This is a genomic window from Streptomyces sp. NPDC102467 (assembly GCF_044765445.1).
Taxonomy (GTDB): Bacteria; Actinomycetota; Actinomycetes; order Streptomycetales; family Streptomycetaceae; genus Streptomyces.
Genome location: NZ_JBIWKA010000022.1, coordinates 112581 through 154587, shown reverse-complemented (window position 1 = coordinate 154587; position 42007 = coordinate 112581). Strand labels below are relative to the sequence as shown.

The following is a 42007-nucleotide window of genomic DNA, read 5'->3' as shown; positions in this document are numbered from 1 at the left end:
CGGCACTTCACGCCCCTCCGGCGTTTGAGGAGTAGGGGCCGGGGCGGAGCCCCGCGTCTGGGCCGCGGCCACGGGGCCCGGCCCCGGACCCCGCTCCTCAAACGCCGGAGGGGCTGGGTTTGGCCCGAGGGGCTGGGTTTGGCCCGAGGGGCTGGGTTTGACCGGAGGGGCTGGGTTTGCCCTAGGGGCTGGTTCGGGGGCTACGCGCGCCTAAATCCCAAGGTCTCGCCCACCGCCCCCGCCCGCCAAAGATCCTGACAAGCCGCCGCCATCTCCTCCAGGCCCTCCACCACCTGGCCCCACACGATCCCGGGGACCCACCCGATGTCCCCGTTCATCAACAGGTTGTTGCGCTCGTAGAAGAGGGCGAGGTCGATGACGGGCGCGCCCGCGGACAGCGAGGCGCCCGACCCGTAGCCGTACGACTGCGAGCCCAACTGCGTCCCGTTGAAGGAGAAATAGCAGAGGTCGCCCGGAATGGGCGTCACCGTCGGATTCTCCAGCGGTGGCTCCTGTTCCGCGAATGCCGGGAACAGGGCGTAGATCTCGTTGCGGGCGTATTTGGCGTGGTAGACGTCGGAGACGAGTGGCAGCGCGTCCCACACCGCCGCACAGGTCAGCGGCGCGCGGTCGTCGAGCAATTTGGCCGTGCAGGCAATTCCCCTTTTGGCCAGCGAGACTTCGATGAATCGGTCCGTTGAGTCAGCCATGCCCTCCATGGTCTGCCTCATCCACCCCGGTGGGTCAAGACCGCATCTCCCGCAACCGGGGCGCAAATTGATCCGCATATTCCGCGTCGGACCGGGTAGCCGCGCGCCCATGGCTCCACCAACTGAGATACGTACGAACGAGACTCCGGAAAGACGTCCCCTACGTAGGCGGTCCTTGCTCGCGGGGGTCGGCGCGCTCGGCGCGATCGGCGCTCTGGGGGCGGCGGGCTGCAGCAGGGTGCCGAACGGTGACACGCTCGCCCGACTCCAGGGGCAGAGCACGGTACGCCTGGGCATCGCGGGAGAGGTGCCGTACGGGTACATCAACGACGAAGGCGAGTTCACCGGTGAGGCGGTGGAGCTGGCCAAGGTCATCTTCAAACGGCTCGGTGTCGGCCATGTTCAGCCTGTGGCCACGGACTTCGCCTCGCTGATACCCGGCCTGAACACGCAGCAGTTCGACGTCGTGTCCGCCGGGATGTACATCAACAAGGACCGTTGCGCGCAGGTCATCTTCGCCGACCCCGAGTATCAGATGCTGGACTCCTTCATCGTCCGCAAGGGCAACCCGAAGAACCTGCACAACTACGCCGATGTCGTGAAGTCCAAGGCCAAGTTCGGTACCGGCACCGGATACGCGGAGATCGCGTACGCCGTGGACGCCGGGTACAAGGAGTCCGACATCGTGATCCTCCAGGATCAGGTGGCCGGGCTCAACGCCGTGGAGGCGGGACGCATCGACGTCTTCGCGGGCACCGCCCTCACCACGCGTGAGGTGACGAAGAAGAGCAGCAAGGCCGAGCACACCGAGCCGTTCGCCCCGACGGTCGACGGCAAGAAGCACGTCGACGGCGGTGGCTTCACCTTCCGGCCCACCGACACGAAGCTGCGGGACGCCTTCAACGTCGAGATCCACAAGATGAAGAAGAGCGGCGAACTCTTCCGGATCCTCCAGCCGTTCGGTTTCACCAAGGCGGAGATGACGACGCTGACCGCCGAGGAGCTGTGCCGATGACCGCCGGACTGTGGGAACACTGGGTACTGCCGGGCATCTGGATCACCATCCAACTGACCGTGTACAGCGCGGCGCTCGCGACCGTGGTCGCGTTCGGCGTCGGCGTGGCGCGCACGCACCGGCTGTGGATCGTACGGTTCGTCGCCGGCCTCTACACCGAGATCTTCCGGGGCACGTCCGCCCTGGTCCTGATGTTCTGGATCTTCTTCGTCCTGCCGCAGATCGCGGGCTGGTCACTCGTCCCGATGTGGGCGGCCGTGCTGGCTCTCGGTCTCTCCTACGGCGCGTACGGCGCCGAGATCGTGCGCGGCGCCCTGACCGCGGTGGCGCCCGCTCAGCGCGAGGCGGGGGTCGCGCTGAGCTTCACGCCGTGGCAGCGGATGCGGCTGATCCTGCTGCCGCAGGCCGTGCCGGAGATGATCCCGCCGTTCTCGAACCTGCTGATCGAGCTGCTCAAGGGCACCGCCCTGGTGTCGCTGCTCGGCATCGGTGACGTGTCCTTCGCCGCGTACCTGGTGCGCCTGGCGACGACGAAGAGCACGGAGATCTACTCGATCACGCTCGTCATCTACTTCGTGATCGCGTTCCTGCTGACCCGCGGGATGCGGGCGCTGGAGCGAAAGACGAAGGCAGGACTCGGGCAGAAACCCGAGCGCGGGGCCGGTGTCATGCGCAAGCTCGACCTCCGCCGTCAGAACGAGACCGGAGGTGCCGCCCTGTGATCACCACTGCCTCATCGAACTGGGACTGGTCCGCGGTCGGCGACTTCATGCCGCACTTCTGGGACGGCATCCTCGTCACCCTCCAGATCCTGCTGTACGGCTCGCTGATCTCGTTCAGCGTCGGACTGCTCTGGGCCCTCGCCTTCCGGGCGCCCACCCGCTTCGTCCGCTGGCCCGTCGGGCTGATCACGGAGTTCATCCGCAACACCCCGCTCCTGGTGCAGCTGTTCTTCCTGTACTTCGTGCTGCCCGAGGCCGGTATCCAGTTCTCCGCGCTGACCACCGGCGTCGTCGCGATCGGCCTGCACTACTCGACGTACACCGCGCAGGTCTACCGCGCGGGCATCGAGGCGGTGCCGGTCGGCCAGTGGGAGGCCGCCCGCGCGCTGAGCCTGCCGTACGGCAGGACCTGGACCGCGGTCATCCTGCCGCAGGCGATCCGCCGCGTCGTGCCCGCGCTCGGCAACTACGTCGTGGCGATGCTGAAGGACACCCCGCTGCTCGCGGGCATCGGCGTCCTGGAGCTGCTCCAGCGCTCGCGCCTGCAGGCGGCCCAGACGTTCCAGTACACGGAGGCCCTCACGGTCGTCGGTGTCGCCTTCATCGTCATCTCCTACCTCGCGTCCCTTCTTCTCCGATCCCTGGAGCGCCGTCTTGTCCACTGATGCGAACCTCTCCAAAGACCAGCCCAATCCCAAGGTGGACGGCACGGAACTGATCCGCTTCGACAAGGTCGTGAAGCGGTTCGGTGACAACACGGTCCTCGACCAGCTGGACTTCTCCGTCGCCTCGGGCAAGCACGTCACGCTGATCGGCCCGTCGGGTTCCGGCAAGACGACGATCCTGCGGCTGCTGATGACCCTGCTCAAGCCGGACGAGGGCACGATCAAGGTGGGCGGCGAGTACCTCACCCACGAGGAGAAGGACGGCAAGCTGGTCCCGGCCGGCGAAAAGCACATCCGCGAGGTCCGCAAGAACATCGGGATGGTCTTCCAGCAGTTCAACCTCTTCCCGAACATGAAGGTGCTGCGCAACATCATGGAGGCGCCGGTCACCGTGCTCGGCCTGCCCAAGGACGAGGCGGAGCAGCGGGCCCGCGACCTGCTCGACCTGGTGGGACTCGGCGACCGCTGCGACGCGTACCCGACGCAGCTGTCCGGCGGCCAGCAGCAGCGGGTGGCCATCGCGCGGGCGCTGGCGATGCGGCCGCAGGTGCTGCTGCTCGACGAGGTGACCTCGGCGCTCGACCCGGAGCTGGTGGCCGGCGTCCTCGACGTCCTGCGGGACATCGCGAACACCACCGACATCACCATGCTCTGTGTGACCCACGAGATGAACTTCGCCCGGGACATCTCGGACCAGGTGCTGATGTTCGACGCGGGACGCGTCATCGAGTCCGGCTCCCCGGAGCAGATCTTCAGCGAGCCGGCGCACGAGCGGACCCGGGAGTTCCTGAGCGCGGTGCTGTGACCAGCCGCGCACCCCGTGGGGCATGACTTTGGCATATGCCACGGTGGCGCGTTCCAGTTGAGAGGCTTGGAATGCGCCACCAATATCCTCAACAACCGCCCCGATTCGGTGCGTTGGCGGCTATCGTGGACGGAGCCAGCTGTCCGGAACCGATCCTTGCAGGGGGATGCCGTGGCGCTGAAGCACGAGCAGGACGCGTCGTCGTACCAGCCGCACCAGTCGGTGCAGCACGCTCTCCGCGTACTCGATGCCGTCGCCCACGGTGGCGCCGGCATCACCGACGGCGAGCTGGTGCGCGAGACCGGCCTGCCCGCGGACCAGCTGACCGCGCTGCTGCGCATGCTCCGCCGTGAGGGGTACGTCCAGCAGACCGCCGACGGTGCGTACGTCACCGGGGAGACGCTGAGCAGCCTCGGCTCCACCGAAGGCGGCGCGGCCGCCCTCACCGCCAAGCTCCAGCGCACGCTCGACGAGCTGCGGGACACGGTGGGCGCCGCGATCTATATGAGCCGGTACATCGACGGCGAGGTCCACATCACGCAGTACGCGTCGGGGCCCGAGACCCCCGCGGTGAACGAGTGGGTGGACTTCCGGGTCTCGGCCCACGCGAGCGCCATCGGCAAGAGCCTGCTCGGCCAGCTGGATCTGGACGGTCGGCGCGATCACCTCTCCCGCCACAAGATGGCCCGCCTCACCTCGCGCACCATCACCAACGAGAAGGTCCTGCTCTCCAAACTGGCCACCCAGCCCGCGACGGTCCCGGTCCTCGACCTCCAGGAGTACGCGGTCGGCACGGTCTGCGCGGCCGTCCCGATCACCGCCGGCTCGGCAGTCGGCTGCCTGGCCCTCTCCCTCCCGGTGGAACACGCCCACCGCCTCCACGACGCGGCGGAAGCCCTGAACAAGAGCGCGGCACCGCTTCTGCTGTCCATGGCGATCTGACCACCCCGGCACCTCACGCACGCAGAAGGCCCCCCGCGTGAACGGAGGGCCTTCGACTGTCTGTGCGCCGCCAGGGACTCGAACCCCGGACCCGCTGATGCTGCATCCCCCCGGGGGACGACCCCCGGACCCCCAGCCGACAGCAGCACACCGGCGAGCTGTACCAGGAACGACGAAAGCCCCCCGCGCGAACGGAGGGCCTTCGACTGTCTGTGCGCCGCCAGGGACTCGAACCCCGGACCCGCTGATTAAGAGTCAGCTGCTCTAACCAACTGAGCTAGCGGCGCTTGCTGACGGGAAAATAGTACCTGGTCCGAGGGGGTGCGCTGGACCAAGATCGTCAGGGGGGCGGGGGCAGCAGCGTCTCCCGGCCCTGGGAGCGGTAGGTGTCGGTGAGCGCGGCGTGGTCGGTCGGCGTCAGGCGGCGGTACGTGGCCTCGCCCGGGGGCCGCCACCACACCTCGGCCCCGCTCCAGAACCCCTCGCGGCGCAGCTCGCCGCGCCGCACCTTGTTGGTCGCCGTCACCGGCATCCGCTCCGCCACCCGGATGAACCGGGGCGCCATCTTCGTCCCGAGGTCGCCCTGGGCCAGCAGGAACTCCCCGAAGGCCAGCGGATCGAACGCGGTGTCCGCGCGGAGCGCAAGCGTCGCCATCACCTGGTCCCCGGAGACCGGGTCGGGCACCCCGTACACGGCGACGGCCGCCGCGTCGGGCCAGCGGGCGAGGATGTTCTCGATCATCGCGGGGGCGAGGTTCTCGCTGTCGACGCGGATCTTGTCGTCGCCGCGCCCGGCGAAGTACAGGAATCCGGCCGCGTCCCGGTAGAAGAGATCGCCCGTCCAGTACCAGCCGTCCGGCCGGACCCGCTCGGCGTACGCGGCGTCGTTGCGCCAGTACCCCTCGAACGGTGAGCGCCCGCGGTTCACCAGCTCGCCTATCGCGTCGGCCCCGTTGACCAGCCGCCCGCCCCCGTCGAACGCGGCGGCCGGGCACTCGGCGCTCGTCTCCGGGTCGAGGACCACGAGGTCGTCGCCGGGCGCCGCGCGGCCGATCGCGCCGGGCGGGGTGTCGGCGGTGCGCTGCACGGCGGCGCCACCCTCGGACGAGCCGTACCCCTCGACGAGCCGCACCCCGAACCGCTCCTCGAACCGTGCCGCGTCCACCGCCCCCGCCTCGGTGCCGAAGCCGACGCGCAGCGGGTTGTCCCGGTCGTCGGGGCGTTCGTCGGTGGCCAGGATGTACTGCACGGCCCGCCCCACGTACGTGAAGTAGGTGGCGCCGAATTCTCGTACGTCATCCAGGAAGCGCGTCGCCGAGAAGCGTCGGCGCAGGGCCACGCCCGCGCCCGCCGCCATGGCCGGGGCCCAGTCGGCGATGACCGCGTTGCCGTGGAAGAGCGGCATACAGATGTAGTGCACGTCGTCCGCGCGGACGCCGAAGGTGTCGACCAGGGACCGGCCGGCCGCGGCGAGTCGCCCCTGGGTGCAGATGGCGGCCTTGGGGGCGCCGGTCGACCCGGAGGTGAAGTAGAGCAGCATGCGGGTGCCGGGCCCGACACCCGGGGCGCTCTCCGGTTTCGCGCCCTCGTAGGGGGCGAGCAGTTCGGCGTACGCGCCGGTGTCGGTCACCAGGATGCGTACGCCCGGCAGTTTCAGCCCGTCGAGCAGCGGGAGGTGGGCCCGCTCGGTGATCAGGACCCGGCACTCGGTGTGAATGAGGTCGCGGGCCAGTTCGGCGCCGCGCCGGGTCGGGTTGATCCCGGCGACGGCTGCCCCGGCGAGCGCCGCCGCACTCAGCCACAGGGGGAACTCAGGGGTGTTGTCGAGCAGCACGCCGATGTGCGGTTCGGCGCCGCGCGGCACGGAGTCGGCGAGGAGCGCGGCCCGCGCCGCGGCCCCCGCGGCGAGTTGATGGTGGCTGAGGACCTGATCCTCGTACGCGAGTCCGGGCCTGTGGTCGCCCCAGCGCTCCTGGACGAGTTCCGCGAAGGTGCGCGTCATGGATCCCATGGCGGCGCACCATAATTGACGTACCGTCAGAAGTGGAGGTCGGTGGGCAGATCGGTCATGAAGAAGACGCAGAAGGCCACCACGAGCCCCACGAACACGAGCATGACCGCCGTACCCGCCAGGGCCCCCACAGGGCGCGGCGCGCGGGCCGTGGCGTGCTCGGGGTGGTCGGCCGTGTAGTGCACGACGACCACGTCGCCCTGGACGGTGGTGGCGGGGCCGCCGGCCTCGTCGATGCGGATGGTGCGGCCGTCGCGGTCTGCGAACTCGTAGACGTGGTGGTGTGTCGTGGTCGGGTGCTCGCCGCCGCCGCGGCTCGTGTACGCGCGCAGGCAGCGCGCCTGAGCGGTGAGACCGCTGCGCCAGGCCGCGCGCAGGCGCAGCGAGCGGCGCACCACGGCGCCTCCCATGCACAACGCCACGCAGGCGATGAACACCGGCACCAGGTAGAAGATCAGGTCCATGGCACTCCCCCGTAGTCGTGCGTGTTTCCCTGCACACCGGCCGTGGTCGGGGCGGTGTGCAGGGAAACTACCCCGGTCCGGGGCGGGAGAGCCTCAAGGCAGGCTCAGAAACGGCGTCGCTCAGAACGTGACGTCCGAGCACGCGTAGAACGCGTTCGCCGTGTCCGCGATCGTCCACACCGCGAGGATCACGTGGTGGCCGGACTTGCCGGACGGCAGGGTGCCGGAGTGCGAGAGGGTCGCCGGCGGCTGGCCGCTGTAGGGCACAGTGAGGAACGGGGTGGTGTCCAGGGCGGCGCGGGTCAGCGGCTGGCTGTCGTTCCAGCCGTTCTTGGTGACGTAGTAGCGGAAGTCCGTGGTGGAGTGCCGTGCGGTGAACTGCCATCTGAACGTGTAGCTCTGACCGCCCGTCACCTTGGTGGTGGGCCAGGCGGAGCCGTTCGGCTGCTTGGCCGCGTTGAGCTGGCCGAACTCGCCGTGGTTGCCCGAGCAGATCTGGCCGTCCGCGGGGCCCGAGGCCGGGAAGCCCTTGGGCCCCTCGACGCTCTGCGGCTCCCACTGGATGTTGCCGCAGTTGGCGACGGTGCCGTTGGCACAGAGTTTCTGCCGGCTGATGGGCAGGTCGGTGTAGCCGTGGCCGCTCGCGCCGCCCGCGGAGAGCGCGAACGCTCCCGCGGTGGTGAGGCCGAGCAGGGCCGCGTAGGTCTTGGTGCGTCGGGAGGTTTTCCGCATGCTGCCGCTCCTGGGGGTGTGGGGAGTGCCGGAAGCCGTGCGCACAGCGATATTCCAGGTCTAGACCAACCCCCAATGTATTGCCGGGAGTTGGCCGTGTCCATACAAAGATGTACCCCTGCCGTTCATGCGGAACGGCCACACCCCTGACAGCCACACCCCTTCGGGAGCGCGGACCTCGGGCCGGCTGCCCCTCGCTCACTCACCCCGGCCCGTGTAGAACGCCACCGTCAGGTCCTTCACCAGCGCCCGGCGCTCGTAGTCGTCGAGGTCGACCAGACCCCGCGTGGTCAGCCGCGTCACCGTGTCCTCCACCGAGTCGACGACGGAGGTGAGCATGCTGTCGCGGTGCTGGGCGTCGAGCGCCGCGATCCGGCGGCGCCGCATCACGTCCGCCAGCTCGGGCGCGTAGTCGATCCGCGTCGGCTGCGCCGAGAACACCTCGATGCCGACCGGCTCGGCATCCGCGGCAAGCCGCCGGGTGAGCAGATCGCCGACCGCCTCGGCGTTGCGCAACGTCGGCGCCGTCGCATGGACGGGCGTCCCCCCGGCGGCGCCCGGCGGCGCGTCGGCGGGCAACTGCGACAGGACCCGCGCGAGACCCGCCTCGACGCACTCGCGCAGATACTCCTCGTGGTCCTCGACCCCGAGCGCCGCCCGCGCCGTGTCCTTGATCCGCCACACGACGAGGACGACGACGCGCAGCGCGACCCCGTTGGCGTCGACCGCGGGCATCGGCTCGCTGCGCCAGTGCCGCAGCCGTACGTCGACGCGGCGGCGCAGCAGCAGCGGGTTGACCCACAACAGCCCCGACCTGCGCACGCTCCCCCGGTACCGGCCGAAGAGGGTGAGCACCCAGGCCCGCCCGGCCCGGCCGCGCGCGAGCCCGCCGAAGCCGAACAGCGCGAGCGCGCCGGAACCCGCGAGCGCCGCCCACTGCGGGGCCCCGAGCCCCACCCCCTCGTACCCGGGCCGCCCGGCGAGTTCCGTCATGATCCGCGGCAGCACACCGGCCCAGCCGAGGGACACCGCGCTGCCGGCCGCGCCCACGGCCCCGGCGAACACCCCGAGGGCGCCGGGCAGCGCCTGGCCCGGACGTTCTCCGAGGTCCGGGTCGAGGGACGGCACGGACCTGGCCGGCGTACGCAGATGCGGGCGCGGCGCGGGCCGGCCACCGCCGGTGCCGGTCCCCACCACGGCGGGCCGCAGGGGCACGGCGACCGGGTCCGGATCGTCCCGGAAGAGCAGATGCACGGGGATCTCGGTGGTCGCCTCGTTGTGAATGAGCCGAGCACTACGGCCACCGGACTCCACGCCCTGGTGTCGGGCCTCGGCACCCTGCCGTCGGGCCTCGCCCCGGCCGGTCCCCTCGCTGCGGCCTCCCGTCTCCGTCTGCCCGTTCGCCGCCCCGCGATCGTCGTCCGCCACCGGTGCCGGGTGCCTTGCTCGCTCCGGTCGCTCCGCCTTCGTGGTCATCCGCGCCTCCGTACTGCGATCCGTACTGAGCTGTCTCCGCATGCCGCCGTACTCACCATCCGGGCCGCCTCCGTCACCGGAGCCCCGCTCACCAGCGGCCCCGCCTCGCTGCGAGAACGGCCTCACGAGAAGAGCCGCCGCCAGGTCTCGGGGCCCGGATAGCCGTCGGCCGCCGCGCCGCGCCAGCCCTGGGCCCGCTGGAACGCCTCGACGTTGCGCCGGTCCGCCTCGCCCCAGCGCGGGCCCGGACCCTGCGTGTAGTACTTGCCGAAGCCCTTCTTCACGAGCTGCTTGCCGAGCTGGGTGACCGAGGCGTTGTTCGCGCCGGGGCGGAACTTCGCCGCGCCCGGGAACGCAGGCGTCTTGGTCCCCTTCGAACCGCCTTTGCCACCGCCCGGGATGTTCTTGCCCTTACCGCTGACCAGGTACGACCAGGTCGTCGGCCCGGGAATGCCGTCCGCGTCCTTGCCCGTCCAGCCCTGCGCCTTCTGGAACGCCTGCGTCGCCCTGCGGTCCGCGTCGCCCCAGTGCGGTCCCGGGCCCTGGCTGTAGAACCGCTTGCCGCCGCGCTCCACGAGCAGCCGCCCGAGCTGGGTGACGTGCGCGTTGTTCGCACCCGGTCCGAAGGACGCGGCCCCGGGGTACTTCGTCGACGCACCCGAACCCGAGCCCGCGGTGCTGCCCGCCCGCACACCCTTGTAGCGGTAGGCGAGGTAGCGGCTCGAGTTGCTCCAGTACGCGTACGGGGTGGACTGCACGCGCGCGCCGGGGCGGGTCTGCTCGTACGCCGTGTAGTAGCGGCGCGTGTAGTCGGTCCAGCCGCCGAAGATCGTGACGTGCGAGCCCTTCTCCGGGTCGGCGGGATTGTGGAAGAGCAGGATGTCGCCGGGCTGCAGCTGCGCCTTGGTGATGCGGGTGCCGAAGGCGGCGAGGCTGCCCGTCCACTCGTTCCCGGGCAGGCCCCAGGCCATGGAGACGAAGCCCGAGCAGTCCTGGCGGTAGCCGTCCTTCCAGTACTTGTTCATGTCGTACGGGACCTTCGCCGCGACCCACGTCTTGGCGCGGTTGATGATCGCGGCCCGGGTGGTGGTGCGCAGCGCGCTCTGCCGCGCGAGATCGACGGTCCCCGCCACGGAACCGGACGCCCCGTGCAGCGAGCTTGTACCGCCCTGCGGGGCCGTGCTCCCGTCGCCCGGGGCCGGATCTCCTGGTCTTGCCTCGTGATGTTCGGCCGCGGTCGCGGGGGTCAGCTGAACACCGCCGATGACGGTGCCCGCCGCCGCGGCGACGATCAGGGCGTGCCGGGCGCCCACTTTGCCGCGCACCGCGTGCGGGACGGAGCCGCGCCACTGGACGCAGCCCGCACAGCCGCAGTCGCCCGCCGGATCGATCTCCTCGAAGCCGGGCGCCTCCATGCGGTCCATGCGATTCCCCTCACACTCCGGTGCCGGCCGTTCAACTGATGAGCCTCGTTTTCGCACGCGAAAAGCGTCTCAACTGTCTACGCAAATCGCATGTTGACGGTCCGAATGATGGAAATCCCCACAAATCACCCCCCACCTCGGCGCGTCGAGTGGTCAGAACCACCCCAGAAGGTCGGGTAAAGTTACGCAGGTCAACACGCGCCGCTAGCTCAGTTGGTTAGAGCAGCTGACTCTTAATCAGCGGGTCCGGGGTTCGAGTCCCTGGCGGCGCACAGACAGCAAAGGCCCTCCGTTCACGCGGGGGGCCTTTCGCGTGGGGGCACACCGACAGCCGAAGGCCCTGCGTCAGAACGGGCGGCCTCTTGCGTTGGGGCGGGCGAATGCCCCGATCCGACCCGGCCCGCTACCGTTACCGCATGGCGCGTGACCTTCAGGAGCAGATCAAGAAGCTGATCGTCGACCGGCGGCTTCCCCCGGGGGCCCCGCTCCCCACCGAGCCCGAGCTGATGGGGATGCTCGGTGTCAGCCGCAACTCCGTGCGGGAGGCGCTCAAGGCGTTGCAGGCGATGGGCATCGTCGAGATCCGGCACGGCTTCGGGACATACGTGGGGCCGATGTCGATGGCCCCGATGGTCGAGGGCCTCACCTTCCGCACCGTCGCCGGGCACTACCGCGGCGAGGACAGCCTGCTCCAACTCCTCGAACTGCGGGAGGCCGTGGAGACGGGGCTCGTGGCGCGCCTCGCGGGCCGGGTGCCCGACGCGGATCTGGCCGAACTCGGCTCCCTGGTACGGCAGATGGAGAAAGAGGCCGCGGCCCCGGACGGGACGGTCGCGGCCGCCACCGACCGCGCCTTTCACGCCACGCTCTATCAGTGCCTGGGCAACCCCTTGCTCGTAGAGGTCATGGAAGCGTTCTGGGAGGCCTTCCACCGGGTGCGCACCGACCTCGTGGACGTACCGCAGGACCCGGACGTGACCTGCCGTCAGCACCGGGAGATCCTCGACGCGGTGCGCTCCGGCGAGGTGATCCGGGCCGAGCGGGCCATACGTGACCACTTCGACAACATCCGGCTCCGTCTGACCGCAACTCCACGACAAGACCGGTAAACACCACGTTTCGCGGCGTATCGCCCTTGCGATCATGATGCGGGGCGCAGCACCCTATCCTGGAGCCATTGGCGCCAATAACGCTTTCGGGGCACGGCAGTTGCACTCGGCACACCAGCCGCGCCGAGGCCGCATTCGGCGGAACAGCGTAGAAGACGGCATGATCCGGTTGCCGAAGGTCCGGGGATGGGGGCCCCGTTCACGAAAGCGATGCCGAGGGGGGCATCATGCAACCGGAAGGCCGCCGTTCCAGTCTTAGAGAGGGTGGGACGGCCGCTTGCCACTGATACGTCCGGGGGTGGTCGAGGGGGACCCGTTCCGGACGAGGACCGACGACCACGCGGTGACTCGCGTGCGGGGGGATGACTCATGACGTCGACGCCGACGGGCGCCCGGCAGAACTTCGACCCGTCAGAGACGACCCAGCTGCGGGTGCCACCACACCGCACCGGCGGCTTCAGACGTATCAAGAAGTCGCTGCCGCGGTACGACTATGAGCACTACAGCCGGCTCGCCGGACCCCTCACGCAGCCCGACCCGACCAAGCCGTACGAGGTGCAGTACCGCTCGCTGCTCTCGCAGGAACCGCACCGGCTGCGCGCGGCGCTGATGCTGGGGGCCGCCCCACTGCTCTCGCTCGTGCTGCTCTTCTGGCTGCTGCAGCCGGAGCACTGGACCGAGCGCGACTACGTGAAGTACGACTTCCTGCCGGCGCTCGACATCGTCATGCTCGTGGCGATCGGCCTGATCGAGCTCTTCCGCTGCATGAACGTGCTGTCGAACGCGCACGCCACACTGATCGCCCGCGATCCGATACCCGTGGTGCCCGAGACCGGCACGAGAGTGGCGTTCCTGACCTCGTTCGTGCCCGGCAAGGAGCCGATCGAGATGGTGACGAAGACCCTGGAGGCGGCGGTCAAGCTGCGCCACCGGGGCCTTCTGCACATCTGGCTGCTCGACGAGGGCGACGACGCCGAGGTGAAGGCGGTCTGCGAGCGGCTCGGCGTGCACCACTTCTCCCGCAAAGGCGTTGCGAAGTGGAACCAGGCGAAGGGCCCGCACCGCGCCAAGACCAAGCACGGCAACTACAACGCCTGGCTGGACGCGCACGGCGACGACTACGACTTCTTCGCCTCGGTCGACACCGACCACGTGCCGATGCCCAACTACCTGGAGCGGATGCTCGGCTTCTTCCGCGACCCGAACGTCGGCTTCGTCATCGGCCCGCAGGTGTACGGCAATTACGACAACTTCGTCACCAAGGCCGCCGAGTCCCAGCAGTTCCTCTTCCACGCGCTGATCCAGCGCGCCGGCAACCGCTACGGCGCGCCCATGTTCGTCGGCACGTCGAACGCGGTGCGCATCAGGACGCTGAAGCAGATCGGCGGCCTGTACGACTCGATCACCGAGGACATGGCGACCGGTTTCGAGATCCACCGCGCCAAGAACCCGGCCACCGGCAAGAAGTGGCGGTCCGTGTACACCCCGGACGTGCTCGCCGTCGGTGAGGGCCCGAGCGCCTGGACGGACTTCTTCACGCAGCAGATGCGCTGGTCGCGCGGCACGTACGAGACGATCCTCAAGCAGTACTGGAAGGGCTTCGCGACGCTGCCGCCGAGCAAGCTCTTCAACTACACGATGATGATCATCTTCTATCCGATGGCCGCGATGAACTGGATCCTGGCGGCGATGAGTTGCGCGCTGTTCCTGGGTCTCGGCGCCTCGGGTGTGAACATCGACCCGACCATCTGGCTGATGCTGTACGGCAACGCGTCGGCGCTGCAGATCGGCCTGTACATCTGGAACCGCCGGCACAACGTGTCGCCGCACGAGCCGGAGGGCTCCGGCGGCATCGCCGGCATGGTGATGTCCGCGCTGTCGGCGCCGCTCTACGCGAAGGCGCTGATCGACTCCTTGCTGCGCCGCAAGAGCAAGTTCGTGGTCACGCCCAAGGGCGACTCGGCCAGCCCCGACCGCTGGTTCGGCACGTTCCGCTACCACTGGTACTTCATCCTGATCTTCGCCGGGTCGATCGCCGCCGGTTTCGTCTACGGGCACTCGCACCCGGCGATGATCACCTGGGCCTGCTTCGCGCTGGCGATCACCGCCCTGCCCATCTTCGTCTGGCGGTACATGCTGCGCCAGGACAAGAAGAAGCCGAAGCCGCCCGCCGCCGGCCCGCTCGACGCACCGCTGCCGCCCCAGCCGGCCGCGCAGCCGCACAGCGTGCCGCAGCAGAAGCCCAGTTGGGCCGCGGACCAGCGGACCGGGGGCAACGACGAGACCATGCAGATCTCCCTGGGGGGACGTAACAAGTGAAAGACGGTGCGAGCCGCCGCCGTGCCCGGCGCATAGCCATCGGCACGGTGGTGGTACTGGCGCTGGCCGGGATGAACGGACCCTGGCTGTATCGCTTCGGGTCGGCCAAGTACCACGACTACAAGATCAACAGGCCCGAGTACAAGGCCGCGAACGGCAAGTGGGACGTCATCGACTTCCCGCAGGACATGCGCCTCAACACGATCCACGCGGCGCTGCTGCGCACCGGCAAGATCCTGCTGGTGGCCGGGTCCGGGAACAACCAGAAGAACTTCGACGCCAAGAAGTTCGACACCCGGCTCTACGACCCGGTGAAGAAGACCATCAAGAAGATCCCGACGCCGGCCGACCTGTTCTGCACGGGACACACGCAGCTGGCGAACGGGAACCTGCTGATCGCGGGCGGCACGAAGAAGTACGAGAAGCTCAAGGGCGACGTCACCAAGGCCGGTGGCCTGATGATCGTCCACAACGAGGACCCGGACGCGCCCAAGACCATCAAGGCCGGTACGAAGTTCACCGGCAAGGAGAACGGCAAGACGTTCGTCTCCGACATCAACATCACGGTCGAGCGCGCGAAGAAGGTCTTCGACCCGAACACCGGCGCGTTCCTGCGCAACGATCCGGGCATCGCCCGGGTCTACGTGGAGGCGCAGAAGAGCGGCGCGAAGTACGAGACCGGAACCCAGGACAACTACCGGGTGCAGGGCCTGTCCGGCGCCGACTCGCGCAATGTGTACGGCATCGCGCAGAAGCTCGCCCTCGACAAGAAGGACTTCCAGGGGATCAAGGACTCCTTCGAGTTCGATCCCGTAGCCGAGAAGTACATCAAGGTCGACCCGATGAACGAGGCGCGCTGGTACCCCACGCTGACCACGCTCTCGGACGGCAAGGTCCTCTCCGTCTCCGGCCTCGACGACATCGGGCAGCTCGTGCCCGGCAAGAACGAGGTGTACGACCCGAAGACGAAGAAGTGGACGTACCTGAAGGACATCCGCCAGTTCCCGACGTACCCGGCGCTGTTCCAGATGGAGAACGGCAAGATCTTCTACTCGGGCGCCAACGCGGGCTACGGCCCGGACAACGTCGGCCGCAAGCCCGGCGTCTGGGACCTGGCGACGAACAAGTTCCAGAAGATCCCGGGGCTCTCCGACCCGAACATGATGGAGACAGCCAACACCGTCGAGCTGCCGCCCGCGCAGGACCAGAAGTACATGGTGATCGGCGGCGGTGGCGTCGGCGAGTCCAAGCTGTCGAGCAAGAAGACCCGGATCGTCGACCTCAAGGACGCGACCCCGTCGTTCGTGGACGGTCCCGAGCTGGCGAAGGGCACGCGCTACCCGCAGGCCTCGGTGCTGCCCGATGACAGCGTGCTCGTCTCCGGCGGCTCCGAGGACTACCGCGGCCGCGGTGACTCCAACATCAAGCAGGCGCGGATCTACGACACGAAGACGAACGCGTTCAAGAGCGTCGCCGACCCGCTGGTGGGCCGCAACTACCACTCCGGGTCGCTGCTTCTCCCTGACGGGCGCGTGCTCTTCTTCGGCTCCGACTCGCTCTACGCGGACAAGGCGAACACCAAGCCCGGCGTGTTCGAGCAGCGCATCGAGATCTACACGCCGCCGTATCTGTACCGGGACTCGCGGCCGTCCCTGGAGGGCGGCGAGAAGACGATCCGGCGGGGCTCGTCTGCGACGTACGAGACGGACCACGCGTCGTCGATCAAGACGGCCCGGCTGATCAGGCCGAGCGCGTCCACGCACGTGACGGATGTCGACCAGACGTCGATCGCCCTCGACCTGAAGAAGTCCGCCGACTCCGTCACGGTGACCGTGCCGAAGAGCCGGTCGCTGGTCGAATCGGGCTGGTACATGCTGTTCGTGACGGACGATCAGGGCACGCCGAGCAAGGCGCAGTGGGTGCACGTGCCGTAAACAGCAGCACTCAGGGGCGCGGGAGTTGATCCCCGCGCCCCTCAGTGCTGCCGTGAGTGATTCCGTCCTACTTACTGGCCTCGGCGAGCTTCGTCGCGTACGCGCCCCACCAGTCACCGGCCTTGGGACCGCCCTTGCACGTGCCGTCCGACTCGCCCGGCCGCTTGACCCACACATACGCCTTGACCAGCGGATCAACGGTCTTGGTGGTCGGCGCCTCGCCCAGCGCCCGCCCCGGCGGATTGCACCACCGCTCGTCGGCGGAGCCGCCGGTGTACGGCCCGTTCCCGTTCCTGCTCGTGTCGATGACGAACGGCTTGCCGCCGACCTTCGCCGACAGTTCCTTGCCGTACTTCACGGAGACGTCGGTGGTGTAGAAGTTCGACACGTTCACCGAGAAGCCGTCGGCCTGGTCGAGGCCGGACTGCCGCAGCGGCTGGAAGATCTGCTCGGGCTTGCCCCAGCCCGCGTTGCCCGCGTCCAGGTAGACCGTGGTGCTCTTCAGCGACTTGAGCTTGCCGACGGCGCCCTTGAGGAGGTCGTACCGCTCCTCGTGGAACTTCTCCGGCGTGCAGTTGTCCACCATGTGCTGGACGGCGTCCGGCTCCAGGATCACCGTCGCCGGCCGGTCGCCGATGCCCGCCGCGACCTGGTCGATCCACTCCCGGTACGCGTCACCGTCGGCGGCGCCGCCTCCCGAGTACTGGCCGCAGTCGCGGTGCGGGATGTTGTAGAGGACGAGCAGCGCGTCCCGGTCCGCCTTCTGCGCGGCCTGCGTGTAGCCGCGTGCCTGGCTCTCCGCGTTCTCCGGGAGGATCCACTCGCCGCTGGGCTGCTCGGCGATCTTGCGGACCTTGTCGGCCTCGTCCCCCTTGCCGTCCTTCTCCAGATCCGCGACGGCCTGCGCGGCCTTGCTGTCCGGGTTGACCCAGAACGGGTCGGCGCCCTTCGGCTGCTGCTTCACCGGCGGGCTCGACGAACTCTCCCCGTCCCCGCCTCCCGAGGAACACGCGGACACCAGCAGCGCCGCCCCCACGACGACTGCCCCGGCCCTCAGTTTCCGGTACATCCATTCCCCCTTGGGTGCACTGTCAGGCCCTCAATCGTGACATACGTGCCGCGTCGGTCACGAGGCCGGACGACGCTTGTCAATGACCTGTTACAGCCCGCGCCCGCAGGGTAGGCGCCGACCGACAGTTGTCTCGCCCGACCGGTGAAGGGGGCAGGGGCACATGGCCGACGGATCCCTTGAACTGCGGCTGGCCGCCGCCCTGCTGGACACCGTGGACACCCTGCTCGACGACTTCGACGCGGCCCGCCACCTGCGGCGCCTCGCCGACTCCTGTGTGGAGCTGGTCGGCGCGCGGGGTGCCGGAGTGTTCCTCCGTCGGCCCGACGGTCCCGTGCCGGTCGCCCAGAGCGCTGAACAGTACAACTGCGTACGGGAGTTGCTTCGCCGCGACTGGTCCGCGAGTCCGGCGCACGACAGCCTGGAGACCGGCAAGGCGGTGTGGCCCGTCGCCCTGGACTCCGCGGAGGCGGCGGCGCGCTGGCCCGACTTCACGGCGGCCGCCCGCGGCAAGGGTGTCGCCGCGGTCTGCACGGTGCCGCTGCGCCGGCGCGGGGACGTGTTCGGCGCGCTCAGTATGGTGCTGCCCGAACTCCCGGGAACCGACCGGGGATTGGCAATCGCACAGACTCTGGCCGAGGCGGCCGCCGTGGGGCTGCACAACCAGCATGCTTACGCCCAGTACAGAGAGCTGGCGGGGCAGCTGCAAGGGGCACTTGCCAGCCGTGTGCGGATCGAACAGGCAAAGGGCATGCTCGCCGAGCGCTGGGAGAGCACGCCGGACGCCGCCTTCACGATATTGAGGCAGTACGCGCGCAGTAACCGGCTCCCTCTGGTTCAGGTCGCGCAGGCCGTGATTGTCCGCGCCCTGACCAAGGAGGACATCCGACCCGACAAGTCCGGACCTTCCTGAAAACAGGCCGCCACCTGCGATGACCACGCTGAGCCACCAGCTCCGTACTTGGCGTCAAACGCCCTCTAGGCTGGGCGCCCCATCCGTTCTAAAGTCGGTGCCAGTGGCCCCAGACCTCGGCCTTCAGGACCTTCACGACCGGACGAACCCCTCGAACCTCCTGCGCCGACGCCGGGTTACTCCCGCAACCCGCAGCGCGCGCGGTCGAGGACCAGCCCGGTCGGCGGCTCCGGGGGGAGCGGGCCGTCGGCCGGGTTAGGTGCGCGCATATGTCAACTCGCCTTGTTCGGCGACTCGTTCACGCCGGTCAGGTATGCGGAGACGACGACGTTCGCCGTGTACGTCCGCGACGCCTTGTCGAAGGTGCCGCCGCAGGTGATCAGACGTAGTTCGGCGCGGTCGGTGCGGTGCTGCCCGTACGCCTTCTGCGCGTCGAAGGAGCTCCGCGAGAAGACCTGGACGTCGTCGACGGTGAACTCCGCGACGGAGCCGTCGTCGCGCACCACCCGCACCGCGTCGCCCGTTCTGGCCCGGCTGAGGTGGAAGAAGACGGCGGGCCGGGACTCGGTGTCGACGTGCCCGACGAACAGAGCCGTGCCACGCTCGCCGGGCCGGGCCCCGCCGCCGTACCAGCCGACGACGCCCGTCTGATCGTAGGGCGGCGGATCGATGGCGCCCCCGCCGTCCAGGCCGCGGGCCACGACGGGGGCCTGAATGTGCAGCGTGGGGATGTCGATGCGCTGCGGTTTCGCCGCCTTGACGGGTGCGTGGGCGGCGGGCAGCTCGACGCCGAGGGGGCGGCCGACGGCTGCCGCGTCGCCGGTGGTCGGCGAGGAGAGGTTCAGGTCGGTGATGCCGCGGCCCCACAGCCACAGGCCGAGCAGCAGGACTGCCCAGGCGAGGCCGGTGATCAGGCGTCCGACTCCGTGCGACCGGTCGCTCATGGCGTACTCACGCACTCAACTCTGCGAGGACCGGCGGCGCCGGACGCTGCGCAGGGCCACGGCCACCGCGGCGATCGCGGTGAGCACCAGGCCGATGACGGCGTGCCGGGTGCCCGGCCCCTCCGGCGCGGCGGCGAGCCGGGCCGCTGCGCCGCCGCCGCCCGCGTGCACGAGCGCGGTCGGTGACGCCGCGGGCGAGGCGCTGCCCGGGAGGACCTGCACGGCGCCCTTGACCTTGCCGTCGACGCCGTCGCAGGCGACCTCGACCTCGTAGGTGCCCGGGGCGACGGACGACTTCACCCGGGCCTCCGCGAACAGTGTCGGCTGGTCCGCGGAGGGCGCGAGTACGCCGGGCGCGACGAAGGCGTCGGAGTGGGCGCGGCCCGTGGTGCCGTCGCAGCCGCTCACCCGCAGGTCGATCTCGGCGCCAGCGGAGACGGTGCCCGGGGTGACGGAGACGTTCCCGCCGCGGCCGGTGTCCCCCGCGGCGGCGGCCGGCGCGGCCGCCAGGACGATGGCCGCCCCGGCGGCACTGAGAGCAAACAGACCTGCACGCATCGTGAACCTCCAGATACTTGCAGGTTCACGCCTCCGGCCGGTTTCCGCATCCTGAGAGCGCTCAGGCGCAGGTCACACCAGGTCGATCAGGTCCGCGATGGAGTCGACGACGTGCGACGGCGTGTACGGGTACTTGGCGATGTCGGCGTCGCTGGTCAGCCCGGTCCGTACGAGGAAGGTCTGCATGCCCGCCTCCAGACCGGCCAGCACGTCGGTGTCCATCCGGTCGCCGATCATCGCGCTGGCCTCGGAATGCGCCCCGATCGCGTTCAGCCCGGTGCGCATCATCAGCGGGTTCGGCTTGCCCGCGAAGTACGGCAGCTTGCCCGTCGCCTTGGTGATCAGCGCGGCGACGGCGCCGGTGGCGGGCAGCGGGCCCTCGGTGGAGGGACCGGTCTCATCCGGGTTGGTACAGATGAAGCGGGCCCCGCCGTTGATGAGGCGCACGGCTTTGGTCATGGCCTCGAAGGAGTAGGTGCGCGTCTCGCCGAGCACCACATAGTCGGGCTCGTGATCGGTGAGGACGTACCCGATGTCGTGCAGGGCCGTGGTCAGGCCCGCCTCGCCGATGACGTACGCGGTGCCACCGGGCCGCTGGGACTCCAGGAACTTCGCGGTGGCCAGGGCCGACGTCCAGATGTTGCCGACCGGGACGGCGAGGCCCATGCGGGTGAGGCGGGCCTGCAGGTCGCGGGCGGTGTAGATGGAGTTGTTCGTCAGCACCAGGAACGGCTTGCCGGAGTCGCGGAGCCGCTTGATGAAGGCGTCGGCGCCGGGGATCGGCACTCCCTCATGGATGAGCACCCCGTCCATGTCGGTGAGCCACGAATCGATGGGCTTGCGCTCTGCCATGGGGTGCACTCCTGCGGTTCGCTGCGACAGCTGTGAATCTCGTGAGCTGAGGGGCACCGGGACGACTCTGTGCCGGCGCACCTCAGCCTAGTCAGGATCCGCTGATCTTCACCCCGTCGATCGTCCAGAACCAGTGGGTCCCGCCGGTGTACCGGAATCGGACCTTCGCCCTGGTCACACCCCTGGGCACGGACAGTGACACGGTTTCGGTGCGGGAGGGGACGTCCGCCGTGTAGGTCTTGACGAGGGCCGGGGCTCCGTCGTCGTAGGAGACCAGCACCTCGCCCTTCTGCGGGAGCACCTGGCGGTAGAACGTGGTGTACGTGAGTGTGGCCGTGCGCCCGCCGGTGACCGGGTAGTCGGGGCTGATGAGCGTGGAGTCGAAGGCGCCGATGGTGGCGGTGTTCCCCGTCGTCCCGGTGGTGCCGGTCGTGCCGGGGGCCTGGCCGGACCACAGGGCGTCGTCGGCCACGGCGAAGATGTCGCGGGCCCGGACGTTGCACTCGCGCTGCTGGTCGCGTCCGGCGCCGGTCCAGGACTCGTCGGTGGTGAAGGACCAGCCGCGCCACTCGCTGACACCGCCGATGCCCATCGCGGAGTTGTCGACGCTCCAGCCGCTGGGCGGGGTGTGGGTGTGGCTCAGGGCGCCGGGGCCGGCTCCGGTCGCGTCGGCGGAGGCGGTGAGCTCGGCACGCAGGGTGTCGAAGTCGTCCGGGGCGGGCCGCTGGATCGGGCGGCCGTCCAGTTCCCAGGCCGGGTCGATGGCCACGCCGAGGTGGGTGAGGGCGGTCGCGGCGACGTCGGGCATCTTGACGTCGTGCCGGGTCGAGCCGGCGGTGACCGTGCCGCCGGCCGCGATCATGAAGGTCTGGCGCTCGGCCCAGGAGGAGCCGCCGTGGCCGCCCACGTCGGTGTGCCCGTGATCGGTGGTGGCGATGATCAGCCAGTCCTCGGCGCCGTACGTGGCACGGGACGCGATCGCGTCGAGGAGTTGTCCGGTCAGGCCGTCCACGTCGTGGATCGCGTCGAGGTACTCCTGGCTCACGGCGCCGTGCGCGTGCCCCGCGTGGTCGACGCCGTTGAACTGGACGAAGACCGCGTCCGGGTCCGCGCCGGTCAGCTGGTCCGCGGCACGGCGGGTGGTGTCGATGTCGCGCTCGTCGTGCAGGCTCGCGAAGCGGGTGTCGACCTGCGAGGAGAAGACCGTCTCCGTGAGCGCCACCCAGGAGGTGACGGCGTACGTCGACAGCTCCGGCCGTACGGTCTCGATCCGGGTGAGGAAGTCCGGGTACCGGGCAAAGTCGTGGCCGGAGAAGGTGTTGTCCCGCACGTGGTGCTTGTCCGGCCAGACGCCGGTGAGCAGCGTCGACCAACCGGGCCCCGACACGGTGTGCGCCATCGGTCTCGCGTAGATCGAGCTGGGGGCGGTGAGGCCGGCTGCCATCAGGGCTTTGATGCGGGGCGCCTCGGCGTCGCCGATTTTCGCGAGGAGCGTCCCGTCAAGGCCGATGACCAGGACTTTCGGGGTTCTCGCCGCAGCGTACGCGGGGGTCGGGGCGGCACGGGCGAGGGCTGCGGTGGCGGTGGCGGTCGCGGCGCCGAGGAGCAGCGTGCGACGGGAGATGCCGGGGGTGGTCGTACGCGGCATTGCGGTCCTCCGGTGGGGGGGGGATGGGATGCGGAGGGGGTCATGAGTGGGGTTGCGGCGGGGTTCGGGCGGCGCTCCGGCGGGGTTCGGGCGACAGAATGTGAGGGGGCATCAGCTGCCGGTCGCGGTTTTCCAGTCTTCCACGTAGGTCTGCAAGTTCTTGTCGATGCCGCTCCAGTCCGGCTCGAAGATCTCGACGCCGTCCATGACCCTGGCGAGCGCGATGGCGTTCTCGTCGGTGGCCTTGACGTCCCCGCGGGCCGAGAAGCCGCCGCCGATGGCGCTGACCTCCTGCTGCTGCTTGGTGTCCAGCATGAAATCGAGGAGCTTCTTGCCGTTGGCGGTGTGCGGGGCGTTCTTCACGAGGCCGCCCGCGTAGGGCAGCGCGAAGGAGGTCGGCTTGCCGCCGCGCGTCCTGGGGAACCAGATGCCGAGGTGGGGCATGTCCTTGGACTGGGCGTAGTTCATCTGCACGTCGCCGTTGGCGACGAGGAGTTCGCCCTTGTCCACCTTGGGGGCGAGTTTGCCGGTGGAGGCGGACGGTCCGACGTTGTTGGCCTGGAGCTTCTTCAGGTAGTCCATGGCCTGCTGCTTGCCGCCGAAGTCGTGCATGGCCTTGACCACGACGGCCGTACCGTCACCGGCCACGCCGGGTGTGGAGTACTGCAGCTTGTTCTTGTACTTCCCGTCGAGCAGTTCCTCCCACGTCGTGGGCGCCGTCTTCAGCTCCTTCTTGTTGTAGATGAAGCCGAAGTAGTTGTTGACGACGGAGGTCCAGGTGGCGTCGGCGGATTTGTCGGCGCCGTCGACCTGGTCGGAGCCCGCGGGCGCGTACTTCGCGAGCAGCCCCTTGCCGTCGGCCTGCTGGATGAACGGCGGCAGGGTGACGAGGACATCGGCCTGCGTGTTGGCCTTCTCGCGGACGGCCCGCTGCACCACTTCGCCGGAGCCGCCTTCCACGTACTTGACCTTGATGCCGGTCTTCTTCGTGAAGTCCTTGAATACCTGGTCGTACCAGCCGTCGCCGTTCTCGCCCTTGAGGCCGTCGGCGCTGTAGACGGTGACGACCTTCTCGTCGGAGGCGGCGGAGCTGCCGCCGCAGGCGGTCAGGCCGGCGGCGAGGACGAGGCTGCCGGTGACGGCGGTGACGGTGGTGAGCGTGTTGCTGCGCATGGCGAGGTGCACTCCAGTGAGTGAGCGTAAAGGGATGTACGGGGATGGGAGGGCTTCTCAGCGGTACGAGGCCCTGGTGCGGATCCGTGAGACGGCGAGCAGCACCAGCAGTGACGCGCCCATCAGCACCACCGCGATCGCGGATCCGGTGAACAGCGAGCCGCGGTCGGTGGCCGCGTAGATCTGCACGGGCAGCGGCATCCAGTCCGGCGGGTAGAGCATCATCGTGGCGCTCAACTCGCCCATGGAGAGGGCGAAGCAGAGTCCGGCCGCCGCGTTGAGGGACGGCAGCAGCAGGGGCAGTTTCACCTTCCACAGGACGTGGGCGGGCCGGGCGCCGAGTGACGCGGCGGCCTGTTCGTACGCCGGGTCGAGACGCACGATCGCGGCCGAGACCGACTGGTAGGCGAACGCGGTGACAAGAATCGTGTGCGCGACGATGACGATCCAGCGGGTGCCGTTGAGCAGCAGCGGCGATTTGCTGAACGCGACGAGGACGGCGAGGCCGACGACCACGGACGGCACGGCGACGGGCAGCATGAACAGGGCGTCCATGGCGCGGCGCCCCCGGTCGCGCAGGGCCGCGGCCGCGAGTGCGGCCCAGCCGCCGACGATCAGCGCGAGGACGCTCGCGGTGACGGCGGTGACCAGGCTGGTGGTGAGGGCGGTGAGCGCGTCGCCGCTGGTGGCCGCCTGGTAGTGGCTGCCGGTGAGGCCGGACGGGAGGGCGCCGGACCAGTTCGTCGCGAAGGACGCGGCGACGATGACGAGGAGCGGCAGCGCGAAGAGGGGAAGGAAGAGGACGAAGAAGACGGCCCAGGTCGCCCACTTGCCCTTCTTGCTATGCACCAGCACGCGAGGTCACCCCCTGATTCTTCTGGACTCCTCGGCTCCTGCCGACGCGGCGGCTCACCATCCGGTAGAGGCCGTAAAGGCCAACGGAGACAAGGACGTTGACGACGGCGACGACGCACGCCCCGGGGTAGTCGGACTCCAGGATCGCCTTGCTGTACACGAGCATCGGGAGTGTGGTCACGCCCTTCGCCCCGGTGAAGAGCACGATCCCGAACTCGTTCAGGCACATGACCAGCACGAGGGAGCCGCCGGCGGCGAGCGCGGGCAGCGCCTCGGGGAGGATGACCTGCCGCACGATGCGGGCGGGCCGCGCGCCGAGCGACGAGGCGACCTCCAGCTGTGCGGTGTCGACCCCCGAGAACGCGGCGAGCAGCGGCCGCATCACGAACGGCGTGAAGTACGTGATCTCGGCGAGCAGTACGCCCCAGGGCGTGGTCAGGAACTGGAAGGGGCCGGTCGGGGCGCCGGTCACGGCCGTCCACAGCCCGTTGCCCATGCCGGCCTGCCCGTACACGAAGAGCAGGGCGAGCGTGATGAGGAAGGACGGGAAGGAGAGGAACACGTCGATGAACTTGGCGACGGCCCGGCCGCCGGGGAACGGCACGAACGCGATGATCAGCGCGAGGGCGAACCCGAGGACGAGGCAGCCGGCCGTCGATCCGACGGCGAGCCACACGGTGGTGCCGAGCGTCTCGCGGAACGCGGAGGAGGCGAACACGTCGGCGTACGGCGTGAGGGACGTGCCGCCGGTGTCGGGCCTGAAGGACTGCTGGACGACGAGGTAGAGGGGGTAGAGGAAGACGACGGCGAGGGCGGCGACGGGTGGCAGCGCCCAGACCCAACTGCCCACCTTTCTACGGGCCTTGGTCTCGACCCCGGCGGGGGTGGCGAGGGTGGCGCTAGCCATCCGAGTTCACCCCCGCGGCCAGCAGCACCGCGTCCTCCGGTGCGAAGTGCACGGTGACCCGCTCCCCCAGCGCGGGCGGCTTCCGCAGCTCGCGCAGGTCCGCCTTGACGCGATGCCCGTCCACGTCGACGTAGAGCCGGTGGGTCGAGCCGCGCCACTGCACCTCGGCGACCTCGCCCGTGAGGGAGTTGGGCCCGTCGCCGAGTCCGACGAGGTGCGGGCGTACACACAGGGTGGCCGTGGCGCCGGGCGCGATGTCCTGCGTGGACACCTTCAGCTCGGCCTGCCCGAACGAGACCGCAGCCGAACCCACCTTCACCGGTAGCAGATTGGCGTTGCCGACGAACGACGCGGTGAACTCGGTGCGCGGCCTGCGGTACAGATCCTGCGGCGTGCCGACGTCCTGTAGCCGCGCGTTGTCCATGACGGCGATCCGGTCGGCCAGCGTCAGCGCTTCGACCTGGTCGTGGGTGACGTAGAGGATGGAGACTTCGGGCAACTCGCGGTGCAGGCGCGCCAGTTCGGCGAGCATGCCGGAGCGGAGCCGCGCGTCGAGCGCGGACAGCGGCTCGTCGAGGAGGAGCACGCCGGGGCGGATGGCGAGGGCGCGGGCGATGGCGACGCGCTGCTGCTGGCCGCCGGAGAGTTCGCGCGGGTACCGCTTGGCGTACGCGGCCATCCCGGTCAGTTCGAGGGCTTCGGCGACGCGCGCAGGTATCTCGCCCTTCGGCACCTTCTGCGCGCGCATCCCGAAGGCGACGTTGTCCTCGACCCTCATGTGCGGGAACAGGGCGTACTGCTGCACGACCATGCCGATGCCGCGCCGGTGCGGTGGCAGGCCGGTGACGTCGCGGTCGCCGATGAACACCCGCCCGGCGGCCGGTTTCACGAATCCGGCGACGGCGCGCAGGGCGGTCGTCTTGCCGGAGCCGGACGGCCCGAGGAGGGCCATCACCTCGCCGGGTTCGACGGTCAGGTCGAGCGAGTCGAGGGCGATGGTGTCGGTGTTTCCGCGGTAGGCGACGGTGACCCGGTCGAACCGGATGCCGCCGCGAGTGTCGGATGTTCGGTCGGTAGGCCTGTCCGCCGGTCCAGCGATGACTCTCACGGCGGCCACGCTCCTCGGGGCGGGTGTCCCGCAGAGGTCCGGACACCGACGGGACGGTGAACGGCCACCCAAGCCTGGACTAGACCCGTTACGTTCTCGTTATCCAAGCGCGCCGACGGGGATCAACTGACGGCGGGGCACGCCCAGTTGTCACCAAGCCGCGTCACCACCCGTCGCGGCCCAAACGGGTGGTGAACGAGAACCGGTCCCCGCGGTAAAGCGTCCGCACCCGCTCGGTGGCCCGGCCCCCGGTGTCGTACGAGACCCGGTGGATCAGCAGCATCGGCAGCGCGGGCGGCGTTCCGATGAGCAGCGCCTCACGCGGAGTCGCGAGCACGGTCTCGATGCGCTCGTCGGCCGAGCCGAAGTCGATGCCGAGGCGTTCATGGACGTACGAGTAGAAGGACGAGTCGGGGTCGAATTCGGCGTCGAGCCGCGGCACCCGCGCGACGGCCACGTACGTGGATTCCAGGCCCACCCGCTCGTCGTCGGCGAGCAGCACGCGCTCCATGTGCCAGACGGGTTCGCCGCGCTCCAGGCCGATCTCGGCGGCGAGCGCGGGCGGGCACGGGAAGCGGTCGAGGCCGATGAGGTGGCGGCCAGGCCGCCGGCCCTGCCTGCGGACGCCCTCGGTGTACGAGGCGAGCGACAGCGGCTGCTCCAGTTTGGGGCCGGCGACGACCGTGCCCCGACCCTGCCGCCGCAGGCGCCCTTCGAGGAGCAGCTCGCGCAGTGCCTGCCGGACGGTCTCGCGCGAGACCTCGTAGCGCACGGCGAGGTCGCGCTCGGTGGGCAGCGTCTCGCCGCCGCCCAACGTGGTTATCAGCGCCACGAGTTGGGCTTTCACCGCGTAGTACTTGGGGATGCGGCCGTGCTCGGGGATGCCGTCGCGCACGGGGGCGCCGGGTGCCTGGTCGTTCGGGTAGTCCACGCAGGGATGGTCGCAGACGTCTGTGAACGGGGCGCGGCGGCTGGTGCACCCTCCGAGGTCAGCGCCCGCCGGAGCGCAGCCGTCGGGAGCCGAGCATCAGGGCCGCGCCGCCGACGAGGCAGGCACCGGCGGCGCCGCCCAGGCGCAGCAGCGCGCCGCTCGGGCCCGTCCTGGCCAGCTCGCCCGCGAGGGTGGAACCGGGATCGTCGCCGTCCCCGTAGCCATCGCCGTCGCCGTAGCCGTAGCCGGGGACGATGTCGAACGGGTAGCCGCGGGACTCCCCCACCCAGTCGCCGTCATCCGCCCGGCGCTGTACGAGCGCGGCGCTCGCCTCGACGTGGTCGGGCCGCGTGCCGGAGGTGAACGCGAGCCGCACCCGCACGGTGACCGTCTCGCCGGGGCCGACCGAGAACCCCGGGAAGCCGTCGTCGAAGACCCCCACGTTCTCGTGGCGTCCGGTCTTCTCGAACGTCACCGGGCGCCGACGTGTGCCGTCGGAGAACTCGAGCCGGATCTGCTCGGGCCGCAGCCGCCGCTTCCCGTCGACGAGGACGAGGACCGGGTGGATGTCGTCGCAGCCGGCGCTGGTCGCGTTGGTGAGATCGAGCGACCAGGTCCGGGGGCCGCCGCCGGGGTGGTAACTGTCGGGCCCGTCGTGGATCGCGGTCCTGATCGGGAAGGCGTGGCTGCCGGGGGCGACTTCACAGGCGGTCCCACGAGGGGCGGCGGCCGGGACGGAGGCGGCGGGGGCCAGGGCGACGGATGTGGCGGTGATGCCCAGGACGAGCGGGCGGCACAGTCGCATGAAAAGCCTTTGCTGGTCGCGGAGTTGACCGGCCGCCGCCGCTTTCGGGCGCCGTCGGCCATGGACCGGCAATCTGCCACCCACGCGTGCGTCGGCCCGCACGCCACACCCCCGTACGGCTCAATGGCCGCCGAAACCCCTCCGATCAGCTGATCTTCGACCGGCCCGGCCGCCCGCCATCCGGGTCACCCCTTCCCGGTCACCCCTGCCCGGTCACCCCTTCCCGGTCACCCCTGCCCGGCGGGCACGATCTCGTTCCCGGTCACCCCTGCCCGGTCACCCCTGCCCGGTCGCCCCTTCCCGGTCACCCCTGCCCGGCGGGCACGATCTCGTTCCCGCGCCCGAACAGCGGCGCGAGGATCAGCTGCGCGGCTCCTTCGACGACGAGGGTGGCGCCGCCGGGTGCGGCCCTGACCGGTATCGCGGGCCCGCAGCCCTCGCGCCGCGCACGGGCGCCGAGCACCGCGCCGACGCCCCGTACGAACTGCTCCTCTGCGGCGATGACGGTCCGGCCGCCGAGGAGTACGGCGTCGATGTCGAGCAGGCTCACCAGATTCCCGGCGCCCTCGCCGAGCACCCGCGCCGCCTCGGCGAGCCCCGCCTCGGTGCCGTCCGCGACCGCGGCGAGGCAGAGGGCCTCGATGCAGCCCCGGTTGCCGCAGTCGCAGCGCGGGCCGTCGAGCTGGATCACCTGGTGGCCGAACTCGCCCGCCCCGGTGCGCGCCCCGCGGTAGAGCCCGCCGCCCAGGACGAGTCCCGCGCCGAGCCCGGTGCCGAGGTGGAGGTAGGCGAAGGAGCACACGCCGCCGGAGTCAGGACCGGCGTCGAGGGCGAGGCCGAGCGCGGCGGCGTTCGTGTCCTTGTCGACGACGACGGGCAGCCCGAGCCGCTCGGCGAGCGCGTCCCGCAGCGGAAATCCGTCCCACTGCGGGACCCCGGTGACCCGGTGCAGCACCCCGGCGACGTGGTCGAGCGGTCCGGGCACGGCGACTCCGACGCCGAGCGCGGAGCGGCCGCCCGCGCCGTCGTCGAGCAGTGCGTCCACTTCGCGGGCGGTGGCCGAGAGGACCGCGTCGGCGCCCGCGCCCAGGTCGAGCGGGGCCCGCCGGGCGGCGACCACGGTGCCGGCCAGGTCGGTCAGTACGGCGTGCAGCTCGTCCCGGTCCAGGTGCAGGCCGACGGCGTGCCCGGCGCCCGCGACCAGGCGCAGCACGGTGCGCGGCTTGCCGCCGGTGGAGGCCCGCCGCCCCGCTTCCACGGCGAGCCCGTCGCCGCGAAGGCGGGCCGTGATCTTGCTGACGGCCTGCGGGGTCAGACCGGTGCGCTCGGCGAGCTCCAGGCGGCTGATCCCGCGCTCCCCCGCGGTGCGCAGCAGGTCGAGGACGAGCGCGGCGTTGTGCCCGCGCAGGGCGGTCAGGTTCGCGCCCGCGGTGGGCCTTTCATGCGTGTTCACCGTCCCATTGTCCCCTGCGCTTGCACTTTGGCAACACCGTTGCTTAAGTGGAGGCATGACTGGTACCAGCTCCCCGCTCAAGGTGGGCCTCGTCGGCTACGGCCTGGCGGGTTCCGTCTTCCATGCCCCGCTGATCGCCGCGACCGAGGGCCTGGTCCTCGACACGGTCGTCACCTCGAACCCGGAGCGGCAGGCCCAGGCCCGCGCCGAGCACGGCGACGCGCTGCGCTTCGCGGCCTCTCCCGACGAGTTGTGGGAGCGGGCCGACGACCTCGACCTGATCGTCATCGCCTCCCCGAACAAGACGCACGTATCGATCGCGACGGCCGCTCTCGAGGCTGGCCTGCCGGTCGTCGTCGACAAGCCGGTGGCGGGCACCGCGGCCGAGGCCCGTGAGCTCGCGGCGCTCGCCGACGAGCGCGGCCTACTCCTCTCCGTCTTCCAGAACCGCCGCTGGGACAACGACTTCCTGACCCTCGAAGCCCTGCTCAAGGGCGGCGAGCTCGGCGACATCTACCGCTTCGAATCGCGCTTCGAGCGCTGGCGCCCGCAGCCCAAGGGCGGCTGGCGCGAGTCCGGGAACCCGGAGGAGATCGGCGGCCTCCTCTACGACCTCGGCAGCCACGTCGTCGACCAGGCACTGGTCCTCTTCGGCCCGGCCTCCTCGGTCTACGCGGAGTCGGACGTGCGCCGTGCGGGCGCCGAGGCCGACGACGACACGTTCATCGCGATCACCCACGCCAACGGGGTCCGCTCGCACCTGTACGTCTCCGCGACGACGGCCCAGCTCGGCCCGCGCTTCCGCGTCCTCGGCTCCCAGGCGGGCTACGTGAAGTACGGCCTCGACCCGCAGGAGGCCGCCCTGCGCGAAGGCAAGCGCCCGGCGCCCGGCACGCCGTGGGGCGTGGAGTCCGAGTCCCTGTGGGGCCGAGTCGGTTCCGGCGAGTCCCCGCTGACCGGCGGCGGCCGCCCGCAGCCCACGGTCGACGGCGACTACCCCGCGTTCTACGCCGCGATCGCCGCGGCCCTGCACGACGGCGCCCCGAACCCGGTCCCCGCCACCCAGGCCGCCGACGCGCTCGACGTACTGGAAGCGGCGCGCCGCTCGGCCCGCGACGGTGTGACGGTGACGCTGTGAGCGCCGCACAGCCCACCGCCGCCCCCGACATCGCGACGCTGGAGGAGCAGGAGCGCCGCCTCGTGCTCGCCGCGTTCACGTACGACGACGCGTGGGCCCTCGGCACGCTCCTGGTCGAGCTGGCCCGGGAGCGGCAGGCGCCGGTCGCCATCGACATCACGCGCGGCGGCCAGCAGCTCTTCCACGCGGCGCTGCCCGGCTCGACCCCGGACAACGACGCGTGGATCGCCCGCAAGCGCCGCGTGGTCGAGCGCTACCACGCCTCGTCCTACCTGGTCGGCAGCCGCTTCCGCGCCAAGGGCACGACGTTCGAGGAGTCCTCGCGCCTCGACCTCGACACGTACGCGGCCCACGGCGGCGCCTTTCCGATCTCGGTGCGCGGGGCGGGAGTCGTGGGCACGGTGGTCGTGTCCGGGCTGCCGCAGATCGAGGACCACGCGCTGGTGGTGGAAGCGCTGGAGCGATTCACCTCCGCCGGCTGACACCGCGCTGCCTGCGCACCACGACGAGGATCGCCGCGCCCGCCGCCATGGTGGCCGCGGCGATCGCGCCGAGCACGGCGGCGCCTTCGGAGGAGTGGCCGGTATCGGCGAGTTCGCCGCCGGTGCCGCCTCCGCCACCGCCTGAACTCCCGCCCGTGGAGCCTCCGTTGGCACCACCGCCCGATGAGCCGCCGCCGGTCGTCGTCCCCGGTGTGCTGTCGGAGGGGCTCGGCGTCGGGGACGGGGTGGGGCCGGGCGAACGCGTGGGGCTCGGTGTGGGCGTGGGTGAGTCGGTGGGGGTCGGCGTGGGCGTCGGTGTCATCGGGGTCTTGTCGCACGTCGGCAGGTCGCCGTTGAAGGGGTAGGCGTGGAACTCCTGCCCGCCGCCGCCTCCCGACGAGGACGCGTGGGTAAGTGAACCGGCCGTGTAGAAACGGCCGTTGAAGCCGGACATGGTCACCGTCGTGGTGCTCGCGGGGTTGCCCACCAAGGTGCTGCCGGAGAACTGGGCGGGCCCGCTGAGGGTGATGTCCGTCGCGTCGGGGAAGTTCCACAGCACCCGGTCGCGCAGCCCGGCCGGGAGCAGCCCCTCGTACGTGCTGACCTCCCGTGCGTCCCCGTAGACGTTGACCAGCACGGTGGCACCGGCCGGGATCCCCTCGAAGCGGATACCCTCCGCGCCTCCGCCGCGGCCGACCACATCGAAGTCGACGTCGAAGACCTGGATCGCGGAACTGCCGTCACCGGTGAACACGGTGGTACTGCCGTCGTTGACCGCGGTGCCGGTCGCCTTGCGGTGCGCCGCGCCGTCGTACGCGTAGCAGTGGCTGGCCTCCTGCAGCTGGGTACGCAGCGGGCGGTACGGCCGGATGGCGGCGGCGTCCTTGGTCGCCGCCGGGTTCACGGTCCCGGTGAGCGCGCCCCCGTAGCGCACGTCGCCGCTGATCGAGCCCTCCTCGGCGAGCAGCCGTTCGCCGGTGTCGACCGTCAGATCGCCGCCGACGGTGAGGAAGTCGGTGCCGTTGTCCGGCGGCACGCGGGAGCCGACACCCGCGACGCCCACGTTGTAGATCTGCGAGACGCCGTCGTCCTTGTCCTGGTCGAAGTCGCCGAGGACGACGACCTTGCCCTCCGCCTCGGCGGCGGACCGGCGCACGAGCATGTCCCCGCCGACGAAGACGTTGATGTTGTTGTCCCGGCCGGCCGGGGTCCCGTTGTTCGGGTCCGGGTACGCGTCGGGGCAGTTGCTCCCCTTGCAGGGCCCGAGGCCGCCCGGCAGCGGATCGGCGTACGCGACCCCGCCGGAGAGACCGACGACGAGGGCCGCCGCGGCGGTCACGGTGGCAGTGCGGATTTTTCCCATAGGCGCACTATGTGAAGAACTGCCGCCCGTCCCCGGCAGACACGCGCGGGGCGCCCCCGAAAGAGGGTGCCCCGCGCGGACCCGCGACCGCTACGCCCCCTTGAGCTCCTGCCGCTGCCGGCCGAGCCCCTCGATCTCCAGCTCCGCCACGTCCCCGGCCCGCAGATACGGCTTCGGTTCGGGCTGCCCCATCGCGACGCCCGCCGGTGTACCGGTGTTGATGACGTCACCCGGGTACAGCGTCATGAACTGGCTTACGTAGCGCACCACTTCGGCCACCGGGAAGATCTGCTGGGCGGTGCTGCCGTCCTGCTTCAGTTCGCCGTTGACCCACAGCTTGAGGCCGAGCGCCTGCGGGTCGGCGACCTCGTCGGCGGTGACCAGCCAGGGGCCGAGCGGGTTGAACGTCTCGCAGTTCTTGCCCTTGTCCCAGGTGCCGCCGCGCTCGATCTGGAACTCGCGCTCCGACACGTCGTGCGCGACCGCGTATCCGGCGACACAGGCGAGCGCCGCCTCCTGGGACTCGACGTAGCGGGCCGTACGTCCGATGACCACGGCCAGCTCCACCTCCCAGTCGGTCTTGACCGAGCCGCGCGGCACGAGCACCGTGTCGTGCGGCCCGACGACCGTGTCGGCCGCCTTGAAGAAGACGACGGGCTCGGCGGGCGGCTCGGCTCCGGTCTCCGCGGCGTGGTCGTGGTAGTTCAGACCGATGCAGACGACCTTGCCGATCCGCGCCACCGGCGGGCCGACGCGCAGCCCCGTGGCATCGAGGGCGGGCAGGTCGCCGGAGGTCGCGGCGGCGCGGACCCGGTCGAGCGCGGCGTCGTCCGCGAGCAGTGCCCCGTCGACGTCCGGCACCAGTGCGGACAGGTCGCGCAGGGTGCCATCGGCGTCGAGGAGCGCGGGGCGCTCGGCTCCGGCCGGACCGACTCGCAGCAGCTTCATGGGGTAACTCCCTCTGTTCTGGAGGAGCCTCCATGGCCAGGTGCGGCCTGCAACCATCGGAGGTCTGGTCGATCCTCCAAGTTCGGCGTCCAGTCCGCAATACCCCGTTCACGGACTGGACCCGGCATTCGGTTCGGGGCAGCGTCAGAGCGCGGGCGCCATGGCCGCCGCCCCGTACGGCATGTTCCGGTACAGGAAGGCCCGCTCCACGGAGCTCCACGTCGTCGACGTGACGACGTACAGCGCGGCGGCGAGCGGCACCACACCCACCGAGAACAGCGTCATGAACGACATCAGCGGCATGTACTTGCTCATCGCCGTCATGGCTCCCATGCCCGGCACCTGCTGCTGGTCGGCGGCGGGTGCCGGCGTCGCGGCCGCCGAGAGCGCCATCTGCCGCTTGGCACGCCGGTAATTGAAGGTCGCCACGACCGCGACGAGCACGAACAGCGCCACGTACACCAGCCCCTGCTCCCCGAAGAGCCCGCCGTGCGCGAACGTGTCCTTGAAGCGTCCGCCGAGCGGGGCCGCGCCGAGGGTGTGGCCGAGCAGGGCGTTGGGGTCACCGCCGATGCTCTTACTGGAGAACAGGTGGTACAGCAGGAAGAACGCCGGCATCTGGAACAGCATGGGCAGGCATCCGGAGAGCGGGGAGACCTTCTCCTCCCGGTGCAGCTCCATGATCGCCTTCTGCAGCGCCTCGGGGTTCTTCTTGTGCTTCTTGCGCAGCTCGGCGATGCGCGGCTGCAGCTTGAGCCGGTCGCGCTGGCCGCGGGCCCCGGCGCGCGACAGGGGGTGGACGAGGAGGCGTACGAACGCGGTGAACAGGATGATCGCCGCGGCTGTGGCCGAGGCGTGGAAGAGCGGCTGGAGCAGGGTGGCCAGCTGCTCGACCAGGCTCGCGAAAACGGACATGAACGACGACATGGGTGAGCCCTCCGAGGGTCTCGTCGTGCCGGAACGTGCTGGGATCAGCCCGGAACGGGCCGGGGATCAGCAGGGAGATCGGCGTGACGGACTGCGGGGACAGGGCCTTGAGGGGCCGGTCAGCAGGCCGTCAGGACGAGACGGCCCGGTGCTCGGGGCCTGGTGCGTCCCTTGGCATCGGGATCGCGTTGTGGCAGGAAGGCGGTGCGTTGCTCACGGTCGCGCATCGCGGTGCGGACCCGGTGGTGCGGCACGGGCGGCGCGCAGCGTGCGGTGAGCAGGGCACAGACGGCGAGGGCGGAGCCCGCGGCGGCGGTCGCGGCGAGCGCGACGGCCCCGGCGAGGCTGCCGGTGTCGAGCAGGACGCTCTGGACGAGGAGAAGCAGCAGCAGCGCGGCGGGCCGCACGATCGCGGTCCGGGCGTGGGCCCGGGTGTGGGTGTGGGTGTGGGTCCTGGCCATGTGCGCTCTCCTCCTCCCCTTCCACCTTGCGTCCGGTAGGCCTATAAGTTCCTACGCTCTGCCCTTTATACAGGCTCGGTGACGACGGGCTGCAGCATGCGTCGCGGTCCGAGCAGGGCCCGGCTGACCGGATTCGTGGGGTCCGGGTCGAGCCCGTCGCCCGGCAGCATCTCGACTTCCTCAAGCGGCACAAGGCCCCCGCAGGTCGCGCACTCCCCCGCGACGCCGAGCGCGCTGCCGCACGCGGCGTGCCGGAACTCACGCATCGGCGCGGTCCCCGGGATGCCCCGCCCCCAGGCGCCGAGGGCCCGCAGCACGGGCCACAGTTCGCGGCCGCGCCCGGTCACGACGTACTCGTCGCGCGGCGGCGACTCCTGGTAGCGCCGCTTCTCCAGGACACCGGCGGCGGTGAGGGCCTGCAGCCGGGAGGCGAGGACGGCGCGCGGGATGCCGAGGTGGACGAGGAAGTCGTTGTAGCGCCGGACGCCGTAGAGCGCGTCGCGCACGACGAGGAGTGTCCAGCGTTCGCCGACGATCTCCAGCGCGCGGGCGATGGAGCACTCCTGTGCCGCGTAGTCCTTGCCGAGAGCCATGGCCCCACTGTAGCTACTTTCCCGCGGTAGGTTCAATGACCGAACCAACCGTGCTACGGTCGGCTCGCACCTTTGAGTTCATTCACTGAACCCAGGCTGGCCGGCCGTGGCCGAGCCCGGCCGCCCCCGCTGAATCCACCTCCGGACCCACCTCCTGGACGGCCGACCATGTCCCAGCCCGTACGCACGGCAGCCCCCGCCCCGCCCGCACCGGCGCCACAGTCGTCACCCCGCCCCGCGGCCACCCTGGCCGTCACGAGCGCGGCGACGGCCGTGGCCCTGATGACGTACACCGCGCCGATGGTCACGCTCGGCTCAACGGCCGCCTCCCTGCACACCGCCCTCTCGTCCCAGGCCTGGCTGCTGAACGGCACCCCGCTCGGACTCGCCGCCCTGCTCCTCGTCGCGGGCAGCCTCGCCGACGACTACGGCCGCCGCCGCGCCTTCCTCTACGGCACCTTCGCCCTGGGCCTCACCACAGCCCTGGGCGCCCTTGCCCCCAACACCCTTCTCTTCACGCTGGCCCGGGTCGCGCAGGGCGCCGCGTCCGCCGCGATCATCGCCGCGAGCCTGGGCCTGCTCGTGCACGCGTTCCCGACTCCGGCGGGCCGCATCCGGGCGACCGGCGTCTGGGGCGCGTTCGTCAGCGGCGGCATCGCGCTCGGCCCGGTCGCGGCGGGCGGGGTGGCCCAACTGGCCGACTGGCGTTGGTCGTACGCGGCCCTGGGCGCGGCCGCGCTCGTCGTCGCCGCGCTCGCCCCGAAGGCGCTGACGGAATCCAGGTCTCCCCGCGGTGGCCGCCCCGACCTGCCCGGCGCTCTCACGCTCGGCCTTGCGCTCGTCGCCCTGCTGGCCGCGCTCACACTCGGCCGCGACGGCTGGCTGCGTACCCCCATCGGCGTACTGCTCCTCGCAACTTCCGTACTACTGACGGCATTTGCGTTCGTGGAGCGCCGCAGCAGGACCCCGATGCTCGACCTTTCCCTCCTGCGCCGCCCGCTCTTCCTCGCCTCGACCGCGGGCGCCCTGTTCACCGGCCTGTCGGTCATCGCGCTCTTCAGCTACGTGCCCACCCTCGTCCAGCACACGATGGGCGTGACCCCGATGGGCACGGCGGGCCTGTTCGTGGTCTGGTCCGGCACGTCGTTCCTCGTCGCCCTCCAGGCCCGCCGCCTGGCCGGGAAGGTCTCCCCGCGCCACCAACTGGCCGTCGGCTTCGCCCTGCACGCGCTGGCCGTCGCCACCATGCTGGGCGCGTCCGGCTCCGGCGACTGGACGCGACTCCTGCCCGGCCTCCTCATCTCCGGCATCGGCAGCGGCCTCCTCAACGCCGCGCTCCCCCTCCTCGCCGTCGAGTCCGCGCCGGCCGGACGCGCGGCGATGGGCTCGGGCGCCAACAACACGGCCCGTTACATCGGTTCAGCCGCGGGTGTCGCCCTGATGATCGCGGTATCCACGTCGACGGGGACGTCCCGTCATGCGCTGGATCAGGGGACGAACACGGCGCTGATCGTGTCCGGGGTATTGGCGGTCGCGGCGGCGGCCGTACTTCTCGGACTCCGTGACCGGGAGGCGCGTCTGCCTCGCTGAGGCCGCGCGGGCGAACGCGGGCCCGGTGGGACTTCTCGCGCAGTTCCCCGCGCCCCTGGGGCGTGCGGCTACGCCGCTGCCCCCAAGGGACGCGTTACGCGCGCCGATTAAATGTCGCACGCAGTGCGCATTTCAGGGGCGCGGGGAACTGCGCGACCAGCCCCCACCGGCGCGCGGACGACGTACCTCCCAGGGGCGCGGGGAACTGCGCGACCAGCCCCCACCGGCGCGCGGACAACGCACCTCCCAGGGGCGCGGGGAACTGCGCGAGAAGTCCCCACCGGCGCGCACCCGCCCGACCACAAGAAACGGCGCGCACCCGCCCGACCACAAAAACCCGGCAGACAAGACAGCGCGCCCACCACTACCCACCCGCACCGATCGGATCCCGCGCCAACACATCCTCGTCCCCCCGCGCATCCCGATCAGCCGGACACACATACGTCACCACCAGCGTCACCACCAGATTGCAGGCAAGGGCAACGATCCCCGCGTTCATCCCGAACACCGGATCCCGCTCACTGAACACAAGCCCGCACACCACCCCCACCCCCACCGCAAGCCCGCTCAGCGCCCCCACCAGACTCAACCGCCGCCACACCAACCCCACCAGCAGCATCGGCACGAGCTGCGCCATCCCCTCGTAGGAGATGAGAGAGAGCCGCACGAGCGTGTTCGGCGCCGCATACGTGAGCGCGAGCGCGACCGACCCGGCCACCACGACCACGACCTGCGACCCGGCCTTCTGCGCCTGCGACGAACCCCGCCAGCGCGGCACGAGGGACATCACGCTGCTCCCCCACATCGTCCCGATGACCAGCATGAACACCGCCATCGGCACGATCGACGACAGCGCCGCCGCGACCCCGATCATCCCCACCGCCCAGGCCGGCAACGAGTCGACGACGAGTTTGAGGAGCGCCAGGTTCGACTCGGCCCCGGTCAGCCCCGGCACGACGAACAGCGCGGCCATGCCGAGCAGCATCGGGACGAACAGCAGGATGTTGTAGGCAGGCAGCCACATCGCGTTGCGGCGCAGCCCGTCGGCGCTGCGGGCGCCGAGGTATCCGGCGACGGTGGTCGGGAAGATGACGACGGTGAGGGCGTTCAGGAAGGTGGTCGAGGCGAACCACCCCTCCCCGTACGGGGATCCGCCACTACCCGGCAACGTCAGCCAGGCACTCTTCTCATCGACCAGCCGCCCGAGGAAGTCCCCGTACCCGTCGAAGTAGTGCAGCGGCACGTAGACGGCGAGGAAGGCGAGCGTGACGATGACGAGCAGATCCTTGAGCACGGACACCCAGGCGCTGCCGCGCAGCCCGCTCACCACGACGAAGACAGTGGTGACGGCGAAGCCGATGAAATAAGCCCAGTTGAGGCTGATCGCGCCGTACGAGATCGTCGACACGACCACGCCCATCCCCGTGATCTGCAACTGGATGTAGGGGAGCAGGAAGACGGTGACGAGGATCGCGACCGCGGCGCCCAGCCACGGCTTCCCGTACCGGTGGGCGACCATGTCGGTGATGCTGACGAGCGAGTGCTTGCGCGCGTAGGCCCAGAGCATCGGCCCGACGACGTAGCCGACGGCGTATCCGCACGACATGTAGGCGACGACGTAGAGGACGGGGGCGCCGAAGTTGTACCCCCACCCGGCGGCGCCGAGATAGCTGAAGCTGGTGTACCCCTCCCCTGCCATCAGCACCCAGATGAACACCGCCCCGAGCGAACGCCCGCCCACCGACCACTCGGTGAGCCCGCCGCCCTTCCCCTTGCCGCGCACGGCGAGCAGCCCGAGGGCGAGGGTGACGACCATGAAGGCACCGAACAAGGTGCTGGCAATTGCCCCATCACTCATGACCGCTCCCGCCCCTCGCGCAGCTTTTGGTCCCCGCGCAGCTTTTGGTCGCCGCGCCACGTCAGCCATACGGCGACGGGCGTGAGCAGCGTCGCGGCCAGCAGCCACGCGAAGAGGAACGGCAGCCCGAGCACGACAGGCTCGACCCGGTTCACGAACGGCAGCGCGCCGATGTAGAGGAAGAAGGGCACGAGGAGCCAGAGCAGATGGAGCCGTCGGGCCCCGGAGGGCGTTCGGGTCCCGGAGGGCGTTCGCTTGATCACGGGCGCCGAGCCTATCGGGGCACTGTGCCTGTCGGGGCACTGTGCCTGTCGGGGCACTGTGCCTGTCGGGGCACTGTGCCTATCGGGGCGTCATCCGGCTGAGCTTCCCCCACACCACCAGCCGGTACCGGGATGTGAACTCGGGGGTGCAGGTGGTGAGGGTGATGTAGTACCCGGGTTCGTCGTACCCGGCGGACGGCACGACCCGGCTGCGCGGCACGGACCGGATCACGCCCCCGTCCCCGGCGGAGGTCTGCGCGAGGGTCTTGTCGACGACGTACGTGTAGGTGGCGCTGCTCGTCCGCACGGTGAGGGTGTCGCCGCGCCGCAACCGGTTGATGTACCGGAACGGCTCACCGTGGGTGTTGCGGTGCCCGGCGAGCGCGAAGTTCCCGGCGCGGCCGGGCTGGGCGGTGCCCGGGTAGTGGCCGACGTAGCCGTGGTTGAGGACGTTCGGCTTGCTGACGCCCTGGGCGACGGGGGCCCGCAGCCCGAGCCGCGGGATGTCGAGGACGGCGTAGGCCTGATCCCAGCGGGGTGCGGCCTGCCGCCGGCCGGCACCGGTACGTCCTGGGGCGCCCGGGGACGAGCCGGCCGAGGTGTCATCGGTGCCGTCCGTTTCGTCGGGGTCATCGCCGACGGCCGGATCGTCCGTGGCCGCGGGGTCCTCGACGCCCGGGGACCCTCCCCCCTGCCCCCACTCCCGTTCCAACGCCTGCACCTTGCGTCCGGCGTCGGCCTTGGCCTGCCGGTTGGTCCACCACAGCTGGTGGACGACGAGCAGGAGCAGCACGATCCCGAGCGTGACGGCGACCTCGGCACCGCTCCAGAGCACGCGTCCGAGGGGCGCCCGTGAGCGGCGTCGCCCCTGCGTCACGACGTGCGGCCGATTGCCTCGCATGCGCTGCAGCACGCGCGCAAGATAGATCGCCGGGCTTCAACTGGCCAGGCCCACAACACAACTGGCAGGCCGGACCACTCTCCCGTACGGCATTACGCTGACGCACCATGAGCGCTGCCTGGCTGCTGGCCCTGATCCCGTTCCTCGCCGGACTCGCCCTGACAGCGACGTACGCCGTCCAACTGGTCACGGAGATCCTGCGCCGCGCCACCGGCACGGTGGTCGAGGCGACGGTCACCGGTCACGTCGCCTCGCGCGAGGCGACGTACGCGACGCTGCACCCGATCGTCTCCTGGACGGCCGCCGACGGCACCCCGCACGAGCGCGCCCTCCCCGACGACGCGCCCGCGCGCGCCCTTCCGGAGGGCGCGAGGGTCCGCATCCGCTTCGACCCGGCCCACCCGGAACTGGCCGCGCTCGACACCGGCACGCGCCACCGGCAGGCCGTCACGGGCGTGGTCGTGGGCATGACCCTGTGGGCCGGCACGCTGGTCGTGGTGGTCTGGCGGCTGGCGTACGTCCTGAACCACGTCAGGGAGTACGTGAGCTGGCGCTACTGACGCGGGGCGGCACGCGCGGCCGGTGATCGCCGACTCGGCGGAACCGGGATCGGCGCTGCCCGACAGTGGCGGTCCCACTCGGGCCGTCCGGCAGTACCGTGTCCTGCATGCGCCCCGACACGCCTGCCACGCCCGCCGAGAACGAGCACGCCGACCACGTAGCGGAAGCCGAGCGCCTGGAACGCACGGCGGCCATGTACCCCGAGGACGCGGAAGCGCTGCTCCTCCAGGCCGCGGCCCACTACGAACTGGCCGACGCCCGCACCCGCGCCACGGCCCACTACGACGCCCTGCTGGCCTCCCCGGACGTCCACGATCCCGCCCTGATCCGCGCGCTCAAGGCGGCGAACCTCTGGGAGTACGGTCACGAGGCCGAGGCCCAGGCGATCATCGCGGGCCTGCGCACGGCGGCTCCGCGCGACCCGGCGCCGTGGGTGATCATCGCCGAGTCCCTCGAAGCGCACGACGAGCTGGAACCGGCGCACGAGACATTCACCGAGGCGCTGGAACTCCTGGTCCCCGACACGGAGCGCGACGCGGGCGACCCGGCGTACGCCAAGCACCCCCTGATCCTGGGCCGCCACCGCGTCCGCCGCCTCCTCGGCGCGGACCACGACGCGTGGGACGCCCTGGCCGACCGCGTCAACCGCACCTCGGTCTCCCTGGACGAACTCCACGACCCGAAACGCCTCTGGGCCCTCGGCTCGAACAACCCGGCAGAACTCCGCGCCGAAATCGACCGCCTCCACGCGGAACTGGGCTCATACAGGGAAGCCCTCTCCCGCCCGTTCCCGGTAGCGGTCCTGCACTGGCCGTCGGGCGAGTACACGGAACTCCTCGCCGCCTATCCCTCCCTCTCCTCCGACTACCCCTCCTACGAGGCCCACTTGGCGTCGATAGAGGCATCGCTACGCGAACTCTCGGCCTCCGGCACGGGCAACCTCGGCATCGTCACGGGCACGGTCCCCTCCTACGAAGCGTTCGCAGCATCCGAGGCCTCATCACCGAACGACGCGTCGCTGCTACCGCAGTACGCGACGACGCTGGCCGCACGGGGCTTGGCTGTGGCTTGGCCGCCGGAGGCGGGGGCGGCTTGTTGGTGCGGGTCGGGGAACTCGTACAGCGCGTGCCACGGCGACGCCACCTGAGGCAGGCCGCCGTAAGTTGATTTCCTCATTCACGGTGCCTGTATGACCAAGCAGTCGACCTATCGACACCTCGTCGAGTTCCGCGACGCCTTCGACCGACCGGAACCGATGAGCTGGCCCGAGATCAGCAACGGCCAGATCCTCATGGTGCTGAGCCCCAAGGCTCAGCACCAGTTCGTCGCGACAAAGCTGCGGCGCCTTCTGGAACCGCAGCTCTCCGGCGACCTGGTC

At 70.6% G+C, this 42007-nt stretch carries 41 protein-coding genes and 2 tRNA genes (1 of these 43 running past the window's edge); 16 read left to right on the top strand and 27 right to left on the bottom strand.

The window, feature by feature from the left end:
- Positions 1-200: 200 nt before the first annotated feature.
- Entirely contained in the window at positions 201-710 is a 510-nt protein-coding gene (locus ACIREE_RS36950; RefSeq protein WP_404162532.1) for a DUF3830 family protein, read from the bottom strand.
- A 109-nt stretch (positions 711-819) separates the two neighbouring features.
- Between ACIREE_RS36950 and ehuB the strand changes: the two genes are divergently transcribed.
- From ehuB to ACIREE_RS36925, 5 genes are all read left to right on the top strand, one after another.
- Positions 820-1725 (top strand): ectoine/hydroxyectoine ABC transporter substrate-binding protein EhuB, encoded by a 906-nt coding sequence (gene ehuB / locus ACIREE_RS36945; protein WP_404162530.1) that lies wholly within the window; start codon positions 820-822, stop codon positions 1723-1725.
- The gene (gene ehuC / locus ACIREE_RS36940) at positions 1722-2447 is read left to right on the top strand and encodes an ectoine/hydroxyectoine ABC transporter permease subunit EhuC (protein WP_404162527.1); all 726 of its coding nucleotides are present in this window, start codon (positions 1722-1724) and stop codon (positions 2445-2447) included. Before ehuB ends, ehuC begins: the two co-directional genes overlap by 4 nt.
- A 47-nt stretch (positions 2448-2494) precedes the next feature.
- On the top strand, positions 2495-3112 hold the full coding sequence (gene ehuD / locus ACIREE_RS36935; RefSeq protein WP_404162568.1) for an ectoine/hydroxyectoine ABC transporter permease subunit EhuD: 618 nt from the start codon (positions 2495-2497) through the stop codon (positions 3110-3112).
- A 34-nt stretch (positions 3113-3146) separates the two neighbouring features.
- Positions 3147-3917, top strand: coding sequence for an ectoine/hydroxyectoine ABC transporter ATP-binding protein EhuA (ehuA, locus tag ACIREE_RS36930; RefSeq protein WP_404162565.1), 771 nt, complete (start codon positions 3147-3149; stop codon positions 3915-3917).
- A gap of 171 nt (positions 3918-4088) precedes the next feature.
- Entirely contained in the window at positions 4089-4859 is a 771-nt protein-coding gene (locus tag ACIREE_RS36925; RefSeq protein ID WP_404162525.1) for an IclR family transcriptional regulator, read from the top strand.
- A 213-nt stretch (positions 4860-5072) separates the two neighbouring features.
- On the opposite strand, the gene ACIREE_RS36920 is transcribed toward ACIREE_RS36925, so the two are convergent.
- The 6 genes from ACIREE_RS36920 to ACIREE_RS36895 all read right to left on the bottom strand — a co-directional run bounded on the left by ACIREE_RS36920 (position 5073) and on the right by ACIREE_RS36895 (position 10957).
- Positions 5073-5146 (bottom strand) — tRNA-Lys (locus tag ACIREE_RS36920).
- Between the two features lie 53 nt (positions 5147-5199).
- A complete protein-coding gene (locus ACIREE_RS36915; RefSeq protein ID WP_404162522.1) occupies positions 5200-6870 on the bottom strand; it encodes an AMP-binding protein in 1671 nt (556 codons plus the stop codon).
- 26 nt (positions 6871-6896) lie between these two features.
- Positions 6897-7334, bottom strand: coding sequence for a DUF3592 domain-containing protein (locus ACIREE_RS36910; RefSeq protein WP_404162519.1), 438 nt, complete (start codon positions 7332-7334; stop codon positions 6897-6899).
- Positions 7335-7454: 120 nt separating this feature from the next.
- A complete protein-coding gene (locus ACIREE_RS36905; RefSeq protein WP_404162516.1) occupies positions 7455-8066 on the bottom strand; it encodes a lytic polysaccharide monooxygenase in 612 nt (203 codons plus the stop codon).
- Positions 8067-8264: 198 nt separating this feature from the next.
- Positions 8265-9542: an SPFH domain-containing protein gene (locus ACIREE_RS36900; protein ID WP_404162513.1), complete on the bottom strand. Its 1278-nt coding sequence runs from the start codon at positions 9540-9542 to the stop codon at positions 8265-8267.
- A gap of 122 nt (positions 9543-9664) precedes the next feature.
- Entirely contained in the window at positions 9665-10957 is a 1293-nt protein-coding gene (locus ACIREE_RS36895; protein ID WP_404162563.1) for a peptidoglycan-binding protein, read from the bottom strand.
- A gap of 207 nt (positions 10958-11164) precedes the next feature.
- Here ACIREE_RS36895 and ACIREE_RS36890 point away from each other — a divergent pair.
- The 4 genes from ACIREE_RS36890 (at position 11165) to ACIREE_RS36875 (ending at position 16328) form a co-directional block, all read left to right on the top strand.
- A tRNA-Lys gene (locus tag ACIREE_RS36890) sits at positions 11165-11238 on the top strand.
- 144 nt (positions 11239-11382) lie between these two features.
- Positions 11383-12075 (top strand): FadR/GntR family transcriptional regulator, encoded by a 693-nt coding sequence (locus tag ACIREE_RS36885; RefSeq protein ID WP_404162511.1) that lies wholly within the window; start codon positions 11383-11385, stop codon positions 12073-12075.
- Between the two features lie 369 nt (positions 12076-12444).
- Positions 12445-14394: a glycosyltransferase family 2 protein gene (locus ACIREE_RS36880; protein ID WP_404162508.1), complete on the top strand. Its 1950-nt coding sequence runs from the start codon at positions 12445-12447 to the stop codon at positions 14392-14394.
- Positions 14391-16328: a galactose oxidase-like domain-containing protein gene (locus ACIREE_RS36875; RefSeq protein WP_404162506.1), complete on the top strand. Its 1938-nt coding sequence runs from the start codon at positions 14391-14393 to the stop codon at positions 16326-16328. The genes ACIREE_RS36880 and ACIREE_RS36875 overlap by 4 nt, the downstream gene beginning before the upstream one ends.
- A gap of 67 nt (positions 16329-16395) precedes the next feature.
- On the opposite strand, the gene ACIREE_RS36870 is transcribed toward ACIREE_RS36875, so the two are convergent.
- Positions 16396-17397, bottom strand: a complete 1002-nt coding sequence (locus tag ACIREE_RS36870; protein WP_404162503.1) for a glycoside hydrolase family 6 protein — start codon at positions 17395-17397, stop codon at positions 16396-16398.
- A gap of 163 nt (positions 17398-17560) precedes the next feature.
- On the opposite strand from ACIREE_RS36870, the gene ACIREE_RS36865 reads away from it, so the two are divergent.
- Positions 17561-18310: an ANTAR domain-containing protein gene (locus tag ACIREE_RS36865; protein ID WP_404162501.1), complete on the top strand. Its 750-nt coding sequence runs from the start codon at positions 17561-17563 to the stop codon at positions 18308-18310.
- A gap of 272 nt (positions 18311-18582) precedes the next feature.
- Here the strand turns inward: ACIREE_RS36865 and ACIREE_RS36860 are convergent, their stop codons facing one another.
- The 11 genes from ACIREE_RS36860 to ACIREE_RS36810 form a co-directional block, all read right to left on the bottom strand.
- Positions 18583-19254 carry a class F sortase gene (locus ACIREE_RS36860; protein ID WP_404162498.1) on the bottom strand — a complete coding sequence of 224 codons (672 nt, stop codon included), beginning with the start codon at positions 19252-19254 and terminating at the stop codon, positions 18583-18585.
- Positions 19255-19269: 15 nt separating this feature from the next.
- A complete protein-coding gene (locus ACIREE_RS36855) occupies positions 19270-19812 on the bottom strand; it encodes a hypothetical protein (RefSeq protein WP_404162495.1) in 543 nt (180 codons plus the stop codon).
- Between the two features lie 72 nt (positions 19813-19884).
- A complete protein-coding gene (locus ACIREE_RS36850) occupies positions 19885-20625 on the bottom strand; it encodes an HAD-IIA family hydrolase (protein ID WP_404162560.1) in 741 nt (246 codons plus the stop codon).
- 130 nt (positions 20626-20755) lie between these two features.
- Positions 20756-22312, bottom strand: a complete 1557-nt coding sequence (locus tag ACIREE_RS36845) for an alkaline phosphatase family protein (protein WP_404162493.1) — start codon at positions 22310-22312, stop codon at positions 20756-20758.
- Positions 22313-22423: 111 nt separating this feature from the next.
- Positions 22424-23485 carry a 2-aminoethylphosphonate ABC transporter substrate-binding protein gene (locus tag ACIREE_RS36840; protein ID WP_404162490.1) on the bottom strand — a complete coding sequence of 354 codons (1062 nt, stop codon included), beginning with the start codon at positions 23483-23485 and terminating at the stop codon, positions 22424-22426.
- Positions 23486-23542: 57 nt separating this feature from the next.
- Positions 23543-24340, bottom strand: coding sequence for an ABC transporter permease (locus ACIREE_RS36835; protein WP_404162487.1), 798 nt, complete (start codon positions 24338-24340; stop codon positions 23543-23545).
- Positions 24327-25247, bottom strand: a complete 921-nt coding sequence (locus ACIREE_RS36830) for a 2-aminoethylphosphonate ABC transporter permease subunit (protein ID WP_404162484.1) — start codon at positions 25245-25247, stop codon at positions 24327-24329. Before ACIREE_RS36830 ends, ACIREE_RS36835 begins: the two co-directional genes overlap by 14 nt.
- Positions 25240-26355 (bottom strand): ABC transporter ATP-binding protein, encoded by a 1116-nt coding sequence (locus ACIREE_RS36825; RefSeq protein WP_404162482.1) that lies wholly within the window; start codon positions 26353-26355, stop codon positions 25240-25242. The genes ACIREE_RS36830 and ACIREE_RS36825 overlap by 8 nt, the downstream gene beginning before the upstream one ends.
- 163 nt (positions 26356-26518) lie before the next feature.
- Positions 26519-27286: a GntR family transcriptional regulator gene (locus ACIREE_RS36820; protein WP_404162480.1), complete on the bottom strand. Its 768-nt coding sequence runs from the start codon at positions 27284-27286 to the stop codon at positions 26519-26521.
- Between the two features lie 58 nt (positions 27287-27344).
- Positions 27345-28091 (bottom strand): hypothetical protein, encoded by a 747-nt coding sequence (locus ACIREE_RS36815; RefSeq protein WP_404162477.1) that lies wholly within the window; start codon positions 28089-28091, stop codon positions 27345-27347.
- Between the two features lie 304 nt (positions 28092-28395).
- On the bottom strand, positions 28396-29601 hold the full coding sequence (locus ACIREE_RS36810) for an ROK family protein (protein ID WP_404162475.1): 1206 nt from the start codon (positions 29599-29601) through the stop codon (positions 28396-28398).
- Here ACIREE_RS36810 and ACIREE_RS36805 point away from each other — a divergent pair.
- Together ACIREE_RS36805 and ACIREE_RS36800 are read left to right on the top strand one after the other, a co-directional pair.
- Complete coding sequence (locus ACIREE_RS36805; protein WP_404162472.1) at positions 29600-30682, top strand: Gfo/Idh/MocA family oxidoreductase; 1083 nt, start codon at positions 29600-29602, stop codon at positions 30680-30682. The two genes, ACIREE_RS36810 and ACIREE_RS36805, sit on opposite strands and share 2 nt — an antisense overlap.
- Positions 30679-31164, top strand: a complete 486-nt coding sequence (locus tag ACIREE_RS36800) for a heme-degrading domain-containing protein (RefSeq protein WP_404162469.1) — start codon at positions 30679-30681, stop codon at positions 31162-31164. Before ACIREE_RS36805 ends, ACIREE_RS36800 begins: the two co-directional genes overlap by 4 nt.
- On the opposite strand, the gene ACIREE_RS36795 is transcribed toward ACIREE_RS36800, so the two are convergent.
- From ACIREE_RS36795 to ACIREE_RS36775, 5 genes are all read right to left on the bottom strand, one after another.
- Entirely contained in the window at positions 31148-32527 is a 1380-nt protein-coding gene (locus ACIREE_RS36795) for a choice-of-anchor A family protein (RefSeq protein WP_404162466.1), read from the bottom strand. The genes ACIREE_RS36800 and ACIREE_RS36795 overlap by 17 nt on opposite strands.
- A 90-nt stretch (positions 32528-32617) precedes the next feature.
- A complete protein-coding gene (locus tag ACIREE_RS36790) occupies positions 32618-33475 on the bottom strand; it encodes a fumarylacetoacetate hydrolase family protein (protein ID WP_404162463.1) in 858 nt (285 codons plus the stop codon).
- A gap of 144 nt (positions 33476-33619) precedes the next feature.
- Positions 33620-34402: a YidC/Oxa1 family membrane protein insertase gene (locus ACIREE_RS36785; protein WP_404162460.1), complete on the bottom strand. Its 783-nt coding sequence runs from the start codon at positions 34400-34402 to the stop codon at positions 33620-33622.
- 119 nt (positions 34403-34521) lie between these two features.
- Positions 34522-34863: a DUF6412 domain-containing protein gene (locus tag ACIREE_RS36780; protein ID WP_404162457.1), complete on the bottom strand. Its 342-nt coding sequence runs from the start codon at positions 34861-34863 to the stop codon at positions 34522-34524.
- A gap of 65 nt (positions 34864-34928) precedes the next feature.
- A complete protein-coding gene (locus ACIREE_RS36775) occupies positions 34929-35456 on the bottom strand; it encodes a winged helix-turn-helix transcriptional regulator (RefSeq protein ID WP_404162455.1) in 528 nt (175 codons plus the stop codon).
- A gap of 168 nt (positions 35457-35624) precedes the next feature.
- On the opposite strand from ACIREE_RS36775, the gene ACIREE_RS36770 reads away from it, so the two are divergent.
- Positions 35625-37046: an MFS transporter gene (locus ACIREE_RS36770; protein WP_404162452.1), complete on the top strand. Its 1422-nt coding sequence runs from the start codon at positions 35625-35627 to the stop codon at positions 37044-37046.
- A 364-nt stretch (positions 37047-37410) separates the two neighbouring features.
- Here the strand turns inward: ACIREE_RS36770 and ACIREE_RS36765 are convergent, their stop codons facing one another.
- From ACIREE_RS36765 to ACIREE_RS36755, 3 genes are all read right to left on the bottom strand, one after another.
- Positions 37411-38904 (bottom strand): sodium:solute symporter, encoded by a 1494-nt coding sequence (locus ACIREE_RS36765; RefSeq protein ID WP_404162449.1) that lies wholly within the window; start codon positions 38902-38904, stop codon positions 37411-37413.
- Positions 38901-39167: a DUF3311 domain-containing protein gene (locus ACIREE_RS36760; protein ID WP_404162446.1), complete on the bottom strand. Its 267-nt coding sequence runs from the start codon at positions 39165-39167 to the stop codon at positions 38901-38903. Before ACIREE_RS36760 ends, ACIREE_RS36765 begins: the two co-directional genes overlap by 4 nt.
- Before the next feature lie 79 nt (positions 39168-39246).
- A complete protein-coding gene (locus tag ACIREE_RS36755; RefSeq protein ID WP_404162557.1) occupies positions 39247-40068 on the bottom strand; it encodes a class E sortase in 822 nt (273 codons plus the stop codon).
- A 107-nt stretch (positions 40069-40175) separates the two neighbouring features.
- On the opposite strand from ACIREE_RS36755, the gene ACIREE_RS36750 reads away from it, so the two are divergent.
- The 3 genes from ACIREE_RS36750 to ACIREE_RS36740 all read left to right on the top strand — a co-directional run.
- Positions 40176-40628, top strand: coding sequence for a DUF3592 domain-containing protein (locus ACIREE_RS36750; protein WP_404162443.1), 453 nt, complete (start codon positions 40176-40178; stop codon positions 40626-40628).
- Positions 40629-40735: 107 nt separating this feature from the next.
- Positions 40736-41776, top strand: coding sequence for an SEC-C domain-containing protein (locus ACIREE_RS36745; protein WP_404162440.1), 1041 nt, complete (start codon positions 40736-40738; stop codon positions 41774-41776).
- Between the two features lie 42 nt (positions 41777-41818).
- A protein-coding gene (locus ACIREE_RS36740; protein ID WP_404162437.1) for a Uma2 family endonuclease crosses the window boundary here: on the top strand, positions 41819-42007 show its beginning. The gene runs 390 nt beyond the window's last position; 189 of the gene's 579 nt are visible here — the first part of the coding sequence; its start codon is at positions 41819-41821; the stop codon falls past the right edge of the window.

Bases quoted from the DNA above. Each gene is read 5' to 3' on its own strand.
- ACIREE_RS36905 (WP_404162516.1), bottom strand. From the start codon at position 8,066: ATGCGGAAAACCTCCCGACGCACCAAGACCTACGCGGCCCTGCTCGGC.
- ACIREE_RS36790 (WP_404162463.1), bottom strand. From the start codon at position 33,475: ATGAAGCTGCTGCGAGTCGGTCCGGCCGGAGCCGAGCGCCCCGCGCTC.
- ACIREE_RS36755 (WP_404162557.1), bottom strand. From the start codon at position 40,068: ATGCGAGGCAATCGGCCGCACGTCGTGACGCAGGGGCGACGCCGCTCA.
- ehuD (WP_404162568.1), top strand. From the start codon at position 2,495: ATGCCGCACTTCTGGGACGGCATCCTCGTCACCCTCCAGATCCTGCTG.
- ehuB (WP_404162530.1), top strand. From the start codon at position 820: ATGGCTCCACCAACTGAGATACGTACGAACGAGACTCCGGAAAGACGT.
- ACIREE_RS36750 (WP_404162443.1), top strand. From the start codon at position 40,176: ATGAGCGCTGCCTGGCTGCTGGCCCTGATCCCGTTCCTCGCCGGACTC.
- ehuC (WP_404162527.1), top strand. From the start codon at position 1,722: ATGACCGCCGGACTGTGGGAACACTGGGTACTGCCGGGCATCTGGATC.
- ACIREE_RS36810 (WP_404162475.1), bottom strand. From the start codon at position 29,601: ATGCCTCCACTTAAGCAACGGTGTTGCCAAAGTGCAAGCGCAGGGGAC.
- ACIREE_RS36895 (WP_404162563.1), bottom strand. From the start codon at position 10,957: ATGGAGGCGCCCGGCTTCGAGGAGATCGATCCGGCGGGCGACTGCGGC.
- ACIREE_RS36870 (WP_404162503.1), bottom strand. From the start codon at position 17,397: ATGTACCGGAAACTGAGGGCCGGGGCAGTCGTCGTGGGGGCGGCGCTG.
- ACIREE_RS36855 (WP_404162495.1), bottom strand. From the start codon at position 19,812: ATGCGTGCAGGTCTGTTTGCTCTCAGTGCCGCCGGGGCGGCCATCGTC.
- ACIREE_RS36900 (WP_404162513.1), bottom strand. From the start codon at position 9,542: ATGACCACGAAGGCGGAGCGACCGGAGCGAGCAAGGCACCCGGCACCG.
- ACIREE_RS36785 (WP_404162460.1), bottom strand. From the start codon at position 34,402: ATGTCGTCGTTCATGTCCGTTTTCGCGAGCCTGGTCGAGCAGCTGGCC.
- ACIREE_RS36880 (WP_404162508.1), top strand. From the start codon at position 12,445: ATGACGTCGACGCCGACGGGCGCCCGGCAGAACTTCGACCCGTCAGAG.
- ACIREE_RS36850 (WP_404162560.1), bottom strand. From the start codon at position 20,625: ATGGACGGGGTGCTCATCCATGAGGGAGTGCCGATCCCCGGCGCCGAC.
- ACIREE_RS36860 (WP_404162498.1), bottom strand. From the start codon at position 19,254: ATGAGCGACCGGTCGCACGGAGTCGGACGCCTGATCACCGGCCTCGCC.
- ACIREE_RS36780 (WP_404162457.1), bottom strand. From the start codon at position 34,863: ATGGCCAGGACCCACACCCACACCCACACCCGGGCCCACGCCCGGACC.
- ACIREE_RS36845 (WP_404162493.1), bottom strand. From the start codon at position 22,312: ATGCCGCGTACGACCACCCCCGGCATCTCCCGTCGCACGCTGCTCCTC.
- ACIREE_RS36910 (WP_404162519.1), bottom strand. From the start codon at position 7,334: ATGGACCTGATCTTCTACCTGGTGCCGGTGTTCATCGCCTGCGTGGCG.
- ACIREE_RS36830 (WP_404162484.1), bottom strand. From the start codon at position 25,247: ATGGCTAGCGCCACCCTCGCCACCCCCGCCGGGGTCGAGACCAAGGCC.
- ACIREE_RS36950 (WP_404162532.1), bottom strand. From the start codon at position 710: ATGGCTGACTCAACGGACCGATTCATCGAAGTCTCGCTGGCCAAAAGG.
- ACIREE_RS36770 (WP_404162452.1), top strand. From the start codon at position 35,625: ATGTCCCAGCCCGTACGCACGGCAGCCCCCGCCCCGCCCGCACCGGCG.
- ACIREE_RS36795 (WP_404162466.1), bottom strand. From the start codon at position 32,527: ATGGGAAAAATCCGCACTGCCACCGTGACCGCCGCGGCGGCCCTCGTC.
- ACIREE_RS36805 (WP_404162472.1), top strand. From the start codon at position 29,600: ATGACTGGTACCAGCTCCCCGCTCAAGGTGGGCCTCGTCGGCTACGGC.
- ACIREE_RS36885 (WP_404162511.1), top strand. From the start codon at position 11,383: ATGGCGCGTGACCTTCAGGAGCAGATCAAGAAGCTGATCGTCGACCGG.
- ACIREE_RS36745 (WP_404162440.1), top strand. From the start codon at position 40,736: ATGCGCCCCGACACGCCTGCCACGCCCGCCGAGAACGAGCACGCCGAC.
- ACIREE_RS36840 (WP_404162490.1), bottom strand. From the start codon at position 23,485: ATGCGCAGCAACACGCTCACCACCGTCACCGCCGTCACCGGCAGCCTC.
- ACIREE_RS36865 (WP_404162501.1), top strand. From the start codon at position 17,561: ATGGCCGACGGATCCCTTGAACTGCGGCTGGCCGCCGCCCTGCTGGAC.
- ACIREE_RS36915 (WP_404162522.1), bottom strand. From the start codon at position 6,870: ATGGGATCCATGACGCGCACCTTCGCGGAACTCGTCCAGGAGCGCTGG.
- ACIREE_RS36765 (WP_404162449.1), bottom strand. From the start codon at position 38,904: ATGAGTGATGGGGCAATTGCCAGCACCTTGTTCGGTGCCTTCATGGTC.
- ACIREE_RS36815 (WP_404162477.1), bottom strand. From the start codon at position 28,091: ATGCGACTGTGCCGCCCGCTCGTCCTGGGCATCACCGCCACATCCGTC.
- ACIREE_RS36775 (WP_404162455.1), bottom strand. From the start codon at position 35,456: ATGGCTCTCGGCAAGGACTACGCGGCACAGGAGTGCTCCATCGCCCGC.